This window comes from Ramlibacter monticola, assembly GCF_016722785.1.
GTDB classification, from domain to species: Bacteria; Pseudomonadota; Gammaproteobacteria; order Burkholderiales; family Burkholderiaceae_C; genus Ramlibacter; species Ramlibacter monticola.
This window is the reverse complement of the sequence record NZ_JAEQNE010000007.1, coordinates 1-54,949: the sequence shown is the minus strand read 5'-3', so window position 1 is coordinate 54,949 and position 54,949 is coordinate 1. Positions and strand designations below refer to the sequence as shown.

The window sequence follows — 54,949 nt, the reverse complement described above, 5'->3', positions numbered from 1 at the left end:
GCTGCTGGCCGTGCTGCATCTCGCGCGCGAATGGGCCTGGGGCCGCTACGGGGGGGTCCGGCGCCATGCATGGATCACCGGCGTGCTGCTGCTGCCGCTGGCGTACGCCTGCGCGATCGGCGGCTTCTGGCTCCATTGGGACCGGCTCGGCCAGTTCTCGGCCACCGCCACCGCCGAATGGCTGGACGCGTTGGGCTTCCTGGGCTCGCCCCTGGCGCGCAACTTCCTCCACGGCGGCGTGAGCGACCGGCTGTTCTCGCTGTTCGTGTTCGTGCACCTGGGCCTGCCGCTGCTGCTGGTGTTCGGCTGCTGGGCGCACGTGCAGCGCATCGGCAGCGCGCGCGTGTTCCCGCAGCGCGCGCTCGCCACCGGGACGATGCTCGCGCTGCTGCTGCTCGCCTTCGCGCTGCCCGTGTCCGACCAGGGCGCCGCGGATCTTGCGAACGCGCCCGCGCGCCTGGACTTCGACTGGCTGCTGCTGTTCGTGCATCCGCTCGCGGCCGCCACCTCCGACGCGTTCGCCTGGGTCCTGCTGGCCCTCGCCCTCGCCGCCTTGCTGTGGCTGCCCTTCGCGCGGCCGGCCGAGCGCGCGCCGCCGGCGCAGGTCGCGCCCGAGCACTGCAACGGCTGCGGGCGCTGCGTGGCCGACTGCCCCTATGCCGCGATCACCCTGGTGCCGCATCCCACCCGCCGCCGGCTGCAGCTCGCGCAGGTGCGCGCGGCCGCGTGCGCGAGCTGCGGCATCTGCACGGGTGCCTGTCCTTCCTCGACGCCGCTGCGCGCCGGGGCGATCACCGGCATCGACCTGCCGCACCGCCCCCTGGCCGCGCTGCGCGAACGCCTGCAGCGGGGCCTGGAAGCGGGTGCGCGGGACATCGTGGTCGGCTGCGACCACGGCGCGCGCGTCGAGGAACTCGCCGGCCCGCGCCGGCTGGTGCTCTCCCTGCCCTGCACCGGCATGCTGCCGCCGTCCTTCGTCGAATATGCGCTGCGCCAGGGCGCCACGCGCGTGCTGGTGAGCGGCTGCCGCGAGGGCGGCTGCGAATACCGGCTGGGCCCGCGCTGGACCGAGGCGCGGCTGCAGGGCCGGCGCGAGCCGCAGCTGCGGCCCACCGCTCGCGCGACCGGCTGGCGCACCGTGTGGGCCGACGCCGGCGAAGAGGCGCGCGTGCGCGCGGCCCTGGAGACGACTGCATGAAGAAGTGGAAGACCTGGCTCGCGCAGGCGCTGTTGTACGGCCTGTTCGCGCTCTTCGTCGGCGTGTTCTCGCGCTGGCCCGCCTGGCAGGCGCTGCCGCCGCAGCAGGCCGTGCTGAAGGTGAGCTTCATCCACCACGGGCAGCGCATCGCGCCCTGCCGCCCCGCCACGCCCGAGGAGCTGGCGAAGCTGGCGCCCAACATGCGCACGCCGCTGAAGTGCGAACGCGAGCGCGCGCCGGTCGAGATCGAGGTGGACCTCGACGGCGCGAGCGTCTTGCGCCACGTCGCGCAGCCCTCGGGCCTGTCGCGCGACGGCCCATCCTCGGTCTACCACCGCCTGAACGTCGCCGCCGGCGAGCACCGCATCCGCGTGCGGCTGAAGGACGCCGCCGGCGGCACCTTCGGCTACACGCGCGAGACGACCCTGCGGCTGGCCCCCGCGCAGGTGCTGGTGATCGATTTCGACCCGGAAAAAGGAGGCATCACCTTCTCATGAACACGCTGCCCGTTTCCTTGCCGGCTGGCGCCGCCCCGCGCCCGCGGCCGGTGCAGACTGCCGCCGCCTACGACCTGCCCGTCGTGCGCGACGCCCGGCTCGCGCTCGCGCGCGGCTGGCTGGGGCTGGGGCTCGCGGCGCTGGCCGGCTCGGGCCTGTTCTCGGTGCTGCTGGTGGCCTCGCGCACGCCCGGCCTGAACGGCCTGCTGCCCACGGCGGACTTCTTCCGGGTCGCGCTGGTGGTGCACGTGGACCTCTCCGTGCTGGTCTGGTTCGTGGCCCTCGCCGGCATGCTGTGGAGCCTGAACACCGCGCCGCGCGCGTCGGCCACCGGCCGCGTCGCGCTCGGGCTGGCGGCGACGGGCACCGCCGCCATGGCGCTGGCGCCCTTCCTCGCCCCCGGCGAGCCGGTGATGGCGAACTACATCCCGGTGCTGGACTCGCGCCTGTTCCTCGGCGGCCTCCTGCTTTTCGGCCTCGGCGCGGGGCTGCTCGTGTGGCGCACGCTGGCGCAATCGCCGCGGCTCGGGCTGGACTTCGACGGCCCCGGCGCGCTGCGCTTCGGCCTCAACGCGGCCGCCATCGCGGGCGCCGTGGCGCTGCTCGCCTTCGGCTGGTCGTGGGCGGTGCTGCCCGCGCAACTGGCCGGCAAGGCCTATTACGAGATCCTGTTCTGGGGCGGCGGCCATGCGCTGCAATTCACCTGGACCCTGCTGATGCTGGTCGCCTGGCTGTGGCTGGCCGGTGCCTGCGGCGCGCGACTGCCGCTGAGCCCGCGCGTGACCGTGCTGATGTTCGCGCTGGCGCTCGCCAGCGTGTTCGTGACGCCGGTGGCCTACCTCGCCCACGACCCGGCCTCCGTGGAACACCGGGCGCTGCTCACGTGGGCCATGCGCCTCGGTGGCGGTCCCGCCATCCTGCCGATCGGGCTGGCCGTGCTGGCGGGGCTGCGCACGGCGCCCGCGCCCAGGGCCGAGGCGCGGCCCTGGCGCGCCGCCCTGCTCGCCTCCCTCCTGCTGTTCGGCGCCGGCGGGCTGATCGGCGTCTTCATCGCCGGCAGCAACGTGCGCATCCCGGCGCACTACCACGGCTGCATCGTCGGCGTGACGCTGGCCCTGATGGGACTGGTCTACCACCTGCTGCCGGCGCTCGGGTATGCCGCGCCGCGGGGGAGGCTGGCGACGGCGCAGCCCTGGATCTACGGCGCCGGCCAGTTGATGCACATAGTCGGCCTGGTCTGGTCGGGCGGCTACGGCGTGCAGCGCAAGGTGGCAGGCACGGAGCAGGTGCTGCGCAGCACCGGCGAAGTGGCGGGCATGGGCCTCATGGGCCTGGGCGGTGCGATCGCGATCGTCGGTGGCCTTCTTTTCGCGGTCGTGGTGCTGCGCGCGATGCGCGCCGGGGCGCCGGGGCGCGTGTCCGTGGCGGCGGCGTGATGGCGAGGCTGCAGGCGCTGCTGCAAGGGCTGCTGCTGCGCGCGGAAGCCGTGTTCAACGCGGCCTTCGGCGAGCGCCTGAATCCGCTGTACCACCTCGGGGCCATCACCTTCTTCCTGTTCTGGCTGGTGGGGGCCAGCGGGCTGTATCTCTACGCCTTCTTCGAGACCGGCGTGGCGGCGGCGCATGCCTCGGTCGAGGCGCTCACGCACGGGCAGTGGTTCGCCGGGGGTGTGATGCGCAGCGTGCACCGCTACGCGTCCGACGCGATGGTGGCGACCATGCTGCTGCACCTGCTGCGGCACTTCGCCTTCGACCGCTTCCGCGGCTGGCGCTGGTTCTCCTGGCTCACCGGCGTGGCGCTGGTGTGGCTGGTGTACGTGTCCGGCATCAACGGCTACATGCTGCCGTGGGACCGGCTGGCGCAGTTCGTGGCCGTCACCAGCTTCGAGTGGCTGGACTGGCTGCCGGCCTTCGGCGGCAGCCTGATGCGCAACTTCATCTACGCCAGCAGCATCAGCGACCGCTTCTTCTCGCTGCTTTCCTTCCTGCACGTGGGGCTGCCGCTGGCGGTGCTGCTGCTGATGTGGGTGCACGTGCAGCGGGTGCCCAAGGCGCGCACGCTGCCGCCGCGGCCGATCGCGCTCGGCCTGGCCGCGGCCCTGCTGCTGCTGTCGCTCGCCTGGCCGGCGCTGAGCCAGGGCGGCGCCGCCGAACTGGGCCAGGCCGTCGCGCGCATCGCGCCCGACTGGTTCTACCTCGCGCTGTTCCCGTGGATCGCCGGCGGCGCGCCGGGGCCGGCCTGGGCCCTGGTCGGCGCCGGCACGGTGCTGCTGGCGACGCTGCCTTTCTGGCCCCGCCGCCGCGGCGCCGGCGCGACCGGGCACCGCATGACCCTGGCGGGCCCTGCCGGCGAAGACGTGCTGGTGCCGGTGCGGCCCGACGAGACGCTGCTCGACGCCGGGCTGCGGCACGGCCTGCCGCTGCCCTTCGAGTGCCGCAACGGCGCCTGCGGTGCCTGCCTGTGCAGCGTGGAGCAGGGCACCGTCGCGCATCTTCCGTACCAGGCCCATGCGCTGCCCGACGCGCTGAAGATGCAGGGCAAGGCGCTCCTGTGCTGCGCGGTGCCGCTGCAGGACGTGGCCGTCGCCGTCGATGCGTGGGCCGCCGCGGGAGTGCGCGAGTTCGCCGGCAAGGTGGTCCGGATGGAGCGGCTGGCCGAGGATGTGATGCGCCTGTGGATCGGGTTGCCGGGCGGCGAACGCGTGCGCTTCGCGGCCGGCCAGTACCTGAACGTGATCCTCGAAGACGGCCAGCGCCGCGCCTTCTCCTTCGCCAACCCGCCGCATGACGACGCGCAGATCGAACTGCACGTGCGCCGCATTCCCGGCGGGCGCTTCACGGGCCGCGTGTTCGACGGCCTGCGCGCGGGCGACACGCTTCGCCTCGAAGGCCCGCTCGGCAGCTTCCGCCTCGCGGCCAGCGAGCGGCCCATCTTCTTCGTCGCCGGAGCCACCGGCTTCGCACCGGTCAAGAGCATCGTGGAGGACGCGTTCCGGCGCGGCATCTCGCGGCCCATGCGGCTGTACTGGGGCGTGCGGCGGCCGGCGGACCTGTACCTGCTGCCGCTCGCGCAGCAGTGGCAGCGCGATCATCCGCAGTTCCGCGTGGTCCCGGTGGTGTCCGAGCCGCGGCCGGAGGACCGCTGGACGGGCCGCACGGGACTCGTGCACGAAGCGATGCTGGCCGACGCCCAGGATCTCGCGGGCATCGAGGTCTACGTCTGCGGCTCGGTGCGGATGGTCGACACCGCGGTGCCGGCGCTGTTGGCGCACGGCTTGGACGAGCAAGCCTGCTTCTCCGATGCGTTCCGGCCGGCAGCGCAGGCTCGGCCGATCCAGGCGCCGGATCCCGCGTAGCGCCGAGTCCTCGCTCAAATGGGGGAGATGGGGCCCGCTGCGGCTTGCGCGCCCCTAGACTGGGATCTTCCCAACGAACCCCGTCGCTTCGTGCCGCACACCCTCAGGCCCCGGTTGGACCAGGCCCTTCGAGAAGAGGCCGAGGCTCTGCAGCAGGCCGCGCGGCTCGTCGCCTCCCGTGCCAGCCATCAGGAGTTCGCGCAGATCCTGCGCCGCATCGAGGAACTGCGGAGCAAGCGGATCGGGATCCAGCGCGAGATCGAAGAGCTGCGCAAGAAGCGCGACACGGTCGGTTGAACCGCGCCGGCCGCCGCCCCCCGGTCAGTTCCGGCTGGCGTGCTCGGTCTTCGTGCGGGACGCGTCGGCCACCAACTTCATCCCGGCAGGGTGCGGATAGAACTTCGACGCGTAGTCGTAGCCCTGGGCGGCGATGACCCGGCGGGCGACGATGGCGGGATGCTCGCCGTTGCCGGCGGCATGGGCCAGCGGCGCTGCGGCGACGAGGGTCAGGGCGATGAATGCGATGCGCATGGTGGTTTTCCTGGTGATGCGGATGGATAAAGCGTTCGGCTGCGACGGGAATGCCCACCCCCGGGTCTCTCGACGGGGTGCAGGGCGGTCCCGGCTCTCGCGGCTGTTCGGATGGGATCTGGGGGGCGTGCATGCCATGCACACCCGGCACGGGTCGCGGCTGGAACTGCCTGCCGGGGACCGGTGACGCCACGACGCGTGTCTCTCGCGCGTGGCCATGGTCCGTATTTTCAGGCCAAGGCGCTCCCCCCGCCGCTGGTGGGCGACGCGCCCCCTTGATGCCCGTCAAGCGGGGGCCGCTTCGTCAGAGCTCCAGCAGGACGACGGTCGCTTCGCCGGCCTGCAGGAGGTCCAGTGCGGCGGCAGCCGCCCTGCTCAGGTCGATGAGGCGGTCGCGGACCTGGGGGCCGCGGTCGTTGATGCGCACCACCACCTCGCGGCCGTTCTGGGGATTGCGCACCAGCACGCGGGTGCCGAACGGAAGCGTCCGGTGGGCCGCCGTCAGGGCATTCATGTCGAAGCGCTCGCCGCTCGCCGTGCGCTTGCCGTGGAAGCCGGGCCCGTACCAGGAGGCCCTGCCGCGGGCGATCTCGGCGCCGGAGGGCGTGCTCGCGCCGGAGGGCGTGCTCGCGCCGGAGGGCGTGCTCGCGCCCGCGGGCTGGCGACCGCGCTCCGGCGTGGTGGAGCAGCCGGCCAGCGTCGCCAGCAACACCGCCATCGCGATCCAGCCGGCCCGGCGAGCCGGCGCGGGCACGGTGGCGACGGCAGGGGCGAACGCAAGGTCCATCGGGCCCCATTGTAGAAAGCGGTGCCGGGAGCCCTGGCGAAGCCCGCCATCGGGTACAAACGCCGCATGCGCATCGGCCTGCAGACCTGGGGCAGCGAGGGCGACGTCACGCCCTTCCTCGCGCTTGCCGCGGGCCTCGTGCGCCGGGGCCACGAGGTGCGCCTCGTCGTCACCGACAACGCGCGCCGCGACTACCGGCGCCACGCCCTGGCCGACGGCTACGAGCTGGTGGAGGTGCCCCTGCCCGGCGCCGACGCGCAGTCGCAGGAGCGGCTGTGGCGCGAGGTCCTCGCCCTGTCCAATCCCCTGCGGCAGGTGGAGGTGATCCTGCGCCACGGCTATGACCCGGCGGCCCCCGCGATGCTGCGCGCCGCCCACGACATGGTGGCGAGGAGCGACGCGGTGGTCGGACACTTCTTCGCCTATCCGCTGCGCATCGCCGCGGAGCACGCGGGCGTCCCCGCCGCCACGCTCGCCATCGTGCACAACTGCATTCCGACCCGCGAACGCGCCGCACCGGGGCTGCCCGACCCGGGCCGCTGGTCGCACGGGCCGGGCTGGCGGCTCGCGGCCTGGATCCTGAACCGCATCTTCCTGCCGCGCTACAACGGCCAGCGCCACGCGGTCGGCCTGCCGCCGGTGCGGGACACGATGACCGGGGCGTGGGCTAGCCCGCTCCTGAACCTGGTCGCCGTCAGCCCGCAGATCTGCCGGCGGCCCGCCGACTGGGGGCCCAACCACGTCGTCGCGGGCTTCCTCAACCCCGCCGACGCGCCCGTCCGACCGCTGCCAGACCCGCTGGAGCGCTTCCTCGCCGGTGGCGACCCGCCCGTGTTCTTCGGCTTCGGCAGCATGATGCCGGCCCATGCCGACGCGCGCGAGACGATCGCGCTGTGGGCGCGCGCGGTCGCGAGGCTGGGTTGCCGCGCGGTGTTCCAGTTGCCGGCCGCCCTGCTCCCTCTGGTGCCGCAGGATCCGCGCACCTGCGCGGTCGAATGGGCCGATTACCGGCTGCTCTTTCCGCGCTGCGCCGCCATCGTCCACCATGGCGGCTCGGGGACGACGCAGTCCGCACTGCGCGCCGGCCGGGCGAGCGTGGTCGTGTCGCACATCGCCGACCAGGCGTTCTGGGGCCAGGAGCTGGAACGGTTGCGCGTGGCGGGCCCCAGCCAGCGCCGCCAGGGCCTGCGTGCGCGCAGGCTCCAGGCCGCGATCCGCGCGGTGCTGGACGACCCGGCGCTGGCGCGCAACGCCGCGCGCCTGGGTGCGGCCATGGCGGAAGAAGACGGCGTGCGCGTCGCCGTGGAGGCCATCGAAGGCCGGCTCGGCAAGGGTGTGCTGCCGTGAAGGCACTGGAGGAAACCCCGCGCGCGATCTAGGATGGGGGCGTGGAAGCCGGCTACGCCACCCGGACGATGACGCGCGAGGAAGTCGCGCTCGCGATCGGGTGGGCGGCCCGGGAGGGCTGGAATCCGGGCCTGCACGATGCGGAGACTTTCCGCGCGGCCGATCCCGAAGGCTTCTTCGTCGGCACGCTGCAGGGCGAGCCGGTGGCCTCGATCTCGGTGGTCAGGTACGAGCCGGGCTTCGCCTTCCTCGGTCTCTACATCGTGCGGCCGGAATGGCGCGGGCGCGGGCTGGGCTGGGCGCTGTGGCAGCATGGGATGGCCTCCGCAGCCGGCCGGCAGGTCGGGCTGGACGGCGTGCCCGCGCAGCAGCCCAACTACCGCAAGTCCGGCTTCGAACTGGCCTGGCGCAACATGCGCCACGAGGGACGCGGCGGGGCGTCCGCCCCCGCGGACGCGCGGATCGTCGATCTCGCCGGCGTGCCCTTCGCCGCAGTGTGCGCGTACGACCGCGCGTACTTCCCCGCCGAACGCACGGCCTTCCTGCGCGCCTGGCTGGCGCAGCCCGACGCCGCCGGCCGCGCCTGGATCGAGGACGGCCGGCTGCAGGGCTACGGGCTGGTCCGGCGCTGCCGCAGCGGCTGGAAGATCGGACCGCTGTTCGCCGAACGCGAAGCCATCGCCGAGGGCCTCTACCTCGCGCTGTGCTCCCGCGTGGGGGCCGACGAAGCCGTCTGCCTCGACCTGCCGGAGTCGAACCCGGCCGCGCTGGCACTGGCGCAGCGCCACGGCATGCGGATGGTCTTCGAGACCGCGCGCATGTACACCGGCCGGCCGCCACCCGTGACCCTGCACGGCCTGTACGGGATCACGACGTTCGAGCTGGGTTGAGACCTCGCGGCATCCGCGCGACAAGGAAGCCTCCATGCCCACACGCCGAATTGCGCTTTGCTACCCGCTCGCAGCGCTTGCGCTCCATATGGCCAGGGCGCAAGCGCAGCAGCCCATCCCCGTGTCGGACATGCACTCCCACTACGGGCTGATCACGCGGCAGCTGGATACATCGGGACTGGCCGAGGAGATGCGCGCGCAACGCGTGGCCTTCATCGCCTGGAAGGCCGTCCCGGACGGGCGCTGGCTGCGGCAGACGAATTCCGGGATCGAACCGGCCGGGATTCCCGAGCCGGGCGCACTGAACGCGTCCTTCACGCGGAAGCTGGAAGGCATGCGCAGCTACATCGCGGCCCACAAGCTGCTCACCGTGCTGACCGCGGCCGACGTGGACCGCTGCCTCGCCGGCGAACCCGGAATCGTGATCGCCTCGGAAGGGGCCGACTTCGTGGAGGGCGAGCCCGGCCGGCTCGCGCCGGCGATCGACGCCGGCTTGCGGCTGCTCCAACTGGTCCATTACATCCCGACGCCCGTCGGTGATCGCCAGACCGCGGCACCCACGCACCAGGGGCTTTCCCCGCTGGGCAAAACGCTGATCGAGGAATGCAACAAGCGCGGGGTCCTGCTCGACCTCGCCCACCTGTCGGGCGAGGCGGTGGACCAGGCCCTCACCCTCGCCACCAAGCCGCTGATCTGGTCGCATGGCTGGGTCGACAAGTCCGGCGGGAGCTGGGACGACCGCTTCGGCTACCTGCAACGCCGGCTCTCGCTGGCCCGCGCGAGGAAGATCGCGGACGGCGGGGGGGTCGTGGGCGTGTGGGCGTTCGGCTTGCAGAACCCGGGGGGCTCGCTGTTCAGGAGCTCGGGCAGCTGGCCGGTGGGCCGCCGCGATACGGAGGGCTACGCGAAAGAGCTCCTGTTCATGGTGGAACAACTGGGCCGCGACGCCGTCGCCCTGGGCACGGACATCGAGGGGGTCGGGCCCAACTGGGTCGTCAACGACTATGCCGGGTTGCGGCTGGTCATCGAACATCTCGGACGCCTGAAGGCGCCCACCGAAACCATCGAGAAGCTCGCATACGCGAACTTCGCCCGCGTGCTGAAGGCGAACCTGCCAACTTAGTCCAGCGGAATCCGCGAGTACACCGCCGTCGGGAACTGGACCAGTGCGAACACCTTCCCCGCGCCGCGCGGGCGATCCAGCCTTGCGGCCGGGCGGCTAGCGGCGGCTGGCCGCTTCCACGTAGCGCGCGACCGCCTGCACCTGCGCGTCGCTCAGCTGCGAGAAGGCCGGCATCTGGCCGATGCCCGTCTTCATGGCCTTGGCCACGCGCGCGGCATCGGGCTTCAGTTCGTCGAGGGAGGGACCGATGGCGCCCTCGGCCCCCGCGTCCCTGAGCGTGTGGCACAGGATGCACGCGGGCGTGCCGCTGGTGAACAGGCGCTTGCCCTCGACCTCCGGGTTGTCCTGCGCCGAGGCGATGCCGGCGGCCAGCGCCGCCAGGGTGATGCAAAGCTTCTTCATGCGACCGTGATGCTGAAGCCGTGCGCGCGCCAGCCGGAGTTGAGATAGCCGCCCGAATTCTCGGGCGTGACTTCGGCCTGCCAGTTGAACTTCACGTCCTGCGCGCGGCACGCGAGCTGGTAGGTCCCCGGCTCCAGCTTCAGCGGCAGCACGAACTGGCGCCAGGCGAAGCGGCCGAGGTCCGGGCCCACCAGGCGCGCCTCGCGCCAGGTCTGCCCGCCGTCGATGGACACGTCCACGCGCTTGACCGCCTGCATGCCGCCCATGGCCACGCCATGGATCTGGACCATGCCCGCCTTGACCGGGCCCGCGTCGGGCGCGGGGCCGTTGATCCAGGACTTCACCTCCATCTCCCACACGGAGGGATGGCTGGGGTCGTGCTTCTCCCCCAGCGGCGAGATGCGGTAGCCCGTCTTCTGGATCGCGGCCTCCGACTCCTGGGCGGTGAAGGCCAGGCGCTTGATGTACTTGATGTTGTTGACGCCGCTGTAGCCCGGCACGATCAGCCGCAGCGGGCCGCCGTGCGCATGCGGCAGCGGCTCGCCGTTCATCTCCCACGCCAGCAGGGCGTTCTCCAGGTTGGACAGCGGCACCGAGCGCTCGACCATCACCGACTTGGGGTCGATGCCCTCGGGCAGCTTCTCGCCGCCGGTGCCCGTGAGGAAGCGGGCGCCGTCGGCCAGGCCGCCCAGCGCGGCGACCACCGAGCGCACCGGCACGCCGCTCCAGATCACGCAGCCGGCCGCGCCCACCTGCCACTTGGTGCCGCTGGGCTTGCTGGGGAAGTAGCCCCGGCCGTTGCCGGAACACTGCAGCACGGTCGCCGTGGTCTCGATGCCCAGCGACTTGAGCTCGCGCACGGTGAGGACGCGCGGCGAGCGCACGCCCTCCACGGCCAGCGACCAGCCGTCGCGGTCGTTGACGATGGAGGCGTCCGGCGCGGGCAGGTTGTTGCGGATGTAGAGGCGGTCGACCGGCGTGACGACGCTGGTGCCGTACGCCGTCCGCTTCGTCTCGATCGTCGTTCCCGTGTGCTGGATCATCTGCGCCTGGTTCTTCCAGGCCACGTAGGCGGGGAACGGCTTGGCTTCGGCCGCCGCGGCCGGAGCCGGCGCGGCAGTCTGGGCTTGCGCGGCGCCGCTGGTGGCGGCCACGAGGGCCGCGCCCTGGGCGAGCAGGCGACGGCGCGAGGGGTCGGCGGGGAGCTGCATGCTTCTCTTCCTTGAGTTCGGCGGCGTGGAGCACACGCCGGGCCGCCCGTATTTCAGGCGGCCGGAAGGCGTGCGCGCCCCCTCTTGGCGGGGGGGTTACCAGCCCAGACCGAAGCGCAGCGCCAGCATCACCCCCGTCCCGCACACGATAGTGCCGAACAGATCCTGGCGCCAGATGAAGAACGCCAGCCCCGCGAGCGCGCCGAAGATGCGCGCGTCGCGCAGGGTGTGGATCAGTTGCCCCTGCGTCATGACGATCTCGGGCGCGACGACGGCCGCCAGCGCCGCGATGGGCGCATAGCGCAGGCCCTCGCGCAGCCAGCGCGGCATGGACAGTTCCTGTTCAGGAAGCAGGAAGAAGGCCCGGCACAGGAGCGTGACCGCCGCCATGCCGAGGATGGTGAAGAAGATCTCGAGCGGGCTCATGGCGTTGCGTGCATCAGCGGGGCGAAGCCTCCACGCGCGTGTGCTGGGCCAGCACACCGATGGCCACGGCGGCGGCGATCGCGACGACGATGTTCAGCCGCAGGGGCAAGGCATAGGCGGCCACCGCGGCGCAGGCGGCGACGAAGGCCGCCACCCAGGTCGAGCGGCTGCGCAACTGGCTGCAGGTCAGCGCCAGCAGCGCCATGGTGCCGGCGAACCCGACGCCCCACTCGGGCGGGATCGCGTGGCCGGCGACGATGCCGGCGATCACCGCCAGCTGCCATGCGCCGTAGTTGGCCAGGGCGGCGCCCCAGAAGTAGTCCAGTTGCCCGGGTTCGCGCTTCGGCTCGGGATAGCGACGCAGGAACATGGCGAAGATGGTGTCGCCCATGAAGTAGCTGAGGACGACGCGCCGGCGGCGCGACAGGTGCGCGAAGTACGGACGGTACTGGTAGCTGAAGACGAGGAAGCGCAGGTTGACGCAGGCCACGGTGGCCCAGACCACCCACATCGGCGCGTCCGCGGCGATCAGCGGCAGGGCCGCGACCTGCGAGGAGCCGGCGGACACCAGGATGGACATGAGGATGCCGAGCGGGACGCCCATGCCGCTCTTGCCCATCGCCACGCCGGCGACCAGCCCCCAGGCCGCGACGCCGATGGACATCGGCACGCACTCGATCACGCCTTCGCGGAACAGCGGCCGGCGCGTGGCGGCCCACGCCTTGCGGCGCACCCTGGCGATGCGATACGTCAGATCCAACTCTCCCCCCTGCACCCGCCGATTTTCCACCAGGGCCGCGAACCGCGTGGACATGCAGTGGAAAGTTATCGTCGATCGGCTTCGGGTACTCCGGGCGGCCGCAAGCCTGGGCTCCTTGCAGTCTTGCGCGGGTTCCCGTTTGACTACCTGGCCCGTTCCAGCCGGATCAGCAGCATCTTGCCGTCGACGGTATCGAACTGCGCGCGGATCCTGTCGCCGGCCTTCAGGCCCTGCAGCATCTTCTTGTCCGCCACCTCGAAGGGCATGACCATGGCCGGCATGTTCAGGTTGGGGATGTCCTCGTGCTGGAGGGTCACCAGGCCCGCGCTTTCGTCCACCTCGGTGACTTCCGCATTGACGAAGGGCGGTGTGGCCTGCGCGACCTGGATGGCCCCCTGGCTCTCCACCGGCAGGGTCAGCGCATGGGCGTCCACCTGCACCTGGAATGCGGCCGCCATGACCGGCAGCGCCACGGCGCCTGGGAGGAATTTCATCGGAGAAATGGTATGCCCCTGCGCCCGCGCGAGCCTGAAGCCCCGACGAAGGACAGGGGCACACCGTGTTTCAAGCGGCAAGGTTGGCCTCAGGGCGCGCCCTGCGTATTCACGTACATCGCGTACAACGAATGGCTTGCCGCCATGAACAGCCGGTTGCGGTGGCGCCCGCCGAAGCAGACGTTGGCGCAGCGTTCGGGGAGGTGGATGTGGGCAATGGCGCTGCCGTCCGGCGCGAACACGCGCACGCCGTCCAGGGTGGCAGGGTCGGCGTCGACGGCGCCGTTGCTGCCGAAGCCGCACCAGAGGTTGCCTTCGACGTCGACGCGGAAGCCGTCGAAGGCGCCGGGGCCCTGCGCGTCGACCGCGAGGCGCTTGTTCGACAGCGTGCCGTCGGCCGCGTGCTCGTAGGCCCAGATCTTCCGGTGCGGCGTCGCCCGGCTTTCGACCACGTAGAGGATCTTCTCGTCGGGCGAGAAGGCGAGGCCGTTGGGCGCGGCCAGGTCGGTGAGCACCTGCCGCAGGCTGCCATCCGGCGCGATGCGGTACACCGCCTGCGGCAGTTCCGGCTCCGCCGGCTCGCCCTCCCAGTAGCCCGAGATGCCGAACAGCGGATCGGTGAACCAGATGCTGCCGTCCTTCGCGCAGACGAGATCGTTGGGGGAATTGAGGCGCCTGCCCTCGTGGCGGTCCGCCAGCACGGTGATGCAGCCGTCGTACTCGGTGCGCGTGACCCGGCGCGTGAGGTGCTCGCAGGTGAGCAGCCGGCCCTGCCGGTCGCGGTAGTTGCCGTTGGCGTTGTTCGATGGCTTGCGGAACTCGCTGAGCGCGCCCGAAGCCTCGTCCCAGCGCAGGATGCGGTCATTGGGAATGTCCGAGACCAGCAGGTAGCGGCCGTCGCCGAACCACACCGGGCCTTCGGCCCAGCGCATCCCGGTGGCGAGCCGTTCGACCGTGGCGCTGAACAGGCGCAGCTTCAGGAAGCGCTCGTCGAGCACCTCGATGCGCGGGTCGGGATAGCGCGCGCTGGGGACGAAGTCGTCGCTCATTTGAGAATCGCGTTGGGCAGGGCCATGGAAAACGCCGGCACGTAGGTGACCAGCATCAGCGCGGCGATCAGCGCCCCGTAGAAGGGCCAGATCGTCTTCATCACCTCGCCGACGGAAACCTCGCCGATCGTGCAGCCCACGAATTGCGTGGTGCCCACCGGCGGCGTGTTGAGGCCCAGAGCGCAGTTGATCAGCATCACGATGCCGAACTGCTCCGTGCTCATGCCGAACTGCTGGCAGATCGGCAGGAAGATGGGCGTGCAGATCAGGATGGTCGCGGCCATGTCGAGGAAGGTGCCGAGCACGAACAGGATGACGTTCACCCACAGGAAGATCACCCAGGGCTGCGTGCTCAGGCCGGCCAGCGTCTTGCCCGTGAGTTCCGCCACGCCGTAGAGGCCGATCAGGTAGCCGAACATCGAGCTGATGCCGATCAGCAGCAGCACGGTGCCGGTGCTCTTCACCGCCTTGGCGGCCGCCTTCAGGAACTGCTCGCGCGTGAGCCGCCGGTACACCAGCGCCGCCAGGAACAGCGCCCACAGCACGGCGACGGAAGCCGACTCGGTGGCGGTGAAGGCCCCGGAGAGGATGCCCGCGATGATGATGGCCACCACGAACAGGCCCGGCAGGGCCGCCGCGAACGACCAGGCGACGATGGACCAGCCGGGGAAGCGGCCCGCCGGGTAGCCGCGCCGCACCGCCACCCAGTACGCCGCCGCCAGGTTGCACAGCGTCAGGATCACCGCCGGCACCACGCCCGCCAGGATCAGCGCCGCCACGCTCACCTTCCCGCTGGCCGCCAGGGTGAAGATGATGATGTTGTGCGAGGTCGGCATCAGCGCCCCGACCAGCGAGGCATGCGTGGTGACGTTGACGGCGTAGTCGGCGTCGTAGCCTTCCTTCTTCATCTGCGGGATCAGCACCGCGCCCATCGCGGAGACGTCCGCCACCGGCGAACCGGAGACGCCGCCGAACAGCGTGCAGGCGACCACGTTGCTCATGCCCAGGCCGCCCCGCACGTGGCCCGCGAGCGACTTGGCGAACTGGATGATCTTCTCCGCGATGCCGCCGTACATCATGATCTCGCCGGCGAAGATGAAGAAGGGGATCGCCAGGAAGGAGAACGGGTTCATCCCGGAAATCATCTGCTGGAAGCCCACCGCCAGCGGCAGCCCCTCGTACAGCAGCGTGGCCAGCGAGGACAGGCCGATGGAGAACGCCACCGGCACGCCCAGCAGCAGGAGCGCCGTGAAGCTCACGCAGAGGATCGTCAGTGCCATGAAGGCTCCACTTCGGTGCCGCGCGCCAGCGCGACCAAGTGTTCCAGCGAGAACAGCGCGACCAGCACGCCCGCCATCGCCGGCGGAACGTACTTGAAGGCCTCGGAGATGCCCAGCGTGGGGATGCGGTAGTCCCACACGCTGGCGGCCAGCACGCCGCAGTTCCACGCCATGACCAGCCCGAACACCAGCACCAGCAGGTGGATGAGGCGCTCCATCTGCACCCTCACCTTCGCCGGCGCCAGCACCAGCAGCGACTCCAGGCCGATGTGGCCGGCGTCGCGCACGCCCACCGCCATGCCCAGCATGGTCACGTACAGCACCAGCAGCACGGCGCCGCTCTCGGCCCAGGTGGGCGTGTTGTTGAAGATGTAGCGCCCCACCACCTGGTACAGCACCGCGACGACCAGCAGGCACATGCCCGCCACGCCGAGGCGCAGGCACAGGCGCGCGAGCGCGGCGCAGCAGCGCGTGTAGAGGGAAGCCGCCCCCTCGACGAAGACGGGGGCGGCAGTCATGGACGCCATCGGCCTATTTGGTGTCGTTGACGCGCCGGACCATGTCCTGCAGCTTCGGGTCCTGCAGGAACTTGTCGTAGACCGGCTTCATCGCGGCGCGGAAGCTGGCGGTGTCGACGTCCACGATCTGGGCGCCCCCGGCCTTGACGACGGCCAGCGACTTGGCCTCGCGTTCGTCCCACAGCTTGCGCATGAGGCCCACCGACTCCTTCGCCGCGGCGCGGACGGCCTTCTGGTCCTCCGGCGTGAGCGTGTCCCACACCTTCTTCGAGAACAGCAGGATCTCCGGCGCCATCGAATGCTCGGTGCGGTTGTAGTACTTCGCCACCTCGAAGTGGCGCGTGCTCTCGTAGCTGGGGTAGTTGTTCTCCGCGGCGTCCACCAGCCCGGTCTTCAGCGCGGTATAGACCTCGCCGAAGGGCATGGGCGTGGCGTTCGCGCCCATGGCCTCCATCAGCGCCACCCACAGGTCGGACTGCTGCACGCGGATCTTCATGCCCTTGGTGTCGGCCAGCGTCTTCACCGGCTTCTTCACCGAATAGATGGAACGCGAGCCGGAATCGTAGAAGGCCAGACCGATGAAGCCCTGGGCTTCGCAGCTGCGCAGGATCTCGTCGCCGACCGGGCCGTCCAGCACCTTGCGCATGTGCTCGGTCGAGCGGAACAGGAAGGGCATGGTCGGCACCATGGTGGCGGGGCAGATGTTGTTCATCGGCGCCACGTTGACGCGGGTCATCGCCAGCGCGCCGAGCTTGGTCTGCTCGATCGTGTCCTTCTCGTTGCCGAGCGCGGACTTCGCGAACACCTTGATCGAGTGCCTGCCGCCGGTTGCCTTGGCCAGCGTCTCGCCCATGTGGCGCACCGCCAGCACCGTGGGGTAGTCGTCCGGGTGGATGTCGGCGGAACGGAACTCCGTGGCGTGGACGGACGCGGCGCCGGACAGCGCCAGGGCGGCGGCAAGGGCGCGCAGGATGGTCTTCATCGCAGGTTCTCCTCGGTTGGCCTGGGGTTGCAGCTTCACTCGAACGGGCCCATGCGCACGAAGGCGCCGCCCTGGTAGATCACGGCCGGATCGTCCCGGTCCAGCACCGGCTGCGCCGCTTCGCGCGCGGCGCGGAAGGGCTCGGAACTGTCCTGCGGGCGGAAGCCCAGGTGGCGGGCGGGCGTGTTGTCCCACCAGCTCGCCTTGTTGTCCGACAGGCCGTAGACGATGCTGTGGCCCACGACGGGCGCGGTGAGGCTGGCCAGCACCAGACGCTCCAGGTCGTCGTAGCTCAGCCAGGTGGCGAGCATGCGGCGGTCCTTCGGCTCGGGGAAGGAGGAGCCGATGCGCAGGCACACGGATTCGATGCCGTAGCGGTCGAAGTAGAAGCGCGCGAGATCCTCGCCGAAGGCCTTGGACAGGCCGTAGTAGCCGTCGGGCCGGGCGGGCAGGGTCGCGTCGATGACCTGGTCCTGGCGGTAGAAGCCGGTGACGTGGTTGGAGCTGGCGTAGACGATGCGCTTCACGCCGTGCCGGCGCGCGGCCTCGTAGACGTTGTACGTGCCGAGGATGTTGGCCTGCAGGATGGCGTCGAAGGGGTGTTCGGTGGAGAGGCCGCCGAGGTGGACCACGGCGTCCATGCCCTGCAGCAGCCCGGCGACGGCCGGCCGGTCCTGCAGCGCCGCCTCGACCACCTCCTCCCCGCTCGCCGGGGGCTCCATGGCCGCGATGTCGCTCACCCGCAGCAGGGTGCAGCGCGGGCGCAGCCGGGGCCGCAGCACGCGCCCGAGGGCGCCGGCGGCGCCGGTCAGCACCACGCGGCCGAGGGAAGGCGCTTCGGAAGCCGGTTCCATGGGGTTTCCTCCGGGGGGCGCCTGCTACATTCCGACGGACGGGCGCTTGTCATCCGTTATCAGTTGTCGTACAAGTATCGACATGCCCGCAGAACCGCATCGAGAGTATTAACCCTATGGCCGAAGTCGCCCGCCGCCGTCCCCGCAGCCTCGCCCACGACCTAGTCGACGGGCTGGCGGGCCGTATCCGCGACGGCACGCTGGGCTCCGGCGAGAAGTTGCCCACCGAGGCGGCGATCATGGAGGAGTTCGGGGTCAGCCGCACCGTGGTGCGGGAGGCGATCTCGCGCCTGCAGGCCGCCGGCCTGGTCGAGACCCGGCACGGTGTCGGCACCTTCGTGGTCGGCCTGGGCGACGCGGCCACCTTCCGGATCTCGCCGGAGCGGCTGGAGACGCTGCAGGACGTGATCGCGGTGCTGGAACTGCGCATCGGCGTGGAGACCGAGAGCGCCGCCCTGGCCGCCCTGCGGCGCACGCCGGCCAACGTGGAGGCGCTGCGGGGCGCCCTGAAGGCCTTCACCAGCGCGGTGGAGGAGGGCCGGGACGCCGTCGGCCCGGACTTCCAGTTCCACCTGGAGATCGCCCGCGCGACCCAGAACCACCATTTCGTGGACCTGATGGCGACCCTGGGCGGGATGATGATCCCGCGGGCGCGGCTGGAGCCGCCGGGGCCCCTCACCCCCGAGCGGCAGGCCTACCTGCGCCGGGTGAACGCCGAGCACGAGAGCATCGTCGACGCCATCAGCCACGGCGACGCGGAAGCCGCGCGGGCGGCGATGCGGACGCACCTGGCGAACAGCCGCGAGCGGCGGCGGAAGCTGGCGGAAGCCGCCTGACCGGTTTGCTGGAACCCTGAAGGGGCTTGCCATGCGTTCCGGGGTAGTTGTATGATGTCCTACCTCTTGACCGAAACTGCCATGTCCCCCAACGAACTGAAGAAGGCCCTGTCCACGGGCCTGCTGTCCTTCCCCCTGACCGATTTCGACAACGAGCTGCGCTTCGACCCGAAGGGCTACGCCGGCCGCCTCGAATGGCTGATGCCCTATGGCGCGAGCGTGCTGTTCGCCGCCGGCGGCACGGGCGAGTTCTTCTCGCTGGAGCCGCAGGAATACGCCGCCGTCATCAAGACCGCGGCCGAGACCTGCAAGGGCCGCGTGCCCATCGTCGGCGGCGCCGGCGGCGGCACCACGCTGGCCATCAAGTACGCGCAGGAAGCCGAGCGCAACGGCGCCGAAGGCGTGCTGCTGCTGCCGCACTACCTGACCGAAGCCACGCAGGATGGCCTGGTCCAGCACGTCGAGGCCGTCTGCAAGAGCGTGAAGATCGGCGTGATCGTCTACAACCGCGGCGCGACCCGGCTGAGCCCCGAATCGCTGCTGAAGCTGGCCGAGCGCTGCCCCAACCTGGTCGGCTTCAAGGACGGCCTGGGCGACATCGAGCGCATCGTCTCGATCCGCCAGAAGCTGGGCGACCGCTTCGTCTACATCGGCGGCATGCCGACCCACGAGGTCTACGCCAACGCGTACAAGGCCCTCGGCGTGCCCACTTATTCGTCCGCGGTGTTCAACTTCATCCCGCGCACCGCGATCGAGTTCTACAACGCCTACTGGGCCGGCGACACGACCACGGTCGGCCGCCTGCTCGACGAGTTCTTCCTGCCCTACCTGGCGATCCGCAACAAGGGCGAAGGCTATGCCGTGTCCATCGTCAAGGCCGGCGCCACCATCGTCGGCAAGAGCGCCGGCCGCGTGCGCCCGCCGCTGTCGGACCTGAAGCCGCAGGAAGCCGAGGAACTGGCCGCGCTGATCCGCAAGCTCGGCCCGCAGTAAGCCCAGCGCATTTCCCAAGGAGACACCATGATCAAGAAGACCCTGATGGGCCTGGCCCTGGCCGCCGCGGCCGCCACCGCGTTCGCCGCCTACCCCGACAAGCCCGTGACGATGGTCGTGCCCTTCCCGCCGGGCGGCTCCACCGACGCCATCGCGCGCGTGCTGGCGCTGGAACTGCCCAAGAGGCTGGGCGGCACCTGGATCGTCGACAACAAGCCGGGCGCCACCGGCACCATCGGCGCCGCGTTCGTCAAGCGCGCGGCCCCGGACGGCTACACGCTGTTCGTGTCCTCCCTCGGCCCGTTCGTGATCGCGCCGCACCTGATCAAGGGCGTGCAGTACGACGCGCTGAAGGACTTCGACCCGCTCACGATCGCCGTGCAGGCGCCCAACGTGCTGGTCGTGCCCGCCGCCTCGCCCTACAAGACGGTGGCCGACCTGCTCGCCGGCCTCAAGAAGAGCCCGGGCAAGGTGAGCTTCGCCTCTTCCGGCAACGGCTCCTCGGACCACCTGTCCGCGGAACTGTTCTGGCAGCAGACCGGTACCGACGGCCTGCACGTCCCGTACAAGGGCGGCGGCCCCGCCATCAACGACCTGCTGGGCGCGCAGGTCGATGCGGCCTTCGTGAACATCAACAGCATCATCCAGCACATCAAGGCGGGCAAGGTGCGCGCGCTGGCGATCTCCTCCGACAAGCGCTCGCCGCTGCTGCCGGACGTGGCCACGCTGCAGGAGCAGGGCGTCAAGGGCGCCGAGGTGCAGTCCTGGCAGGCCGTCGCGGCGCCGAAGGGCCTGCCGGCCGACGTCAAGGCCAAGCTGCACAAGGCGATGGCGGAGTCGCTCAACGACCCCGCGGTGAAGGAAAAGCTGCTGGCGCAAGGCTTCGAGATCGTGGCCAACACGCCGGAGCAGTTCGCGAAGTACCAGGCGGCGGAATACGCCAAGTGGAAGCAGCTGATCGAAACCCGCAAGATCACGGCGGACTGATCCGCCCACCCCCGAAGCGGCCTTCGGCCGCCTCCCCCTCCAGGGGGCGCCACCAGCGGCCCGGCGAAGCCGGTTCCGCGGTGGCACCCGATCAAGCCAAAGTGAGCCTCGAATGAGTTCTCCTGTCGTTCGCCAGATGCGCGTGGTCCCGGTCGCCGGCCGGGACGACATGCTGCTGAACCTGTCGGGCGCGCACGCGCCCTTCTTCACCCGCAACATCGTCCTGGTGACGGACAGCGCCGGCCACACCGGCCTCGGCGAAGTCCCCGGCGGCGAGAAGATCCGCCAGACGCTGGAAGACGCCCGTCCGCTGGTCGAAGGCCAGGGCATCGGCAACCTGCAGGCCATCCTGAACGCGATGCGCACGAAGTTCGCGGACCGCGACGCCGGCGGCCGCGGCAACCAGACCTTCGACCTGCGCACCACGATCCATGCGGTCACCGCGGTCGAATCCGCGCTGCTGGACCTGCAGGGCCAGCACCTCGGCGTGCCGGTCGCGGCGCTGCTCGGCGAAGGCCAGCAGCGGGAGGCGGTGCAGATGCTGGGCTACCTGTTCTTCGTCGGCGACCGCAGCAAGACCAACCTGCCCTACGCGTCCGAGCCGGATGCACAGGACGACTGGTTCCGCCTGCGCCACGAAGAGGCGCTGACGCCGGAAGCGATCGTGCGCCTGGCCGAGGCCGCGCAGAAGCGCTACGGCTTCCAGGACTTCAAGCTCAAGGGCGGGGTGCTCGCCGGCGACGCGGAAGTCGAGGCGGTGACGGCGCTGCACGAGCGCTTCCCGCAGGCGCGCGTGACGCTGGACCCGAACGGCGGCTGGCTGCTGAAGGATGCGATCCGCCTCGGCCACAGGATGCGCGGCATCGTCGCCTATGCCGAAGACCCCTGCGGCGCGGAGGAAGGCTTCTCCGGCCGCGAGGTGATGGCGGAGTTCCGCCGCGCCACCGGCCTGCCGACCGCGACCAACATGGTCGCGACCGACTGGCGCCAGCTGGCCCATTCGCTCGCGCTGCAGTCGGTGGACATCCCGCTGGCCGATCCGCATTTCTGGACGATGGCCGGCTCGGTGCGCGTGGCGCAGACCTGCCGCGACTGGGGCCTGACCTGGGGCTCGCACTCGAACAACCACTTCGACATCTCGCTGGCCATGTTCACGCACGTCGGCGCGGCCGCGCCCGGCAAGGTGACGGCGATCGACACGCACTGGATCTGGCAGGACGGCCAGCGCCTGACGAAGGAGCCGCTGAAGATCGAAGGCGGCTACGTGCAGGTGCCGAAGAAGCCGGGCCTGGGCATCGAGATCGACGAGGGCGAGCTGGAGAAGGCCAATGCCCTGTACAGGCAGCACGGCCTGGGCGCGCGCGACGACGCGGTCGGGATGCAGTTCCTGGTGCCGGGCTGGAAGTTCGACCCGAAGAAGCCCTGCCTGGTCAGATAGGCAAGCGCGCTGCACGTTCATTCGAGCGCTCCACGTGCCGCTGCGCGGTGGTGAAAGACAGAGAGGACCGAGTATGTTCAAGAACCTGATCAACGGCGAGTGGGTCGAAGGCGCCCGCGTCTCGCGCAACATCAATCCCTCCGACACGCGCGACGTCGTCGGCGAGTACGCCCAGGCCGATGCCGCGCAGGCACGCGAGGCGATCGCCGCCGCCGCGAAGGCCCAGCACGCCTGGGGCCTCTCCACCCCGCAGCAGCGCTTCGACATCCTCGATTCCGCCGGCGCCGAGATCCTGGCCCGCAAGGCCGAACTCGGCGACCTGCTCGCGCGCGAGGAAGGCAAGACGCTGCCCGAAGCCACCGGCGAAGTGGTCCGCGCCGGCAACATCTTCAAGTTCTTCGCCGGCGAGGCGCTGCGCGTCGGCGGCCAGGTGGTGCCTTCCGTGCGCCCGGGCGTCGGCGTGGAAGTCACGCGCGAGCCGGTCGGCGTGGTCGGCCTGATCACGCCCTGGAACTTCCCCATCGCGATCCCGGCCTGGAAGATTGCCCCGGCCCTCGCCTATGGCAACACCGTGGTGCTGAAGCCCGCCGACCTGGTCCCCGGCAGCGCCTGGGCCATCGCCGACATCCTGCAGCGCGCGGGCCTTCCCGCCGGCGTCTTCAACCTCGTGATGGGCCGCGGCTCCGAGGTAGGCCAGGTGCTGCTGGACGACCGGCGCGTCAACGCGATCAGCTTCACCGGCTCGGTCGCCACCGGCCAGCGCATCGCGCAGGCCTGCGTGGCGCGCATGGCCAAGTTCCAGCTCGAAATGGGCGGCAAGAACCCCATGGTGGTGCTGGACGACGCGGACCTCGAAGTCGCCGTGAACGCGGCCGTCAACAGCGGCTTCTTCTCCACCGGCCAGCGCTGCACCGCGTCCTCGCGCCTGATCGTCACCGAAGGCATCCACGACCGCTTCGTCGCCGCCATGGCCGAGAAGATGAAGTCCATCAAGGTGGACGACGCGCGCAAGAAAGGCACCGACATCGGCCCCGTCGTCGACGAGAAGCAGCTCGCCCAGGACCTCGAATACATCGCCATCGGCAAGTCCGAGGGCGCGAAGCTGGTGGCCGGCGGCGAAGCGATAGCGAAGAATGCCGACGGCGCGCCCGGCTGGTACCTGCGTCCGGCGCTGTTCACCGAGACCACGCCGCAGATGCGCATCAACCGCGAAGAGATCTTCGGCCCGGTCGTCTCCGTGGTCCGCGTGAAGGGCTACGAGGAAGCGCTGGCCCAGGCCAACGACACCGAGTTCGGCCTCTCCGCCGGCATCGCCACCACCTCGCTGAAGCATGCGACGCACTTCAAGCGCCATGTGCAGGCCGGCATGGTGATGGTGAACCTGCCCACCGCCGGCGTGGACTACCACGTGCCCTTCGGCGGCCGCAAGGGTTCCAGCTACGGCCCGCGCGAGCAGGGAACTTACGCGGCGGAGTTCTACACCACCGTCAAGACGGCCTACACCCAGGCCTGAACCCAGCCCCAGCCATGAGCCAGCCCCTCTACATCACCATGCACGAGGCCGACAACGTCGGCATCGTGGCGAACGATGGCGGGCTGCCCGCCGGCACCGTGTTCCCCTCGGGCCTGACCCTGCGCGACAAGGTGCCGCAGGGCCACAAGGTGGCCCTGGTCGACCTGCCGGCCGGCTCCGCCGTGCGCCGCTACGACGTGACCATCGGCTACGCCGAGAAGGACATCCCCGCCGGCAGCTGGGTGCACGAGCGCCTGCTGCGCATGCCGGAGGCGCGCAGCCTGGTCGACCTGCCCATCGCCACGGCCGCCCGCCGCGCCGCGGAGCCGCTGCAGGGCTACACCTTCGAGGGCTACCGCAACGCGGACGGCTCCGTGGGCACGCGCAACCTGCTCGCGATCACGCAGAGCGTGCAGTGCGTGGCCGGGGTGACGCGCTTCGCCGTGGACCGCATCCGCGCCGAGCTGCTGCCGAAATACCCCCACGTGGACGGCGTGGTCGCGCTGGAACACAGCTACGGCTGCGGCGTGGCCATCGACGCGCCGGACGCGGTGGTCCCGATCCGCACGCTGCGCAACATCAGCCTCAACCCGAACTTCGGCGGCGAGGTGATGGTGGTGAGCCTGGGCTGCGAGAAGCTGCAGCCGGAGCGCCTGCTGCCGCCCGGCACGATCCCGATCGCCGACCAGCGCGAAGAGCAGGCGCTCGACGTGGTCTGCCTGCAGGACGAGGGCCATGTCGGCTTCATGTCCATGGTCGAATCGATCCTGCGGCAGGCCGAAGTTCACCTGCAGAGGTTGGAAAGGCGCCGCCGCGAGACGGTGCCGGCCAGCGAACTGGTGGTGGGGGTGCAGTGCGGCGGCAGCGACGCCTTCTCGGGCGTCACGGCCAATCCGGCGGTGGGCTTCTGCGCCGACCTGCTCGTGCGCGCCGGCGCGACCATCATGTTCTCAGAGAACACAGAGGTGCGCGACGGCGTGGCGCAGCTCACCTCGCGCGCGGCAACGCCGCAGGTGGCGCAGGACATCATCCGCGAGCTGGGCTGGTACGACGAGTACCTGAAGCGCGGCAACGTGGACCGCAGCGCCAACACCACCCCCGGCAACAAGAAGGGCGGCCTGTCCAACATCGTCGAGAAGGCGATGGGCTCGATCGTGAAGTCGGGCTCGGCGCCCATCGCGGGCGTGGTGGCCCCGGGCGAGAAGCTGAACGGACGCAAGGGCCTGATCTACGCGGCCACGCCGGCCAGCGACTTTATCTGCGGCACGCTGCAGCTGGCCGCGGGCATGAACCTGCACGTGTTCACCACGGGGCGCGGCACGCCCTACGGGCTCGCCGAAGTGCCGGTGATCAAGGTGGCGACGCGCAGCGACCTGGCGCGCCGCTGGCACGACCTGATGGACGTGAACGCGGGCACCATCGCCGACGGCAAGGCCACGATCGAGGACGTGGGCTGGGAGCTGTTCCGCCTGATGCTGGACGTGGCCAGCGGGAGGAAGAAGACCTGGGCGGAGCGGTGGAAGCTGCACAACCAGCTGGTGCTGTTCAATCCGGCGCCGGTGACTTGAGGGTCGCGTCCTCGGTGATTCCCAGGAAGGAATCGAGGATGTGGAAATGGTCGTCGTGGAACTGCTCCTCCAGCGAAGGCAGTTCCGCGATCGGCACCCACCGTGCCTCCGCCGCGTCGTCGCTGCCCGCAATCTCGGGCAGCATGCGCGCGCCGAAGTCGAAGTAGAAGGCGTGCGTGATCACGCGGCCGCGCTGGCTGCGGTCCGGGTGGTCGAAGACGCGCGCCGCCTTCAGCGCGTGATCCATCTCGGAGGGGAAGAGCTCGAAGCCGGTCTCCTCCTGCAGCTCGCGCACCGCCGACTGGTAGGCCGTCTCGCGCTGCTCGATGAAGCCGCCCGGCACCGCCAGCAGGCCCTTGCCGGGCGCGCGGCCGCGGCGGATCAACAGCACCTGGTCGGCGACGCGCACGACCGCGTCCACGGTGACGAACACCGGCGGATACGGCGCGCAGGCCCACTTGTCGTGCTCCTCGGCGAGCTCGCGCCACTCCTCGCGCAGCTTGTCCAGGAAGGGCAGCTGCGCCCACGCGCGCAGGAAGTCCAGCGTGCTCGCCGGCACCTGGCTGCCGATGGCGGCCAGCGCGGCATCGAGGGAGTCGCTGCCGAACAGCGCTGCGCGCAGCGCCTTGCCGTGGATTTCGCCCAGGCGCCCGATGTCGTGCAGCGGCCAGCCCGGGAAGTCGTCGAGGTAGTCGCTGGTCGGATCCTTGCGGTGGCCCACCAGCACGATCCGCGTGCGGTCCGAGCCGGTCAGCTTCGCCATCGCGGAGCGCACCTGCGCCGCCCAGCGCTTCTCGTCGAAGACCTCGCGGATGGCGGCGAAGTCCACCCGCTCGCGCTCGTCCTCGGACAGCGCCAGCCGGATCGTGGCGACCCGCTCCTGGAAGGTGAAGGGGTTGCGCGGCGAGCGCGCCTGGAAGGCCGAGCCGACCAGCACGGCGCAGCGCGGCGCCAGTTCCAGCCCCTTGCGGATCAGCGCGAGCTGCGCGTCGTGCAACAGCTGGAAGCGGCCGATGCAGGCCGCCCATTCGGGCCGGTCCTCCTTCATTGCTGCATCAGCTGCTGCATGGTGCGCTGCCCCACGCGCCTGGCCGGGGGCAGGCCCTTCGCCACGAACTCCTTCTCGATCGCGTCGCGCGTGTTGCGGCCCATCACGCCGTCGGCCGTGACCTGCGCGTGCCCGCGCTGCAGCAGCCAGGCCTGCAGCTGGCGCACCTGCGCGCGCGTGAGGCCCGGGTCGTCGGTGGGCCAGGGTGTGACGAAATCCGTGCCGCCGGCGATCTTGTGCGCCAGCAGCGACACTTCCATCACGTAGCGGTCCGAACGGTTGTAGCGCATGATCGTGTCGAAGTTGCGCGAGACCAGGAAGGCCGGCCCGGGCAGGCCCACGGGCAGGTACGGGTACATCTCGGGATCCCCGTTCACCTTCAGCACCACGGGTTGCCCCGGGGCGGCGCCGACCGGGCGCCAGCCCTGCGCGATCCACTGCGAGACCGGCCTGGCGCGATCCGGCAGGCGGATCGCCTTGCCGGCGCCGGCGAATTCCGCCTGCTGCCCGGCGGGCACGTCGACCTCGATGTAGACCGGCGCGTTCAGGTTCCAGCCGCCGCGCTGCTTCAGGTGGTTCGCGGTGGTGGCCCAGGCGTCGGCTTCCGAGTTGATGATGTCGGCGAAGCCGTCGCCGTCGAAGTCCACGGCGAGCTGCTCGAAGCTGTCGGGCACGAACTGCGTGCGGCCGAACGCGGCCGCCCAGGAGCCCTGCCAGTTCTCGGCGCGCACGCGCCGGTCGCGCAGCACGCGCACCGCGGCGTAGGCCCGCTCGCGCGACACGCACGCGCCCGCGCCGCTCGCGGACTCCGGGCACGGCCGCAGGCAGGCGTAGCTCAGCGCCGCGTCGAGCACCGGGATCTTGCCCTGCGCCGGACCGAAGTTGGTCTCGATGCCGTAGATCGCGACCACGATCTCCTTCGGCACGCCGAACTGCGACTCGATGCGCTGCAGCGTCTGCGCCTCCCGCGCCAGGATCGCGCGGCCCTCGCGCACGCGGTCCTCGTCGGTGGTGGCCGCCAGCTCGTCCCACAGCAGGGTCGGTTCGCCCGCGGCTACCTGCATGGACTGGCGCACGCGGTCGTCGTAGCGGCCGGTCGAGGCGATGCGCAGGAAGTCGGCCTGGCTGAGCGGCCGGCCGGCACTGGAGGTCTTCGCGGCCAGTCCCTGCACGCAGGCGGAGAACTGCTCGGGGGTGAGCGGCTGTTCGAGGCTGACCTGCGCGAGGCCGCCCTGCGCGAACGAGGCGGCCAGGACGGCCGCCGCAAGACAGGAAAGGAAACGGGTTGCCATGGGGGCCAATATAGGAGCCCCCTCCTCCGCCGTGGGGCGCTTGCGCCCGCTCGTTACAGCCGCCTGGCTCAGCCGGCGACCAGGCCTGCGGCCGCCACGCCGGCGGCGCAGATCGCCTCGTCCTCCTCGCCGGTGCCGCCGCTGGCGCCCACGGCGCCCAGCACCTGCCCCTGCGCGTCCTTGATGACCACGGCGCCCGGCTGGGGCAGGAAGCGGCCCTCGGCCGTCGCGGCCAGCGCGACGAAGAAGTTCGGGTTGTCCTTCGCGCGTTGCGCCAGCACGCCGCTGGCCACGCCCATGCCGACCGCGCCCCAGGCCTTGGCGCGGGCGATGTCGAAGCGGAACATGCTGGCGCCGTCCTCGCTCGCAAACGCCTTCAGGTGGCCGGAGGCGTCGAGCACCGCCACGCCCATCGGCTTGTAGCCGCACTCCCTCGCCTTGGCCAGGGCGGCAGTAATGATTTGGTTGGCGGTCTGCAGCGACAGATGGGTCATGGTTCCTCCGGGCTGCGAGCGTAGCAGCGCTGCCGCGACCAGCGGCCGTTCCCGCCGACCGAGCGGGGCGGTTACGAATTGAAAATTTCAGAAACTTGCAGCCACTCGTGGCCGTCGGCCGCCGCATTGCAGTAACGAGAGAGACACCCTTGAAAATCTGGCACAAGATCCTGGTGGCCCCCGCCGTGGCCATCGTCTTCCTGGTCGCCCTCGGCGCGACGGCCTTCCTGATGCTGAAGCAGCAGAACGAGGGACTCGACGCCCTGGTGACGCAGCGCATGGCCCGCTTCGAGACCGCCGCCGATGCCGCGCGCGACATGGCGCAGATCCACTCCGGCGTCTACCGCCTCATCACCTGGATGGCGAACTACGACGAGGCCCGCATCAAGTCGACGGCCGCGGCCTTGCGCAAGAGCACGGAAGGCGTCGAGGCTTCGCTGGCGCAGCTGGGTGCCAGCGACCTCGGCCCCGAGGAGCGCCACGCGCTCGAGACCGTGCAGCCGCTGCTGACCAGATACCGCGCCGCGGTGGACAAGGCGATCGACATCAGCACGATCGACATCGCCACCGGCCTGATGGCCATGCAGAACGCCGACACCGCCTTCCAGGCCGTGGAGCAGGAAGTCGACGCGCTCGTCTCGCTGGAGCAGCGCCTCGCGCGCGCCAGCCACGAAGCGGCCGGCATCGCCTACCACCGCACCCTGGCGGTGCTCGCCGCGCTGGTCGCGGCTGCCGTCGCCGCGGCCGTGCTGGTGGCGTGGAAGATGAGCCGCACCATCGTGCGCCCGCTGCACACCGCCATGGCCGCCGCCAACCGCATCGCCGAAGGCGACCTCAGCGTGCAGGTGCACGCCCGGGGCAGCGACGAATCGGCGCAGCTGCTGCGCGCGGTGGGGGGCATGAACGACGGCCTGCGCCGGCTGGTCGGCGAAGTCTCCAGCGGCGCCCGCATGGTGGCCGACACCAGCGCGCAGATCGCGCAGGGCAACGTCGACCTGTCGCAGCGCACCGAGGAGCAGGCCAGTACCCTGGAGGAGACGGCCAGCTCGATGGAGGAGCTCACGTCCTCCGTCACCCAGAACGCGCAGAACGCCCGCCAGGCGAGCGAGCTGGCCCGCGGCGCGGCCGACGTGGCGCGCAAGGGCGGCAGCGTGGTCGGCGAAGTGGTCAGCACCATGGACGGCATCTCCGGCGCCTCGCGCCGCATCTCCGAGATCATCGGCGTGATCGACGGCATCGCCTTCCAGACCAACATCCTGGCGCTGAACGCCGCGGTGGAGGCGGCGCGCGCGGGCGAACAGGGCCGCGGCTTCGCGGTGGTGGCCGGCGAGGTGCGCCAGCTGGCGCAGCGCAGCGCGGAGGCGGCCAAGCAGATCAAGGCCCTGATCGGCGATTCGGTGACCAAGGTCGAGGCCGGCACCCGGCAGGTCGACGCGGCCGGCAGGACGATGAACGAGATCGTGGCCTCGGTCTCGCGGGTCAGCGACCTCATCGCGGACATCGCGGCGGCGAGCCAGGAGCAGAGCGCCGGCATCGGGCAGGTCAACACCGCGGTCACGCAGATGGAGCAGGTGGTGCAGCAGAACGCCTCGCTGGTGGAGGAGTCCTCCGCCGCGACCGAGGCGATGAAGCAGCAGGCGGCCACGCTGCTGGAACTGGTGACGCGCTTCCGCCTCGGCGAGGAGCACGCGGCCGCGCAGGCCGCGCCGGTGCAGGCCGCGCCGGTGCAGGCCGCGCCGGTGCAGGCCGCGCCGGTGCAGGTCGCGCCGGTGCAGGTCGCGCCGGCCCCGGCCCCCGCCGCGCCGCGCCCCGCGCTCGAGGCGGAGGTGCCCACGATCAAGGTGCGGCCGGCGGCGGCCCTGCCCCGGAAGGAACCCGCGTTCAGCCCGCCCCCCAAGGCCCCGGCCAAGGCACCGCAGGCCGGCGCCGGCTGGCAGGAGTTCTGACGGGCCCAGGCCCGCGCGGCCGGCTCAGGGCTTCCCGGCCGGCCCCCAGATGGAAGGCCGGCTGGCCGCGTCGCGGGCCGGCCAGCGGCCCGATTCCACCTGGTGCAGGAAGTCCTCCAGCAGCCGGTTGAACAGCGCCGGCTCCTCCAGGTTGATCGCGTGGCCGCTGCGGGGCAGCAGCGCGAGCCCCGCCTTCGCGACCGTGCGCTTGATCAGCAGCGATGGCTCGAGGCAGGGCTCGTCCTCGTCGCCCGCCATCACCAGCACCGGCACGTCGATGCGCGCCATCTCCTGCGTCAGTTCGTAGAGGCAGGGCCGGCGCGCCTGGTAGCCGCGCATGGTGTTGGCCGAGCCGGTGGCCGAGTGGCCGGCGAGCTGGCGCGCGTATTCGGCGAAGCCGCGCGGGTCCTTGGCGCGCAGCTGCAGCCGCGCCGGGCCGTGGCCGTAGGTGGCGGCGAAGTGCTCCATGCCATGGCGCGCGATGCCGTCGGCGAGCGCCCGCGCGTCCGCCTGGAACGTCGCGTACGCGGCCGGATGCGCGCCGGTGCCGCAGCCGGCCAGCGTGAGCGAACGGGCCCGCGCCGGCGCGCCCTGCGCGCAGTAGCGCATGCCGAAGTGCAGCGTCGCGAAGGCGCCCATGGACAGGCCCACGACGTGCGGCAACTGCAGCCCCAGCGCCTCGATCACGCAGCGCAGGTCCTCGCGCACCCGCTCCTGCGAATAGCGCTCGAAGTCCTCGGGCACGTCGGAGGGCGGATAGCCGCGCGCGTTGTACGTGACGCAGCGGTAACGGCGTGCGAAGTGGCGCACCTGCGGCTCCCAGCTGCGGCCGTCGCCCGCGAACTCGTGCACGAACACGATGGGCGTGCCGCTGCCGGTGTCCTCGCAATGCAGGCGGACGCCGTCGTCGGTGGTGATGCTGGGCATGGGCGGGCCTCCTCGCGCGCATTGGAGCACGCCCCGCCCTGAAACAACAAAGCCGGCGTGTGCCGGCTTGCGTCTGGTGCCCAGGAGAGGACTCGAACCTCCACGGAGTTACCCGCTAGTACCTGAAACTAGTGCGTCTACCAATTCCGCCACCTGGGCATCTCAGGAAGGCGCCATTGTAGAGCATTTTTCAGCGCGCCCAGCCCGGCCTCAGCGCCTGGCCGCAAGCTGCCCCGTCACGAATTCGCGGAGGGTCCGCAGCGCGGGGTTGCGGTTGTCCTCGCGCCAGGCGAGATGGATCTCCGCCGACCTGCGCGAGGCGATCGGCCGCGAGGAGCTGCGCGACAAGCTGCTGCAGCTCGGCGCGGTGCCGGCGCCGACCTCGCCGGAGAAATTCTCGGCCCTGAACGACAATGACAGGAAGCGCTACGCGCAGATCATCCGTGAGCGCCGGATCACCGCCAACTGACATGAACTCCAGACCCGTCCTCCTGCAAGCCCTGCCCCTGCTGCCCTGGCTCGAGCGGCAGCTCGCCGAACGCTACACCGTGCAGCGCCTGCCCGCGCCCGGGCCGGAACGCGAGGCCTTCCTGCGCGAACACGGCGCCGGCCTCGAAGGGCTGGTGACGTCGGCGGCGCACGGCGCCAGTGCCGCGCTCCTCCAGGCGCTGCCCCGCCTGCGGGTGATCTCCAGCTTCGGCGTCGGGCTCGACCAGCTCGATCTCGCGGCGGCGGCGCAGCGGAGCATCCCGGTGGGCTACACGCCCGACGTGCTGAACGACTGCGTGGCCGACCTCGCCTTCGGCCTGCTGCTGGCCGTGGGCCGGCGCATTCCCGAGGGCGACCGCTTCGTGCGCGCCAGCCGCTGGAGCGCGCAGCCGCCCACGCCCTTCCCGCTGGGCCGGCGCGTCAGCGGCGCGAAGCTGGGCATCGTGGGCCTGGGCCGCATCGGCCGCACCATCGCGAAGCGCGCGAGCGGCTTCGACATGGAGGTGCGCTACCACAGCCGCCGCCCGGTGGAAGACGTGGCCTGGCAGCACGAGCCGCAGTTGCCGGAGCTGGCGCGCTGGTCCGACTTCCTGGTGGTGATCACGGCGGGCGGCCCCGAGACCCGGCACCTGATCGACGAGGCGGTGCTGGAGGCCCTCGGACCCAAGGGCTTCCTGGTCAACGTCGCGCGCGGCACCGTGGTCGACGAGAAGGCGCTGGTGCGCGCGCTGCAGGGCAAGCGCATCGGAGGCGCCGCCCTCGACGTGTTCGAGCGCGAGCCGCACGTGCCGCCGGAACTGTTCACCCTCGACAACGTCGTCCTCGTGCCGCACATCGCGAGCGCCACCGTGCAGACGCGCGAGGCGATGGCGCAGCGGGTGGTGGACAACCTGGATGCGTTCTTCGCCGGCCGGGAACTGCCCAGCGCGGCGTGATGCACGCCCAGGGGCCTGGGCGGCGGCAGAGAAGAGCGCCTGCGTTGGGCCTGCCGTCCACGCTCCTAATGCGGCAGCAGGTCGTCCTCGAACTCGATCTCCAGCATGCAGTGCTGCATCGCGAACACGTGCATGGCGTCCTCGCGATCCACGCGATAGGTCTCGTGCGGACCGAGGATGATGTCCTTGGGATCCCCGTCGTGCGTGATCCACACGCTCCCGCTCGCGCAGCAGACCAGCACGGTCCTGCCCACATGGTCGAAGCGCCACGCCGCCCCTTTCTCCAGTGCCACCGCGAAGCGGCGCCGGATGCGCTCCGGCGGGCGCAGGTGCAGGTCCCGGTGCAGCGGCGAATGGTTGCGGCGCAACCGCTCGCGCACGAACTGCAACGAGTCGTTCTGTTTCATCGCTCACTCCTTGCCTGGCATCTTGCGGCGCAAGGCAGTGGGCGCGCGCCGGGACGGTCCGGCAGCAGGCGTCGGAACGCGTCCCCGCGCCGGGTAAGGGCAGCCGCCTGATCCGTTCGCGGGCCGGGCTCAGCTTTTCGGCAGCTCCGCCCACCAGCCCGGGCCGAAGCGCCCCTGCAGGAAGGCGATGAAGGCCAGCACCTTCTGCGGCACCAGCTTGGGCGAGGGGTAGACCGCGTGGATCTCCTGCTCGGGCAGGCTGTGGTCCTTGAGCACCTCGACGATCGCGCCAGCGGCCAGTGAATCGGCCGCCACGTACCATGGCAGCGCCGCGATGCCCATGTCCGAGCGGGCCGCCGCGAGCACCGCGGACAGGTTGTTGGAGCGCAGCCGCGGGGTGACGGACACGGTCACCGTCTCGCCGCGGGGCTCCAGCACCCGCCAGACGTCGTTGCCCTGCACGCTGCTGTAGATCAGGGTGTCGTGGCCGCTCAGGTCGGCCGGCCGCCGCGGCGTGCCGGCCCGCTTCAGGTAACGCGGCGAGGCCACCAGCAGCCACGGATTGGCGCCCAGGAAACGCGCGCCGAGGGTCGAATCGGCCAGCTTGCCCATGCGGATCGCGACGTCGATCCCCTGCGCCACCAGGTCCGTGTAGCGGTCCTCGAAACTGAGGTCCACCAGCAGCTGCGGATGCTGCCGCATGAACTCCAGCGCCAGCGGCACGATGACGCGCCGGCCGAAGGCCACCGAGCTGCCCACCCGCAGCAGCCCCTGGGCCTGCGACTGCTGCATGCGCGCGACGTTGTCGGCCTCCTCGGCCTCGCGCACGATGGTCTTGCACTTCTCGTAGTACAGCGCCCCGGCCTCCGTGAGGCTCACCCCGCGCGTGTTGCGATTGAGCAGCCGCACCTTCAGCCGCGCCTCGGTGGCCGCGATCTGCTTGGTCACGGTGGGCTGGGTGGTGGAGAACTCACGGGCGGCGCGCGAGAAGCTGCCGGTCTCGACCACCCGCACGAACATTTCCATTGCCTGCAAACGATCCATGGTCAGCCATTCCAACGCGGAATGGCCGACCTGGCAAGCCGCGCGTTCAGCGGGGGGTGAGGCCCCAGGTGCCGGGGGCGCCGCCCGCGTCTTCTTCCGGCAGGCCGAGGACGGTGCGCACGGCGCGCAGCAGCGCGTCCGCTTCGAAGGGCTTGGTGAGGTACCCGTCGGCGCCGCCGGCGATGCCCTGCAGCACCGCCTCGCGCGTGGCCTTGCCGGTGAGCATGATCACCGGCACATCCTTCAGCACCGAGTGCTGGCGCACCCGCTGCAGGATGTCGAAACCGTCCGCGTCCGGGAGCATCACGTCGAGCAGGATCAGGTCGGGAACGGGCGGCCGGCGGATCTCCGCCACCACCTCGGCCCGGTTGTGCGCGCTGCGCACCTCGAAGCCGGAGAGCGTCAGCAGCATGCGGGTGAACTTGGCGAGCGCCGCGTCGTCCTCGATCACGACGGCCGTCAGCGGACGGCCCTCCGGGCGCGGCGGCGCCGCGCCGCGCTCGCGGGCAATCTGCACGTAGAAGCCGCTGCGCTTGAGGGAGGCGAGGCCCGCCTCCGCTTCCGCCGGCTTCACCGACCGCGAGAGCTGGGCCACCTGCGCGTTCCAGGTCCGGGTGAAGGGGTCGACCTCGACCCGTTGCACCAGGCCGCGGTCCCGCAGGTTGTGCAGCACCGCGACGAACTGCTCGCGCGCCTCGGTCGACAGGCCGCCCGCGATCTGGCCGAGGCTCAGAGTCCCGTCCAGGCGCACCAGCACATCGATCTCGGAAGGTGCGAGCCGGGTTGCGCTGCTACGCAGCTCGTTCTCGCCGAGCCGGCTGAGGGTGTAGACGTCGTCGTTCTGCATGGGGTGGGGCGCTTTTCGGCGCCACCTTAACCCAATTCGGACCGGGCCGCGCAACGCGGCGGTTCGGGCCCGGCCGGGCAGTTGCATTCCAGCGCGGAATAAGTCTTATGGCCCGCGCCCGTCTTCTGGCGCAGGCGCCCGCTGCCTAGAGTCGACCGCAAGCCCCGAACCCACAGTACAGGAGACATCCATGGCAAGAATGACCGCCGCCCAGGCCGCCGTCTGGGTCCTCGAGAAGGAAGGGATCACGCAGGCCTTCGGCGTGCCCGGCGCCGCGATCAACCCCTTCTACGCCGCGCTGCGCCAGCAGGGCTCGATCGGGCACATCCTGGCGCGCCACGTCGAGGGCGCGTCGCACATGGCCGAGGGCTACACGCGCGCCGCGGCCGGCAACATCGGCGTGTGCATCGGCACCTCGGGCCCCGCGGGCACGGACATGATCACCGGCCTGTATTCCGCGCAGGCCGACTCGATCCCCATCCTGTGCATCACCGGCCAGGCGCCGCGCGCCCGCATGTACAAGGAAGACTTCCAGGCGGTCGACATCGAGTCCATCGCCAAGCCGGTCACGAAGTGGGCCGTCACCGTGCGCGAGCCGGCCCAGGTGCCGCGCGCCTTCCAGCAGGCCTTCCACCTCATGCGCTCGGGCCGGCCGGGCCCGGTGCTGATCGACCTGCCGGTGGACGTGCAGACCAGCGAGATCGAATTCGACCCGGACACCTACGCGCCGCTGCCCGTGTACAAGCCGGCGGCCACCCGGGCCCAGGCGGAAAAGGCGATCGCGCTGCTGCAGGAGGCCGAGCGGCCCCTGGTCGTGGCGGGCGGCGGCATCATCAACGCCGACGCCAGCGACCTGCTGGTGGAGTTCGCCGAGCTCACCGGCGTGCCGGTGATCCCGACCCTGATGGCCTGGGGCAGCATCCCCGACGACCACCCGCTGATGGCCGGCATGTGCGGCCTGCAGACCAGCCACCGCTACGGCAACGCGACGATGCTGGCCAGCGACTTCGTGCTGGGCATCGGCAACCGCTGGGCGAACCGCCACACCGGCTCCATCGACGTCTACACGAAGGGCCGCAAGTTCGTGCACGTGGACATCGAGCCCACGCAGATCGGCCGCGTGTTCGCGCCGGACTACGGCATCGTGTCGGACGCCGGCGCCGCCCTGCGCCTCTTCATCGAGGTGGCGCGCGAGATGAAGGCCGACGGCCGCCTCAAGGACCGCTCGGCCTGGGCCGCGGACTGCCTGCAGCGCAAGCGCACGATGCTGCGCAAGACCAACTACGACAACGTGCCGATGAAGCCGCAGCGCGTGTACCAGTGCATGAACCGCGCCTTCGGCCCGGAGACCTGCTACGTCACCACCATCGGCCTGTCGCAGATCGCGGCGGCGCAGTTCCTGCACGTGTTCGGCCCGCGCAACTGGATCAACTGCGGCCAGGCCGGCCCGCTGGGCTGGACCGCGCCGGCCGCGCTGGGCGTGCGCGCGGCCGACCCGTCTCGGCGCATCGTGGCGATCTCCGGCGACTACGACTTCCAGTTCCTGATGGAGGAGCTGGCGGTGGGCGCGCAGTTCCAGCTGCCCTACCTGCACATCGTGGTGAACAACGCCTACCTCGGCCTGATCCGGCAGGCCCAGCGCAACTTCGACATGGACTACTGCGTGCAGCTCGCCTTCGACAACATCAACCAGCCGGCCGAGGCCCCCGAGCGCAGCTACGGCGTGGACCACGTCAAGGTGGTCGAAGGCCTGGGCTGCAAGGCGATCCGCGTGCACCGCCCCGACCAGATGGCGCCCGCGATCGCGCAGGCCGAGGCCTGGATGGCCGAGCACCGCGTGCCGGTGGTGATCGAGGTGATGCTGGAGCGCGTGACCAACGTCGCGATGGGCACCGAGATCGACAAGGTGGTGGAGTTCGAGGAACTCGCGCTCACCGCGGCCGACGCGCCGACCGCCGTCGCCGCCATGCTCGAGATGGACTGAGGAGGGAAACGCCATGCCCCGCTTCGCCGCCAACCTCAGCATGCTCTTCACCGAGCTGCCCTTCCTGGACCGCTTCGCCGCCGCCCGCAGCGCCGGCTTCCGCGCCGTCGAATACCTGTTCCCCTACGAGTACCCGAAGGAAGAACTCGCCGCGCGCCTGCGCGGCGAAGGCCTGCGGCAGGTGCTGCACAACCTGCCCGCGGGCGACTGGGCCGCGGGCGATCGCGGCATCGCCTGCGACCCCCGGCGCACCGAGGAATTCCGCGCCGGGGTCGGGCGCGCGATCGACTATGCGATGGCCCTCGACTGCGGCCAGCTCAATTGCCTGGCCGGCAAGCTGCCGCCCGGCGTCAGCCGCGAAGAGGCGCATGCCACCCTGGTCGAGAACCTGCGGCACGCCGCGTCCCGCCTGCGCAAGGGCGGCATCCGGCTGCTCGTCGAGCCGATCAACAGCTACGACATCCCTGGCTTCTTCCTCACGCGCACCGAACAGGCCGTCGCGCTGATCGAGGAAATCGGCTCCGACAACCTGCTGCTGCAGTACGACGTGTACCACGCGCAGCGCATGGAGGGCGAGCTCGCCGCCACGCTGCAGCGCCACCTGGCGAACATCGGCCACATCCAGATCGCCGACAACCCGGGGCGCAACGAGCCGGGCACCGGCGAGATCAACTTCGCCTTCCTGCTGCGGCACCTGGATGCCCTCGGCTGGAAGGGGTACATTGGCTGCGAGTACCGCCCGCGCGGCACGACGCCGGAAGGGCTGGGCTGGATGAAGGAGTTCGCAGCATGAATCTGGGTTTCGTCGGCCTCGGCGTGATGGGCGCGCCGATGGCGGGTCACCTCATCGCCGCCGGCCATGCGCTGTTCGTCCAGACGCGCAGCAAGGTCCCCGCGGCCATCGCGGAGGCCGGCGCTACGGTGTGCAAGAGCGGGCGCGAGGTGGCGCAGCGCGCCGAGCTCGTGTTCCTCATGCTGCCGGACACGCCCGATGTCGAGAAGGTGCTGTTCGGGCCGGAAGGCGTGGCCGCGGGGCTGTCCTCCGGCAAGACGGTGGTCGACTGCAGTTCGATCGACCCGATCGCCACCCGGGAGTTCGCGAAGCGGGTCGGCGAGCTCGGCTGCGACTACCTCGACGCCCCGGTCTCGGGCGGCGAGGTCGGCGCCAAGGCCGCCAGCCTCAGCATCATGGTCGGCGGCACGGAGGCGGCCTTCGACCGCGTGCGGCCGCTGCTCGCCACGATGGGCAAGAACATCACGCACGTGGGCGCGGTGGGCGATGGCCAGGTCGCGAAGGTGGCCAACCAGATGATCGTGGCGCTCAACATCGCCGCCGTCGCGGAAGCGCTGGTGTTCGCGTCGAAGGCCGGGGCCGATCCGGCCCGCGTGCGGCAGGCGCTGATGGGCGGCTTCGCCTCCTCGCGCGTGCTCGAGGTGCACGGCGAACGCATGCTCAAGCGCACCTTCGATCCGGGCTTCCGCATCGCCCTGCACCAGAAGGATTTGAACCTGGCGTTGCAGGGCGCTCGCAGCGTGGGCGCGGCTTTGCCGCAGACCGCGATCGCGGCGCAGCTGATGCAGTCCTGCGCGGCCCTGGGGCTGGCCCAGTCAGACCATTCCGCGCTGGTCCGTGCGCTCGAGAACCTCGCGCAGCATGAGCTCGGCCGTTAGCTGATCCGCATCAAGGTCGAGTAGTTTCACCCACTCGCGGGATGGCCGCGAACGGCGTAGGGTGAGGGGTTCCAGAACAAAAGAGCGGAGAGCAGCAATGCACGAACCCACCACCCAGGCCGAACTGGCCCTGCGCGACGCGGCCCGTGAGTACCACCGCAGTCCGGGGCGCGGCAAGATCTCGATCACCCCGACCAAGCCGCTGTCCAACCAGCGCGACCTGTCGCTCGCGTATTCGCCGGGCGTGGCCTATCCCTGCCTCGACATCCAGGCCGACCCCGCGATGGCGGCGGAGTACACCTCCCGCGGCAACCTCGTGGGCGTGATCACGAACGGCACCGCGGTGCTCGGCCTCGGCGACATCGGGCCGCTGGCCGGCAAGCCGGTCATGGAAGGCAAGGGCTGCCTGTTCAAGAAGTTCGCCGGCATCGACGTGTTCGACATCGAGCTGGCGGAGCGCGACCCCGACAAGCTGGTCGACATCGTCGCGGCCCTGGAGCCGACGCTGGGCGGCATCAACCTCGAGGACATCAAGGCGCCCGAGTGCTTCTACATCGAGCGCAAGCTGCGCGAGCGGCTCAACATCCCGGTGTTCCACGACGACCAGCACGGCACCGCGATCATCTCGGCGGCCGCCCTGCTCAATGGCCTGGAACTGGTGGGCAAGAAGCTCGGCGACGTGAAACTCGTCTCTTCGGGCGCGGGCGCCGCGGCGATCGCCTGCCTCGACATCTTCGTCGGCCTGGGCATCAACCCCCGCAACATCTTCGTGGTCGACTCGAAGGGCGTGATCTACCACGGCCGGCCGGGCGGCTTCGACGAGTCGAAGGCGAAGTACGCGCAGGACACCTCCAAGCGCACGCTGGCCGACGTGGTGAAGGACGCCGACGTGTTCCTGGGCTGCTCCACCGCCGGCGTGCTGACGGCCGACATGGTGAAGACCATGGCGGACCGGCCGATCATCCTGGCGCTGGCCAATCCGGAGCCGGAGATCCGGCCCGAGCTGGCCAGGGAGGCGCGGCCCGACTGCATCATCGCGACGGGGCGCTCCGACTACCCGAACCAGGTCAACAACGTCCTGTGCTTCCCCTACATCTTCCGCGGCGCGCTCGATTGCGGCGCCACCAAGATCACGGAGGCGATGAAGCTCGCCTGCGTGCGCGAGATCGCGCAGCTGGCCAAGGCCGACATCAGCGAGGAAGTGGCGAACGCCTATGCGGGCAAGGAGCTGTCCTTCGGGCCGGACTACATCATCCCCACGCCTTTCGACTCCAGGCTGATCCTGCGCATCGCGCCGGCGGTGGCGCGCGCCGCGGCCGAGTCCGGCGTCGCCACGCGGCCGATCACCGACTTCGAGGGCTACACGCAGAACCTCACGCGCTTCGTCTACCAGACCGGGATGATCATGCGGCCGGTGTTCGAGGCAGCCCGCAAGGCGAGCGCGCGGCGCGTCGCGTATGCCGAAGGGGAGGACGAGCGCGTGCTGCGCGCGGCCCAGCTGGCGCTGGACGAGAAGCTGGCCCAGCCGATCCTGATCGGGCGCCCGGCCGTGATCGAGACGCGCATCGCCAAGGCGGGCCTGCGCATGAAGCTGGGGCAGGACGTGCAGTGCGTCAACCCGGATACCGACGCCCGCTTCCGCCAGTACTGGGAGAGCTATCACCGCCTCATGGGCCGCAACGGCATCACGCCGGAGATGGCCAAGGCGGCGGTGCGCCGCTCCAACACCCTGATCGGCGCGCTGTCCGTTCACCTCGGCGATGCCGACGCCATGCTGTGCGGCATGGTGGGCCGCTTCGAGCACCACCTGGAGCACATCCGCGACGTGATCGGCTGCCGCGAGGGCGAGGGGCTGGCCGCGCTGAACGCGCTGATGCTGCCGGACCGCACGCTGTTCATCGCCGACACCTACGTCAACGAGGACCCGGACGCCCAGCTGCTGGCCCGCATCGCCCTCATGTCGGCGATGGAGGTGCGGCGCTTCGGCCTGCCGCCCAAGGTGGCCTTCCTGTCGCACAGCAACTATGGCTCGTCCACGCGCGGCTCGGCGCGCAAGATGCGGCAGGCGCGCGACCTGTTCCGGCAGATGGCGCCGGACGTGGAGTGCGACGGCGAACTGCAGGGCGACGCGGCGCTGTCGGAAAAGGTGCGCGGCGCCGGCCTGATGGAGCAGTCCACCCTGAGCGGCGAGGCCAACCTGCTGATCTGCCCCAACCTCGACGCGGCCAACATCCTCTTCAATGTGCTGAAGATGACCGGCGGCCACGGCGTGACGGTGGGGCCGATGCTGCTGGGCGCCAAGGCGCCGGTGCACGTGCTCACGCCCTCCGCCACGGTGCGCCGCATCGTCAACATGACGGCTCTGGTGTCGGCGACCTCGGCGCGGTCCTGAAAACAAAAGGGAGCGCCAGTGCTGGCGCTCCCGATGCGGGGACGAGCCCGCGAATCCGTGTTTCTTCTTGGGGCCGCGCTCAGCGGACCCGTCCGCGGCGGAACAGGTTCACGATGGCGAGCAGGATGATGGCGCCGATCAGGGACACGACCACCGATCCGATGCTGATGCCCTGGTTGATGGTGCCCACGCCCACCAGCGGGGAGATGAGCCAGCCGCCCAGGAACGCACCCACGATACCCACCACGATGTTCAGCAGGAGGCCCTGCTGGCCATCGGTGCGCATGATCATGCTAGCCAGCCAGCCGACGATACCGCCAATGATCAACCAAATCAGAAAACCCATAGTCGCACTCCTTTTGCCGCAAATGGGCGAGTTGTTGAAGGTCGGGCCCCACCCCGACGGGGCAAGGTCCACCTGCCCAAGGAGGGCCGGTGCTGCTCACTATGGGGTCCGCCGTCAAGCGCGGGCGTAGTCGGTCTTAACCCGAATCGGTGCGGGGCAGGCGCAACGGCGCGTCGGACAACAGCGCACCGTCGCGAACCGGAGTCACGGTCCAGCGCGGCTTGCAGCGGGCCGGCGCCCGACAGCTGACTACACTCGACCGCATGCCCTGGCACGCCCGGCTCCGACTCGACTACACCCGCGAAGGCGCCCGCAGCGTGGCGCGCTTCGGCCACGACGGCCCGCTGCGCATCCTGCAAAGCCTCTGGCCCGAAGGCGAGGCGGTGTGCCACAACGTGCTGGTGCACCCGCCCGGCGGCCTGGTCGGCGGCGACACGCTCGCGATCGAAGTCACGGCGGCCGAAGGCAGCCACGGGCTGGTGACCACGCCGGGCGCGTCGCGCTTCTACCGCAGCGAGGGCGAAGCCGCGGTGCAGGACGTGCGCCTCCGGCTCGCGGCGGGCGCGCGGCTCGAGTGGCTGCCGCTCGAAGCGCTCTACTACAGCGGCTGCCGGGCGGAGAACCGCCTGCGCATGCAACTGGATCCCGGCGCGCAGTTGCTCGGGTGGGACATCGCCGCGCTGGGACTGCCGCAGGCGGGCCGACCCTTCGAGCGCGGCAGCGTGTTGCAGCACCTGGAAGTGGAAGGCGCGTGGCTGGAGCGCGGGCGCATCGCCGCCGAGGACGTGCGGCTCATGGAGGGCCCGCTGGGCCTGGCGGGGCATCGCTGCCTGGGCAGCCTCTTCTTCGCCGCGGGCGAGGAACTGCCGCGCCAGCTGCGCGAGGATCTGCTCGAAGCGGCCCGCGCGGCCATCGGGGTTCATGCGCTGGCGGCCAGTGCGGGCGCAACGGCACCCGGTCCGCGCGTCGTCGTCGTGCGCGTGCTGGCCCCCCTGGTCGAACCGGCCATGCAACTGCTGAAGGCGATCCGCCGCGCGTGGAGGCTCTTGCTGTGGAATATTCCGGGCCCCGAACCCCGGGGCTGGAACGTCTAGCGCCGCCTGCCGGCATCGTCCTACTGTCGCGCGGGGCAACGTCGGTAAACAGGAACGCCCCTCTCCGGCATCGGGTCCGCGATGCGCCATCCAGACTGCGGGTATTCAATCGAAATGCAAGGAGTTCCCGCCATGAAAAAGACGGACCGATCCCTCAAGGCCATGCTGTCCTTCGGTGCCGCCGCCCTGCTGGCCGTGGGTGCCGCGACCGCCCAGGTCGCCTCCGACAAGGCATTCCCGGGCGCGGAAAGCATCGATTCGAGCGGCAGCTACCAGTCCGAGCTGAGCGCCTGCCGCAGCGGCCACACCCAGCAGGACCTGGCCACCTGCCTGAAGGAAGCCCGCAACGCCCAGGCCGAGAAGCAGCGTGGGCGGCTGGAAGACTATGCCTTGAATGCGGCGGCGCGCTGCGAGTACCACACCCTCGCCGATGACCGCGCTGCCTGCCGTTCGCGCATGCTGGGCAACACCGGCGACGTCGAGGGCAGCGTCGCCGCCGGCGGCCTGCTGCGCGAATCGGAGACCGTGATCGGCTCGTCCTCCTCCACGAGCTCCATGGGCGCGTCCCCGTCCTCGCCGACGATGGGCAACTCCTCGTCGCCTATGGGCAGCTCCTCGATGCCGTCCATGGGCTCCAGCGGCGGCTCCAAGTACTAAGCCGCGCGATCGCGACGGCGCCAGCGGGCGTCGTCCTACGCCCCGACCCGCCGCAAGGGCTCACCCTTGGGCGGGTCAGCCGTTTTTGGGAGTGCACGATGAACGAGAACCAACGCAAGGATCCGGCCGAAGCCGAAGGCGATGCCCGTGGGAAGCAGGGCCAGGAGGACGGCCGCGCGAAGCACGGCTACCGCAACGAGGTGAGCTGGGATGACGGCAAGGGCGCGCAGCCTTATGCCAACCAGGAGGCGCAGGTGGGGCCGGCCGCCGGCAGGGAGACCGAAGGCGGCAACCGGGGTGACGCCTCGGGCCGGAACTTCGAGCAGATGGAGCAGCTCAGGCGAAAACCCGAGCCGCCCGAAACGGAAGTCCCACGCGAAGACGCCACCCGCAAGGGTGGCGTGAGCTGAACGCGCGTCGCGTCAGAGGACGCCGAAGAGCATCAGCAGCAGCACGATGCCCAGCGGGACGCCGAGGAGCCAGAGGATGACCGGCATGGAGATTCTCCTTTTGAAGATGTTGCTGCATCCAGCTTAAGGAGACGCACGCGCGCGAGCTGCCGGGCGCCTGCGGCAGGCCCGGTAGGAAGGCTCCGATTTGATTCCCGGGCAGGCTCAGATGGCGACCAGCTGGCGGACGCCGTGGGCCTCCATGTCCTTGCCCAGGCCGCGCGCGAGGACCTCGCCGCGTTCCATCACGACGTAGGCATCGGCCAACTCGCGGGCGAAGTCGTAGTACTGCTCCACCAGCAGGATCGCCATGTCGCCGCGGTCGGCCAGCAGGCGGATCACGCGGCCGATGTCCTTGATGATGCTGGGCTGGATGCCCTCGGTCGGCTCGTCCAGCACCAGCAGGCGCGGCTTCGCCGCCAGGGCCCGCGCGATCGCGAGCTGCTGCTGCTGGCCACCGGAGAGGTCGCCGCCGCGCCGGTGCAGCATCTGCCGGAGCACCGGGAAGCGCTCGAAGGTCTCGGGGGGGATGGGCGTGCCGCCGGGCCGCGTGGCCAGGCCCATGCGCAGGTTCTCTTCCACCGTGAGCCGGGCGAAGATCTCGCGCCCCTGCGGAACGTAGCCGATGCCGGCGCGGGCGCGCTGGTAGGGCGTGGCGCGGGCGAGCGAGTGGCCTTCGAAGGAGATGCTGCCGTTGCGGACCGGCACCAGCCCCATCAGCGCCTTCAGCAGCGTGGTCTTGCCGACGCCGTTGCGCCCGAGGATCACGGTGACCTGCCCCGGCTTCGCCTCGAGGCTCACGTCGCGCAGGATGTGGGAGCCGCCGTAGTACTGGTTGACGTTCTGGATGGAAAGCATTCAGCGCCCCAGGTAAACCTCGATCACGCGCTCGTCCGCCTGCACCTGCTCCAGCGAACCCTCGGCCAGCACCGCGCCTTCGTGCAGCACCGTCACCTTCTCGGAGATGGTCTTGATGAAGCCCATGTCGTGTTCCACCACCATCAGCGAGTGCCTTCCCTTGAGCGACAGGAACAGCTCCGCGGTCCGCGCGGTTTCCTCGTCGGTCATGCCGGCCACCGGCTCGTCCAGCAGCAGCAGTTTCGGGTCCTGCATCAGCAGCATGCCGATCTCCAGCCACTGCTTCTGGCCGTGGCTCAGCGTGCCGGCGAGGCGGTCCACGTGGCCCGCGAGGTGGATGGTCCGCAGCACTTCCGCGAGCCGGTCGCCTTCGGCCGAATCGGGGCGGAAGCGCACCGAGGCGAGCACGCCCTTGTCGGTCTTGAGCGCCAGCTCCAGGTTCTCGTACACCGTGAGCTGCTCGAACACGGTGGGCTTCTGGAACTTGCGGCCGATGCCCAACTGCGCGATCTCGGCCTCGCGGTAGCGCAGCAGGTCGATGGTGCTGCCGAAGAAGACCGAGCCGCTGTCGGGGCGGGTCTTGCCGGTGATGATGTCCATCATGGTCGTCTTGCCGGCGCCGTTCGGCCCGATCACGCAGCGCAGCTCGCCCGGCGCGATGTCCAGCGACAGCTTGTCGATGGCCTTGAAGCCGTCGAAGCTGACGCTGACGTCCTCGAGGTACAGGATGCGGCCGTGCGTGACGTCCACCTCGCCGGGCTTGACCGGCCGGCCGAAGCCGGCGGCGCGTCCGCCGGACGCAGTGCGCCCGCGCGCCTTCATCGCCGCGTAGGCCGAGGCGCGCCGCGCGCCCTCCTCCATCAGGTCCGGGGTCATGGCGCCCTCTTCCTCCAGAATTTCTTCACCAGGCCCACCACCCCGTCCGGCAGGAACAGCGTGACGGCAATGAACAGGGCGCCGAGGAAATACAGCCAGAACTCGGGCGCGCTCACGGTCAGCCAGCTCTTGGCCCCGTTGACGATGAAGGCCCCCACGATCGGCCCGACGAGGCTGGCGCGGCCGCCCACCGCCGCCCAGATCGCGATCTCGATGGAGTTGGCCGGGCTCATCTCGCCGGGATTGATGATGCCCACCTGCGGCACGTAGAGCGCCCCGGCCACGCCGCACATGACGGCGCTGAGCGTCCAGACGGCCAGCTTGTAGCCCACCGGGTTGTAGCCGCAGAACATGACGCGGGACTCGGCATCGCGGATCGCCTGCAGCACCCGGCCGAACTTGCTGGCCACGAGGAAGCGGGCGAACAGGAAGAAGCCGAGCAGCGCCAGCCCGGTCAGCACGAACAGCGTCATGCGCATCTGCGGCGTGGCGATGGCGACGCCGACGATGCGCTTGAAGTCCGTGAAGCCGTTGTTGCCGCCGAAGCCGGTCTCGTTGCGGAAGAACAGCAGCATCGCGGCATAGGTCAGCGCCTGCGTGATGATCGAGAAGTACACGCCCTTGATGCGCGAGCGGAAGGCGAAGTAGCCGAACACGAAGGCGAGCAGGCCGGGCACCGCCACGATCAAGAGGCAGGTGGCGAGGAAGCTGTCGGAGAAGGTCCAGTGCCAGGGCAGGGATTTCCAGTCCAGGAACACCATGAAGTCCGGCAGCTCGCTGTGGTAGTGGCCGTCGCGGCCGATCTGCCGCATCAGGTACATGCCCATCGCATAGCCGCCGAGCGCGAAGAAGACGCCGTGCCCCAGCGAGAGGATGCCGGTGTAGCCCCAGATCAGGTCCATGGCCAGCGCGGCGATGGCGTAGCACATGATCTTGCCGACCAGGGCGACGGCATAGTCGCTGAGGTGGAAGGCGCTGGTCTGGGGGACGAGGAGGTTGAGGATCGGGGCGACGGCGCAGACGAAGATCAGGGCGACGGCGAAAGCGGTCCAGCCGGCGCGGGTCAACACCGTCGGGACGCGGGGCAGGTTCACTCCCTCTCCCGCCTGCGGCAGGGGGCCGGGGTGAGGGCCCTGCGCGCCCGGATCCCCCTCCTCGCCCGCCTTCTCACGCAAGCGGGAGAAGGCGCCGTCGTCCAGGGGTGGAAGGACTGCGCTCATGCCTCCGCGCTCCTTCCCTTCACCGCGAACAGCCCCTGCGGCCGCTTCTGGATGAACACCACGATCAGCACCAGCACCGCGATCTTCGCCAGGACAGCGCCGGCCCAGCCCTCGATGAACTTGTTCAGGACCCCCAGCCCCAGCGCCGCGTACACCGTGCCCGCCAATTGCCCCACGCCGCCCAGCACCACCACCATGAAGGAGTCCACGATGTAGGCCTGCCCCAGGTCGGGACCGACGTTGCCGATCTGGCTGAGCGCGCACCCTGCCAGGCCCGCGATGCCGGAGCCGAGCGCGAAGGCATAGGTGTCCACCCGCGCGGTGTTCACGCCCATGCAGGACGCGATCGGCCGGTTCTGCGTCACGCCGCGCACGAACAGCCCCAGCCGCGTGCGCGCGATCAGGAAGGCCATCCCGCCCAGCACCGCGAACGCGAAGGCGACGATCACGATGCGGTTCCACGGCAGCTGCAGGTTGCCCAGGAGCACGACGCCGCCGCTCATCCACCTGGGGTTCTCGACCGCGACGTTCTGCGCCCCGAACACCGAGCGCACCAGCTGCATCAGCATCAGGCTGATGCCCCAGGTGGCCAGCAGGGTCTCCAGCGGCCGGCCATACAGGAATCGGATCACGCCGCGTTCGAGCACCGCGCCCATCAGCGCCGAGGCGCCGAAGGCGACCGGCAGCGCGGCCGGCAGGTACCAGTCGAAGGCGCCGGGCAGGTATTTCTGGAACAGGCCCTGCACCACGTAGGTCGCGTAGGCGCCGATCATCATCAGCTCGCCGTGGGCCATGTTGATCACGCCCATCAGGCCGTAGGTGATCGCGAGCCCCAGCGCCACCAGCAGCAGGATGGAGCCGAGGCTGATGCCGGAAAACAGGGCCGCGGCGCGTTCGCCCCAGACCAGCGAGGCATCGAGGCTGCGCACGGAAGCCTGCAGCGCGGAGCGCACTTGCGGGTCGCTCTCGTCCTGCAGGCGCTGCAGCAGCAGGTTGCGCGTCGCCGGGCTGCGGCTCGCCGTCAGCGCCTGCGCGGCCTCCAGCCGCCGCGCGCGATCGCTGCTGGAAAGCAGCGCCGCCGCGCGCACCAGCCCGAGCTGCGCCCGGATCGCCGCATTCGTTTCGGCCGCGTGGGCCTTCTCGATCAGCGCCAGCTTGGACTCGTCCGGCTCCTTCTGCAGTTCGGCGACCGCCGCGGCGCGCAGCTTCTCGTCCTTCGAGAACAGCTTCAGGGCGGCCAACGCCGAGTCCAGTTCGCCGCGCATGCGGTTGTTGTTGATCACGTCCTCGGCATCGGCGGGCAGCGCGACCGGCGCGCCGCTGACCGGGTCGCTCGCCTTCTCGTCGCGCACGATGAAAACCTGGCCGCCGGCGGTCTTCACGGCGTCGTCCGCGAGCGCCTGCAGGAAGGCGGCCGTCCGGTCGTCGGCCGCCGCGACGGCCTTGTTCAGCGCCTCGATGCGGGCGTCGGACTCGCCGAGGGCGAGGGCCTTCGCTTCGTCGAGGGTGAGCGCGTGGGCAGCGCCCGCCAGGACGAACGAGAGTGAGATGAGGAGACGGAGCATCGGATCAGACGGTGTTCATTCGCGCAGGCGCGCCGCGCCGGGCCGCCCCAAGCGGCCGCGCCGCCCCCTCGAGGGGGAGGCGGCCGCAGGCCGCTTCGGGGGTGGGTCACATCTTCGACTTGCCGTCCGGCTCGTCCTTCTTCTTGTCGTTGCCGTCGATGAAGGGCGACCAGGGCTTGGCCTTGACGGGACCCGGCGTCTTCCACACCACGTTGAACTGGCCGTCGGACTTCACCTCGCCGATGAACACCGGCTTGTGCAGGTGGTGGTTCTTCTCGTCCATCTTGGCCGTGAAGCCGGAGGGCGCCTTGAAGGTCTGGCCGGACATGGCGGCGATCACCTTGTCCACGTCGGTGGACTTGGCCTTCTCCACCGCCTGCTTCCACATGTAGACGCCGATGTAGGTGGCCTCCATCGGGTCGTTGGTCAGCGGCTTGTCCTTGTGGCCGGGGATGTTCTTGGTCTTGGCGTAGTCGCCCCACTTCTTGGTGAACTCGGTGTTGGTGGGGTTCTTCACCGACATGAAGTAGTTCCAGGCGGCGAGGTGGCCCACCAGCGGCTTGGTGTCGACGCCGCGCAGTTCCTCCTCGCCGACCGAGAAGGCCACCACCGGCACGTCCTTGGCCTTCAGGCCGGCGTTGCCCAGCTCCTTGTAGAAGGGCACGTTGGAGTCGCCGTTGATGGTGGAGATCACCGCGGTCTTCTTGCCCTCGCCGGCGAACTTCTTGACCTTCTGGATGATGGTCTGGTAGTCGCTGTGGCCGAAGGGCGTGTACTCCTCCATGATGTCCGCATCGGCGATGCCCTTGGACTTCAGGAAGGCGCGCAGGATCTTGTTGGTGGTGCGCGGGTAGACGTAGTCGGTGCCCAGCAGCACGAAGCGCTTGGCCCCGCCGCCTTCCTTGCTCATGAGGTATTCGACGGCCGGGATGGCCTGCTGGTTGGGCGCGGCGCCGGTGTAGAACACGTTCCTCGAGAGCTCCTCGCCCTCGTACTGGACCGGATAGAACAGCAGGCCGTTGAGCTCTTCCACGACCGGCAGCACCGACTTGCGGCTCACCGAGGTCCAGCAGCCGAAGATCACGGCCACCTTGTCCTGGGTCAGCAGCTGCTTGGTCTTCTCGGCGAACAGGGGCCAGTTGGACGCGGGGTCGACCACCACCGGCTCCAGCTTCTTGCCCAGCACGCCGCCCTTGGCGTTGATCTCCTCGATCGCCATCAGGGCCGTGTCCTTGAGCACGGTTTCGGAGATGGCCATGGTGCCGGAGAGGCTGTGCAGGATGCCGACCTTGATGGTGTCGGCGGCCCACGCGGGCAGGCCGGCGGCGCTCAGCGCGGCAGCAGCGGTCAGGGCCTTCAGGGTGAAGCGACGTTGCATGTGGACTCCAGGAGAAGTTGTTGGTGGGACTGCGCAGCTGATTCTGGGGAGCGCCCCGCGGCGGGTCTGTACGCCGCATGGCGTACGGCCGCGCCGGGCGTCCGGCGGGACGGTGCCGGCGAGCGACTAGCGGTCCCGTCTGACAGGCAGGGCTGCGCCAACGCGGCCGAATGGCTGGCAAACGAATCCCAGGAGCGAGCGAGATGTCTTCCCTGCTATCCCAGCTGTCGCCGAGCATCACGAACATGATCCGGCTGGACCACACGCACGTGCTCACGGCTTTCCACCAGTACGAGATCGGGTCCTCCGAGCGGCAGAAGCGCGGGCTGGCGGACAACGTGTGCCTCGCGATCGAGATCCACGCCCAGCTGGAGGAAGAGATCTTCTACCCCGCCCTGCGCGTGGTGGCGGACACCGAGGTCCTGCGCAAGAGCACGCCGGAGCACGACGAGATGCGCGGCCTGATCTCGCGCCTGCGCAACATGCCGGTGACCGACGGCGCGTTCGACGACACCTACTTCGATCTGATGCGGCACGTGATGCACCACGTGGCCGACGAGGAGACGCTGCTGCTGCCCGCGGCGGAGCGCCTGATCCCCGAGCAGCTGTCGGAGCTGGGCGCGCGCATGACCCGGCGCCGGCTCGAACTGGCCGGGCCGCGCGCGCCGGAACTGGCCAGCAGCGTGGCGCGCTCATTGGGCACCGGCACGATCGTCGGCTTCGGCAGCATGATGCTGGCCGGCGCCCACCTGCTCACGCGCGGGAAGTACGCGAATCGCCTGGCGTCGGCGCGCGCGCGGTTCTCGCGGGCGAACTAGCCGTCAGGGGGTGGCGCCGGTGGCGCGCCCCCGCAGCACCTCGACGAAGCCCAGCGCCGCCGGCGACAGCTCGCGCTGCCTGCGCGTCATCAGGTGGATCGGTGGCACCCGCAGCGGCAATTCCACCGGCAGCACCTGCAGCAGCCCGAGCCGCGCGTAGTGCGCCGCCAGCGACGCCGGCATGATCGCCAGCATGTCGCTGGCCTCCAGCAGCACGGTGGTGGCGACGGTCGACGCGGTCTCCGTGATGTCCAGCCGCACGTGCAGCCCGGCCTCGCGCAGGCCGGCTTCGAAGCGGCTGCGCTGCGGCGCGCCCGGCGGCTGCAGGATCCAGGGCCAGGACACGAGGTCCGCCAGCGCGATGCCGGCCTGCTGCAGCAGCGGGTGCGCGGCCCGCGCCACGGCCACCTGCGGCTCCGCCAGCAGCTGCTCGATTGCAAGCTCGTCGTCGAAGTGGCGCTCCGTCGGGCGGCCCAGCACGAGGTCGACCTCACCGCGTTCGAGCAGGCCCAGCATCACGTCGCTGGTCTCCACCAGCACCGACACCGCCACCTGCGGATGCTGCCGCTTGTACTCGCCCAGCGCGGGCCCGAGCAGCTGCGGCAGGGCGCCCGGCACGCTGCCCACGCGCAGCTGGCCGCGCAGGCCGGAGAGCAGCGCCGTCATCTGTTCGCGCGCCACGCGGAAGTCCACCAGGTGCTGGCGGGCGAAGCGCACCAGCACCTCGCCGCTGGGCGTGGGCTCCATGCCGCGCGCGAGCCGGGTGAAGAGCGGGACGCCCACGGTGTCTTCCGCCTGCTGCAGCAGGCGCGTCGCCGCCGGCTGGCTCATGCCCAGCGCGGCCGCCGCGCGGCCGAGGTTGTGCTCCCGCCCCAGGGCCTCCAGCAACAGCAGTTGCCGGGTGCGCAGGCGCATCAGCAGGGCGGTGTCCGACAAGGGCTTGGACACGGTCGAGATATCCGATTCTGCATGGATTATTCAGGGAAATTCATTGGAATGGAATGATGGGAGCTCTTACCCTGCGCTGGAGCGCGGCCCGGACCGCGCCAGCAGGAGACAAGAATGGCAACTCCGACCCGCCGCCACGCCACCGTGGCGCTCGCGGCCTTCGCCCTGGCGCTGGCCGCCGGCGCGCCCGCGCAGGCCCAGGGCTGGCCCGACAAACCCTTGCGCATCATGGTGGGCGCCTCGCCCGGTGGCGGCACGGACATCCTCGCGCGCATGCTGGCCGAGAAGTTCGCGGCCGCCTTCCGGCAGTCGGTGGTGGTCGAGAACCGGCCCGGCGCCTCCAACACGATCGCGGCCGACGTCGCCGCGCACGCCCCGCCCGACGGCAATACGCTGCTGCTCGCCACCAACACCGGGCAGGCGATCGCGCCCCACCTGCTGAAGCTGAAGTTCGATCCGCTGAAGGACCTGCAGCCGATCGGGCTGGTGGCCGTGATGCCCAACGTGCTGGTGGTGTCCGCCGCCTCGCCCTACCGCTCGGCGAAGGAACTGGTCGCGGCGATGGCGGACAAGCCGGGCCAGCTGAAATACGCCTCCTCCGGCATCGGTAGCACCCAGCACATCGCCGGCGAAGCCTTCGCGCTCGCCACCGGCACCAAGGCGATCCACGTCCCCTACAAGGGCAGTTCGCAGGCGCACATCGACATCCTCGGCGGCGAGGTCACCATGATGTTCGACTCCACCTCGTCGGCCATGGGGCAGATCCGCGGCGGCAAGTTCCGCCCGCTGGCGGTGATGTCCGAGCGGCGGGCGGCCGAACTGCCCGACGTGCCGACCCTGGCCGAAGCCGGCGTCAAGGGCGCCGACGTGCAGACCTGGTACGGCCTCTACGTCACCGCCGGCACGCCGAAGGCGGTGGTCGATGCGCTGGCTGCCGAACTGGCGAAGGTGCTGAAGCTGCCCGACGTGCAGGCGCGGATCAAGGGGCTGGGTGGCGAAGTGGGCGCCTTGAGCGGCGAGGCCTTCGCCGAGATGAACCGGCAGGAATTCGAGCGCTTCCGCAAGCTGGTGCGGGACGCCAACATCAAGGGAGAAGGTTTGTGAGCCTGACGAGGAAGCCGCGGCTGGCGGTGCTGCTCGGGGACCCGGCCGGCGTCGGTCCCGAAATGGGCGTGCGGCTGCTGGCGCGGGCGGAGAACCGCGAAGCCTGCGACGTGCTGCTGCTCGCCGCGTCCTCGGTGCTGGCCGCCGGCGAGCGCATCGCGGGCGCGCGCGTCCCGGTCCACACGGCGGCCAGTCGCGATGCGCTGCGCTTCGAGGTGGGCCGCGTCGCCCACCTCGCGCTGCGCGAGCCCGCAGCCGGCCTGCCGCCCATGGGCCAGTGCAGCGAGGTGGCCGGCGAGCTGGCGCTGGACGCCCTCGCCACCGCGACCGCGCTGGCGCACGAAGGCGTCGTCGACGGCATCGTGTTCGCGCCCCTCAACAAGCATTCGCTGCGGGTGGCGGGCATGCAGGAGGAGGACGAGCTGCGCTTCATGCAGGGCCTGTTCGGGGTGCGCGGCTTCGTCTGCGAATTCAACATCACCGACGCCCTGTGGACCTCGCGCGTCACCTCCCACGTGCCGCTGCGCGAGGTGGCGCGCCTGATCACGCCGGAGGCGGTCGCCGATGCAGTGCACATCCTCGATACCGCACTGCGCCGCGCCGGCATCGCGCGTCCGCGCATCGCCGTCTCGGGCCTCAATCCGCATGCCGGCGACGGCGGCTCGATCGGCCGCGAGGAGATCGAGGTGATCGCGCCCACCATCGAGCGCCTGCAGCGCGACGGCCTGGAGGCAAGCGGCCCCTGGTCGCCCGACACGGTGTTCATCGCGGCGCGGCGCGGCGACTTCGACGCGGTGGTCTCGATGTACCACGACCAGGGCCAGATCGCGATGAAGCTGATGGGGTTCGAGCGCGGCGTCACCCTGCACGGCGGACTACCGGTGCCGGTGGCGACGTCCGCCAGCGGCAGCGCCTTCGACATCGCCGGCCGCGGCATCGCGCGCGCCGACGGACTGCAGCACGCGTTCGACCTGTGCCTGCGGATGGCGGGGCAGGCGATGCGCTAGTCAGGGACAGGCACTCACCCCTGGCGCGCGCGGATGCGCCAGCATGAACAGATCGCCTTCCCTGCGCAGCTTCACAAGGTGCTCGCAGCCGCGGAAGCGGTAGCTGACCTGGTACATCCCGCCGCTCGCGTGCACCGACAGCAGTTCGCGCTGGCCGGGCCGGCCCGGCACGTGGCCCATGTAGCGCGCCAGCACCAGCACGTCCTGCGGCGTCACCTCCGGGCCGATCGCGATCGCCCCGCCCGCGGCGGGCTGCACCACGTGGGCGACGGGCTCGCATTTCCAGGCTCCCGTCCCGTTCGAGCACAGGGCCCTGAACCACAGGCGGAAATCCTCCGCGCGGTCGACGTCCACGGAATCGATCTCCACCTCCAGCAGGCGCGCGCCCTCATCGCCGACTTGCCGCACATGCACGCCGCGGATCGGCTGGCCTGGCCAGGCCAGCACGCTGCGGATCTCGCTCCATTCGCCCGCAGTGAGACGGACATCGCCTTCCAGCAGGGGCCCGGCCGCCGCGCAACCGAGCGCGGCGCAGGCCAGGGCCGCGGCTGGGTGATGCGCGCGAACGATGAACTTGGCCATCGATGCTCCCCGCGGGGGTGGAATCCGCATGCTAGCGCGGAACGAAAGAAGGTTCTTTCGCGGATTTGCGGGGAGGCTGCTGGAGGGGGTTCATTTCCGTAGGATGCGAATCCGCTCGTGCGCGCAGTGGCTTTCTTGCAGGACCAGAACGGGGCTGTCCGTCTCTGCGACTGTCCCCCGGCGCGGATGAGAACCGCGCCCCGGGTGAGCGCGGCGCCCGCGCCTCCTCCTTTATGTCGCCGAGCCGGACAGCCCCGCTCTGGTCCTGCGCCTCGCCAGGTTCGTGCGCAGCGGCTCCGGTGACGCGCGCCGCAAGCGGTGCGCCGCGAGAAGCAGGTGCGCGAGGGAAGCTGCCGGATCCGCGCGCTGCGTAGGGCCAGGGCGGGCCTGTGACCCGTCCTGAAATCGGTTGACACCTTTCTGGCCCCCAGAAAGGAAGCTCAATTGGCTGAATGGATCAAGAGAACGCAGAACGACTACACACTGGCCTTCAAGCTGGCCGTGGTTGAACAGGTGGAACGAGGCGAACTGACGCACCGCCAGGCTCAGGACCGGTACGGGATCCAGGGTTCTTCGACCGTACTGACGTGGTTGCGCAAACATGGCCGTCCACACTGGCGCAAGGCATCATCTATGGGCAAAAAGGTCCAAGGAATGTCGGCGCCCAGCAAACCAGTACCGCCAGAGCAGCGGATCAAAGAGCTCGAGTTGCAGCTCAAGGAAGCCCAGCAAAAGGCAGCCTTCTTCGAGGCAGTCGTGGGCGTGCTCAAGCGCGACTATGGAGTCCAAGTCGCAAAAAAGCCTGTGGGCAAGTCGTCGCGGAAAAGCTCGTCGAAGGACTGAGCGTGGCGATGGCTTGCCGCTTCATGGGCATCAGCCGCCAAGCGCACTACAAGCGGGTCGCATGCGAGCACCGCCGCAAGGAGCAGCACGCCACCGTGGTGACAATGGTGAGAGACGAGCGGCGCACCCAGCCGCGCATTGGCACGCGCAAGCTGCACCAGATGCTGCACGAGCCGCTGCAGCGCCAGGGCATCAAGATCGGGCGCGATGCGATGTTCGACGTGCTGCGCGATGCCAGCATGCTGGTGCGGCCGCTGCGGGCGTACCACAAGACGACCAACAGTCGGCATTTCTACCGGCGTCACCCGAATCTGCTCAAGGACGGGCCGGCCAAGGTGGTGCCCACCGGGTGCGAGCAGGTCTGGGTGGCCGATGTGACCTACCTGCGCACCCGCGAGCAGATGGTGTACGTGAGTCTCATCACCGATGCCTATTCGCGCAAGATCATGGGGTGGCACGTGCACGACGGCCTGAGCAGCGAGGAGGTCAGCCAGGCATTCAAGATGGCGCTGCGCCAAAGGCGAACGCGTCATCCCTTAGTGCACCACTCCGACCGCGGTATCCAAGGTGAATTCAACTCGTCGTAGCAACACGTCCTGATTGGAGGTGTTGATGAAAGCGAAGAAGCGGAAGTCGAATCGGTCACTACGCGCGAACCTGCGCTCGCCTGGTCGACCGCCGGTGTTGCA

General features: G+C 70.4%; 54 protein-coding genes, 1 tRNA gene and 1 pseudogene (1 of these 56 cut by a window edge). 28 read left to right on the top strand and 28 right to left on the bottom strand.

The features are described 5' to 3' along the window. The 5 genes from JJ685_RS22855 to JJ685_RS22835 form a co-directional block, all read left to right on the top strand. Positions 1–1,198, top strand: the 3' portion of a protein-coding gene (locus JJ685_RS22855; RefSeq protein WP_201676667.1) for a hydrogenase iron-sulfur subunit. 254 nt of this gene lie to the left of the window's left edge; the window shows 1,198 of its 1,452 coding nt (coding positions 255–1,452); the start codon falls outside the window, past its left edge; its stop codon occupies positions 1,196–1,198. Beyond that, positions 1,195–1,695 carry a hypothetical protein gene (locus tag JJ685_RS22850; RefSeq protein ID WP_201676666.1) on the top strand — a complete coding sequence of 167 codons (501 nt, stop codon included), beginning with the start codon at positions 1,195–1,197 and terminating at the stop codon, positions 1,693–1,695. Before JJ685_RS22855 ends, JJ685_RS22850 begins: the two co-directional genes overlap by 4 nt. Next, a complete protein-coding gene (locus tag JJ685_RS22845; RefSeq protein ID WP_201676665.1) occupies positions 1,692–3,131 on the top strand; it encodes a cbb3-type cytochrome c oxidase subunit I in 1,440 nt (479 codons plus the stop codon). Before JJ685_RS22850 ends, JJ685_RS22845 begins: the two co-directional genes overlap by 4 nt. After that, positions 3,131–5,050: a cytochrome b N-terminal domain-containing protein gene (locus tag JJ685_RS22840; RefSeq protein WP_236599218.1), complete on the top strand. Its 1,920-nt coding sequence runs from the start codon at positions 3,131–3,133 to the stop codon at positions 5,048–5,050. Before JJ685_RS22845 ends, JJ685_RS22840 begins: the two co-directional genes overlap by 1 nt. A gap of 114 nt (positions 5,051–5,164) precedes the next feature. After that, positions 5,165–5,347: a hypothetical protein gene (locus JJ685_RS22835; protein WP_201676663.1), complete on the top strand. Its 183-nt coding sequence runs from the start codon at positions 5,165–5,167 to the stop codon at positions 5,345–5,347. 24 nt (positions 5,348–5,371) lie between these two features. Here JJ685_RS22835 and JJ685_RS22830 read toward each other — a convergent pair whose 3' ends face one another. Beyond that, entirely contained in the window at positions 5,372–5,581 is a 210-nt protein-coding gene (locus JJ685_RS22830; RefSeq protein WP_201676662.1) for a hypothetical protein, read from the bottom strand. A gap of 304 nt (positions 5,582–5,885) precedes the next feature. Beyond that, the gene (locus tag JJ685_RS30495) at positions 5,886–6,368 is read right to left on the bottom strand and encodes a septal ring lytic transglycosylase RlpA family protein (protein ID WP_408015488.1); all 483 of its coding nucleotides are present in this window, start codon (positions 6,366–6,368) and stop codon (positions 5,886–5,888) included. Between the two features lie 66 nt (positions 6,369–6,434). Between JJ685_RS30495 and JJ685_RS22820 the strand changes: the two genes are divergently transcribed. From JJ685_RS22820 to JJ685_RS22810, 3 genes are all read left to right on the top strand, one after another. After that, the gene (locus tag JJ685_RS22820; RefSeq protein WP_201676661.1) at positions 6,435–7,715 is read left to right on the top strand and encodes a glycosyltransferase; all 1,281 of its coding nucleotides are present in this window, start codon (positions 6,435–6,437) and stop codon (positions 7,713–7,715) included. Between the two features lie 41 nt (positions 7,716–7,756). Further along, positions 7,757–8,605 (top strand): GNAT family N-acetyltransferase, encoded by an 849-nt coding sequence (locus JJ685_RS22815; RefSeq protein WP_330901825.1) that lies wholly within the window; start codon positions 7,757–7,759, stop codon positions 8,603–8,605. 88 nt (positions 8,606–8,693) lie between these two features. Continuing rightward, a complete protein-coding gene (locus tag JJ685_RS22810) occupies positions 8,694–9,728 on the top strand; it encodes a dipeptidase (protein ID WP_201676660.1) in 1,035 nt (344 codons plus the stop codon). Positions 9,729–9,824: 96 nt separating this feature from the next. Here JJ685_RS22810 and sorU read toward each other — a convergent pair whose 3' ends face one another. The 10 genes from sorU to JJ685_RS22760 all read right to left on the bottom strand — a co-directional run bounded on the left by sorU (position 9,825) and on the right by JJ685_RS22760 (position 17,704). After that, on the bottom strand, positions 9,825–10,130 hold the full coding sequence (gene sorU / locus JJ685_RS22805) for a SorU family sulfite dehydrogenase c-type cytochrome subunit (protein ID WP_201676659.1): 306 nt from the start codon (positions 10,128–10,130) through the stop codon (positions 9,825–9,827). Next, entirely contained in the window at positions 10,127–11,341 is a 1,215-nt protein-coding gene (sorT, locus tag JJ685_RS22800) for a SorT family sulfite dehydrogenase catalytic subunit (RefSeq protein ID WP_201676658.1), read from the bottom strand. The genes sorU and sorT overlap by 4 nt, the downstream gene beginning before the upstream one ends. A 96-nt stretch (positions 11,342–11,437) precedes the next feature. Continuing rightward, positions 11,438–11,767, bottom strand: coding sequence for an AzlD domain-containing protein (locus JJ685_RS22795; protein ID WP_201676657.1), 330 nt, complete (start codon positions 11,765–11,767; stop codon positions 11,438–11,440). Between the two features lie 13 nt (positions 11,768–11,780). Continuing rightward, complete coding sequence (locus JJ685_RS22790; protein WP_236599217.1) at positions 11,781–12,581, bottom strand: AzlC family ABC transporter permease; 801 nt, start codon at positions 12,579–12,581, stop codon at positions 11,781–11,783. Positions 12,582–12,670: 89 nt separating this feature from the next. Next, entirely contained in the window at positions 12,671–13,021 is a 351-nt protein-coding gene (locus JJ685_RS22785; protein ID WP_236599216.1) for a copper-binding protein, read from the bottom strand. An 89-nt stretch (positions 13,022–13,110) separates the two neighbouring features. Further along, entirely contained in the window at positions 13,111–14,070 is a 960-nt protein-coding gene (locus JJ685_RS22780) for an SMP-30/gluconolactonase/LRE family protein (RefSeq protein WP_201676656.1), read from the bottom strand. After that, positions 14,067–15,350 (bottom strand): TRAP transporter large permease, encoded by a 1,284-nt coding sequence (locus tag JJ685_RS22775; RefSeq protein ID WP_201676655.1) that lies wholly within the window; start codon positions 15,348–15,350, stop codon positions 14,067–14,069. Before JJ685_RS22775 ends, JJ685_RS22780 begins: the two co-directional genes overlap by 4 nt. Beyond that, a complete protein-coding gene (locus tag JJ685_RS22770; RefSeq protein ID WP_201676654.1) occupies positions 15,341–15,868 on the bottom strand; it encodes a TRAP transporter small permease in 528 nt (175 codons plus the stop codon). The genes JJ685_RS22775 and JJ685_RS22770 overlap by 10 nt, the downstream gene beginning before the upstream one ends. Before the next feature lie 13 nt (positions 15,869–15,881). Then, on the bottom strand, positions 15,882–16,850 hold the full coding sequence (locus JJ685_RS22765) for a TRAP transporter substrate-binding protein (protein ID WP_201676653.1): 969 nt from the start codon (positions 16,848–16,850) through the stop codon (positions 15,882–15,884). 35 nt (positions 16,851–16,885) lie between these two features. Continuing rightward, positions 16,886–17,704 carry an NAD-dependent epimerase/dehydratase family protein gene (locus tag JJ685_RS22760; RefSeq protein WP_201676652.1) on the bottom strand — a complete coding sequence of 273 codons (819 nt, stop codon included), beginning with the start codon at positions 17,702–17,704 and terminating at the stop codon, positions 16,886–16,888. 116 nt (positions 17,705–17,820) lie between these two features. On the opposite strand from JJ685_RS22760, the gene JJ685_RS22755 reads away from it, so the two are divergent. The 6 genes from JJ685_RS22755 (at position 17,821) to garD (ending at position 25,039) form a co-directional block, all read left to right on the top strand. Then, positions 17,821–18,540 (top strand): FadR/GntR family transcriptional regulator, encoded by a 720-nt coding sequence (locus tag JJ685_RS22755; protein WP_201676651.1) that lies wholly within the window; start codon positions 17,821–17,823, stop codon positions 18,538–18,540. An 81-nt stretch (positions 18,541–18,621) separates the two neighbouring features. Beyond that, positions 18,622–19,533, top strand: a complete 912-nt coding sequence (gene kdgD, locus JJ685_RS22750) for a 5-dehydro-4-deoxyglucarate dehydratase (RefSeq protein ID WP_201676650.1) — start codon at positions 18,622–18,624, stop codon at positions 19,531–19,533. 30 nt (positions 19,534–19,563) lie between these two features. Next, positions 19,564–20,520 (top strand): Bug family tripartite tricarboxylate transporter substrate binding protein, encoded by a 957-nt coding sequence (locus tag JJ685_RS22745; protein ID WP_408015490.1) that lies wholly within the window; start codon positions 19,564–19,566, stop codon positions 20,518–20,520. Between the two features lie 112 nt (positions 20,521–20,632). Next, on the top strand, positions 20,633–21,958 hold the full coding sequence (gene gudD, locus JJ685_RS22740) for a glucarate dehydratase (protein WP_201676648.1): 1,326 nt from the start codon (positions 20,633–20,635) through the stop codon (positions 21,956–21,958). A gap of 73 nt (positions 21,959–22,031) precedes the next feature. After that, positions 22,032–23,471 carry an aldehyde dehydrogenase family protein gene (locus tag JJ685_RS22735; protein ID WP_201676647.1) on the top strand — a complete coding sequence of 480 codons (1,440 nt, stop codon included), beginning with the start codon at positions 22,032–22,034 and terminating at the stop codon, positions 23,469–23,471. Positions 23,472–23,485: 14 nt separating this feature from the next. Further along, complete coding sequence (garD, locus tag JJ685_RS22730; RefSeq protein WP_201676646.1) at positions 23,486–25,039, top strand: galactarate dehydratase; 1,554 nt, start codon at positions 23,486–23,488, stop codon at positions 25,037–25,039. On the opposite strand, the gene JJ685_RS22725 is transcribed toward garD, so the two are convergent. The 3 genes from JJ685_RS22725 to JJ685_RS22715 form a co-directional block, all read right to left on the bottom strand. Beyond that, positions 25,017–26,087, bottom strand: coding sequence for a bifunctional nicotinamide-nucleotide adenylyltransferase/Nudix hydroxylase (locus JJ685_RS22725; RefSeq protein WP_201676645.1), 1,071 nt, complete (start codon positions 26,085–26,087; stop codon positions 25,017–25,019). The two genes, garD and JJ685_RS22725, sit on opposite strands and share 23 nt — an antisense overlap. Further along, positions 26,084–27,379 (bottom strand): lytic murein transglycosylase, encoded by a 1,296-nt coding sequence (locus tag JJ685_RS22720; protein WP_201676644.1) that lies wholly within the window; start codon positions 27,377–27,379, stop codon positions 26,084–26,086. The genes JJ685_RS22725 and JJ685_RS22720 overlap by 4 nt, the downstream gene beginning before the upstream one ends. A 68-nt stretch (positions 27,380–27,447) precedes the next feature. Further along, positions 27,448–27,873, bottom strand: coding sequence for a GlcG/HbpS family heme-binding protein (locus JJ685_RS22715; RefSeq protein WP_201676643.1), 426 nt, complete (start codon positions 27,871–27,873; stop codon positions 27,448–27,450). Between the two features lie 149 nt (positions 27,874–28,022). Here JJ685_RS22715 and JJ685_RS30315 point away from each other — a divergent pair, with 149 nt between their 5' ends. Further along, positions 28,023–29,819 (top strand): methyl-accepting chemotaxis protein, encoded by a 1,797-nt coding sequence (locus JJ685_RS30315; RefSeq protein WP_330901824.1) that lies wholly within the window; start codon positions 28,023–28,025, stop codon positions 29,817–29,819. Between the two features lie 24 nt (positions 29,820–29,843). On the opposite strand, the gene JJ685_RS22705 is transcribed toward JJ685_RS30315, so the two are convergent. Beyond that, complete coding sequence (locus JJ685_RS22705; protein WP_201676642.1) at positions 29,844–30,746, bottom strand: alpha/beta fold hydrolase; 903 nt, start codon at positions 30,744–30,746, stop codon at positions 29,844–29,846. A gap of 74 nt (positions 30,747–30,820) precedes the next feature. Then, positions 30,821–30,905 (bottom strand) — tRNA-Leu (locus tag JJ685_RS22700). A gap of 115 nt (positions 30,906–31,020) precedes the next feature. Here JJ685_RS22700 and JJ685_RS22695 point away from each other — a divergent pair. After that, positions 31,021–31,215: a hypothetical protein gene (locus JJ685_RS22695; RefSeq protein WP_201676641.1), complete on the top strand. Its 195-nt coding sequence runs from the start codon at positions 31,021–31,023 to the stop codon at positions 31,213–31,215. A 1-nt stretch (position 31,216) separates the two neighbouring features. Then, positions 31,217–32,170, top strand: coding sequence for a 2-hydroxyacid dehydrogenase (locus tag JJ685_RS22690; RefSeq protein ID WP_201676640.1), 954 nt, complete (start codon positions 31,217–31,219; stop codon positions 32,168–32,170). Positions 32,171–32,235: 65 nt separating this feature from the next. On the opposite strand, the gene JJ685_RS22685 is transcribed toward JJ685_RS22690, so the two are convergent. From JJ685_RS22685 to JJ685_RS22675, 3 genes are all read right to left on the bottom strand, one after another. Continuing rightward, the gene (locus JJ685_RS22685; protein WP_201676639.1) at positions 32,236–32,577 is read right to left on the bottom strand and encodes a DUF2917 domain-containing protein; all 342 of its coding nucleotides are present in this window, start codon (positions 32,575–32,577) and stop codon (positions 32,236–32,238) included. A 129-nt stretch (positions 32,578–32,706) separates the two neighbouring features. Beyond that, positions 32,707–33,621, bottom strand: a complete 915-nt coding sequence (locus JJ685_RS22680) for a LysR family transcriptional regulator (RefSeq protein ID WP_201676638.1) — start codon at positions 33,619–33,621, stop codon at positions 32,707–32,709. A gap of 46 nt (positions 33,622–33,667) precedes the next feature. Continuing rightward, positions 33,668–34,468, bottom strand: a complete 801-nt coding sequence (locus JJ685_RS22675; RefSeq protein WP_201676637.1) for a response regulator — start codon at positions 34,466–34,468, stop codon at positions 33,668–33,670. Between the two features lie 190 nt (positions 34,469–34,658). Between JJ685_RS22675 and gcl the strand changes: the two genes are divergently transcribed. The 4 genes from gcl (at position 34,659) to JJ685_RS22655 (ending at position 40,515) form a co-directional block, all read left to right on the top strand. Beyond that, the gene (gcl, locus tag JJ685_RS22670; protein WP_201676636.1) at positions 34,659–36,452 is read left to right on the top strand and encodes a glyoxylate carboligase; all 1,794 of its coding nucleotides are present in this window, start codon (positions 34,659–34,661) and stop codon (positions 36,450–36,452) included. A 13-nt stretch (positions 36,453–36,465) separates the two neighbouring features. After that, positions 36,466–37,245, top strand: coding sequence for a hydroxypyruvate isomerase (hyi, locus tag JJ685_RS22665; RefSeq protein ID WP_201676635.1), 780 nt, complete (start codon positions 36,466–36,468; stop codon positions 37,243–37,245). Beyond that, entirely contained in the window at positions 37,242–38,123 is an 882-nt protein-coding gene (locus JJ685_RS22660) for a 2-hydroxy-3-oxopropionate reductase (RefSeq protein WP_201676634.1), read from the top strand. The genes hyi and JJ685_RS22660 overlap by 4 nt, the downstream gene beginning before the upstream one ends. Before the next feature lie 97 nt (positions 38,124–38,220). Next, positions 38,221–40,515, top strand: a complete 2,295-nt coding sequence (locus tag JJ685_RS22655) for an NADP-dependent malic enzyme (RefSeq protein WP_201676633.1) — start codon at positions 38,221–38,223, stop codon at positions 40,513–40,515. A gap of 79 nt (positions 40,516–40,594) precedes the next feature. Here JJ685_RS22655 and JJ685_RS22650 read toward each other — a convergent pair whose 3' ends face one another. Next, the gene (locus tag JJ685_RS22650; RefSeq protein WP_201676632.1) at positions 40,595–40,861 is read right to left on the bottom strand and encodes a GlsB/YeaQ/YmgE family stress response membrane protein; all 267 of its coding nucleotides are present in this window, start codon (positions 40,859–40,861) and stop codon (positions 40,595–40,597) included. Between the two features lie 263 nt (positions 40,862–41,124). On the opposite strand from JJ685_RS22650, the gene JJ685_RS22645 reads away from it, so the two are divergent. The 3 genes from JJ685_RS22645 to JJ685_RS22635 all read left to right on the top strand — a co-directional run bounded on the left by JJ685_RS22645 (position 41,125) and on the right by JJ685_RS22635 (position 43,022). Then, positions 41,125–41,955, top strand: coding sequence for an urease accessory protein UreD (locus JJ685_RS22645; protein ID WP_201676631.1), 831 nt, complete (start codon positions 41,125–41,127; stop codon positions 41,953–41,955). Positions 41,956–42,087: 132 nt separating this feature from the next. Next, positions 42,088–42,612, top strand: a complete 525-nt coding sequence (locus tag JJ685_RS22640; RefSeq protein WP_201676630.1) for a hypothetical protein — start codon at positions 42,088–42,090, stop codon at positions 42,610–42,612. Between the two features lie 98 nt (positions 42,613–42,710). Next, positions 42,711–43,022, top strand: a complete 312-nt coding sequence (locus tag JJ685_RS22635; RefSeq protein ID WP_201676629.1) for a hypothetical protein — start codon at positions 42,711–42,713, stop codon at positions 43,020–43,022. Positions 43,023–43,226: 204 nt separating this feature from the next. Here JJ685_RS22635 and urtE read toward each other — a convergent pair whose 3' ends face one another. From urtE to urtA, 5 genes are all read right to left on the bottom strand, one after another. Continuing rightward, positions 43,227–43,919, bottom strand: coding sequence for an urea ABC transporter ATP-binding subunit UrtE (gene urtE, locus JJ685_RS22630; protein ID WP_201676628.1), 693 nt, complete (start codon positions 43,917–43,919; stop codon positions 43,227–43,229). After that, the gene (urtD, locus tag JJ685_RS22625) at positions 43,920–44,795 is read right to left on the bottom strand and encodes an urea ABC transporter ATP-binding protein UrtD (RefSeq protein WP_201676627.1); all 876 of its coding nucleotides are present in this window, start codon (positions 44,793–44,795) and stop codon (positions 43,920–43,922) included. Further along, a complete protein-coding gene (gene urtC, locus JJ685_RS22620; RefSeq protein WP_201676626.1) occupies positions 44,792–46,015 on the bottom strand; it encodes an urea ABC transporter permease subunit UrtC in 1,224 nt (407 codons plus the stop codon). Before urtC ends, urtD begins: the two co-directional genes overlap by 4 nt. After that, complete coding sequence (gene urtB, locus JJ685_RS22615) at positions 46,012–47,580, bottom strand: urea ABC transporter permease subunit UrtB (RefSeq protein WP_201676625.1); 1,569 nt, start codon at positions 47,578–47,580, stop codon at positions 46,012–46,014. The genes urtC and urtB overlap by 4 nt, the downstream gene beginning before the upstream one ends. 106 nt (positions 47,581–47,686) lie before the next feature. Next, positions 47,687–48,958, bottom strand: coding sequence for an urea ABC transporter substrate-binding protein (gene urtA / locus JJ685_RS22610; RefSeq protein WP_201676624.1), 1,272 nt, complete (start codon positions 48,956–48,958; stop codon positions 47,687–47,689). Between the two features lie 203 nt (positions 48,959–49,161). On the opposite strand from urtA, the gene JJ685_RS22605 reads away from it, so the two are divergent. Next, entirely contained in the window at positions 49,162–49,776 is a 615-nt protein-coding gene (locus JJ685_RS22605) for a hemerythrin domain-containing protein (protein WP_201676623.1), read from the top strand. Between the two features lie 3 nt (positions 49,777–49,779). On the opposite strand, the gene JJ685_RS22600 is transcribed toward JJ685_RS22605, so the two are convergent. Beyond that, positions 49,780–50,724: a LysR family transcriptional regulator gene (locus tag JJ685_RS22600; protein ID WP_330901823.1), complete on the bottom strand. Its 945-nt coding sequence runs from the start codon at positions 50,722–50,724 to the stop codon at positions 49,780–49,782. A 114-nt stretch (positions 50,725–50,838) separates the two neighbouring features. On the opposite strand from JJ685_RS22600, the gene JJ685_RS22595 reads away from it, so the two are divergent. Beyond that, positions 50,839–51,828 carry a Bug family tripartite tricarboxylate transporter substrate binding protein gene (locus JJ685_RS22595; protein ID WP_201676622.1) on the top strand — a complete coding sequence of 330 codons (990 nt, stop codon included), beginning with the start codon at positions 50,839–50,841 and terminating at the stop codon, positions 51,826–51,828. Beyond that, positions 51,825–52,835 (top strand): 4-hydroxythreonine-4-phosphate dehydrogenase PdxA, encoded by a 1,011-nt coding sequence (locus tag JJ685_RS22590; protein WP_330901822.1) that lies wholly within the window; start codon positions 51,825–51,827, stop codon positions 52,833–52,835. The genes JJ685_RS22595 and JJ685_RS22590 overlap by 4 nt, the downstream gene beginning before the upstream one ends. On the opposite strand, the gene JJ685_RS22585 is transcribed toward JJ685_RS22590, so the two are convergent. After that, complete coding sequence (locus JJ685_RS22585) at positions 52,836–53,417, bottom strand: hypothetical protein (protein WP_201676621.1); 582 nt, start codon at positions 53,415–53,417, stop codon at positions 52,836–52,838. A 444-nt stretch (positions 53,418–53,861) separates the two neighbouring features. On the opposite strand from JJ685_RS22585, the pseudogene JJ685_RS29905 reads away from it, so the two are divergent. Continuing rightward, positions 53,862–54,826 (top strand): annotated as a pseudogene (locus tag JJ685_RS29905) (IS3 family transposase); the annotation flags it as partial. Between the last annotated feature and the right edge of the window lie 123 nt (positions 54,827–54,949).

Bases quoted from the DNA above. Each gene is read 5' to 3' on its own strand.
- JJ685_RS22850 (WP_201676666.1), top strand. From the start codon at position 1,195: ATGAAGAAGTGGAAGACCTGGCTCGCGCAGGCGCTGTTGTACGGCCTG.
- JJ685_RS22845 (WP_201676665.1), top strand. From the start codon at position 1,692: ATGAACACGCTGCCCGTTTCCTTGCCGGCTGGCGCCGCCCCGCGCCCG.
- JJ685_RS22840 (WP_236599218.1), top strand. From the start codon at position 3,131: ATGGCGAGGCTGCAGGCGCTGCTGCAAGGGCTGCTGCTGCGCGCGGAA.
- JJ685_RS22830 (WP_201676662.1), bottom strand. From the start codon at position 5,581: ATGCGCATCGCATTCATCGCCCTGACCCTCGTCGCCGCAGCGCCGCTG.
- JJ685_RS30495 (WP_408015488.1), bottom strand. From the start codon at position 6,368: ATGGACCTTGCGTTCGCCCCTGCCGTCGCCACCGTGCCCGCGCCGGCT.
- JJ685_RS22820 (WP_201676661.1), top strand. From the start codon at position 6,435: ATGCGCATCGGCCTGCAGACCTGGGGCAGCGAGGGCGACGTCACGCCC.
- JJ685_RS22810 (WP_201676660.1), top strand. From the start codon at position 8,694: ATGGCCAGGGCGCAAGCGCAGCAGCCCATCCCCGTGTCGGACATGCAC.
- sorU (WP_201676659.1), bottom strand. From the start codon at position 10,130: ATGAAGAAGCTTTGCATCACCCTGGCGGCGCTGGCCGCCGGCATCGCC.
- sorT (WP_201676658.1), bottom strand. From the start codon at position 11,341: ATGCAGCTCCCCGCCGACCCCTCGCGCCGTCGCCTGCTCGCCCAGGGC.
- JJ685_RS22795 (WP_201676657.1), bottom strand. From the start codon at position 11,767: ATGAGCCCGCTCGAGATCTTCTTCACCATCCTCGGCATGGCGGCGGTC.
- JJ685_RS22790 (WP_236599217.1), bottom strand. From the start codon at position 12,581: ATGTCCACGCGGTTCGCGGCCCTGGTGGAAAATCGGCGGGTGCAGGGG.
- JJ685_RS22785 (WP_236599216.1), bottom strand. From the start codon at position 13,021: ATGAAATTCCTCCCAGGCGCCGTGGCGCTGCCGGTCATGGCGGCCGCA.
- JJ685_RS22780 (WP_201676656.1), bottom strand. From the start codon at position 14,070: ATGAGCGACGACTTCGTCCCCAGCGCGCGCTATCCCGACCCGCGCATC.
- JJ685_RS22775 (WP_201676655.1), bottom strand. From the start codon at position 15,350: ATGGCACTGACGATCCTCTGCGTGAGCTTCACGGCGCTCCTGCTGCTG.
- JJ685_RS22770 (WP_201676654.1), bottom strand. From the start codon at position 15,868: ATGACTGCCGCCCCCGTCTTCGTCGAGGGGGCGGCTTCCCTCTACACG.
- JJ685_RS22765 (WP_201676653.1), bottom strand. From the start codon at position 16,850: ATGAAGACCATCCTGCGCGCCCTTGCCGCCGCCCTGGCGCTGTCCGGC.
- JJ685_RS22760 (WP_201676652.1), bottom strand. From the start codon at position 17,704: ATGGAACCGGCTTCCGAAGCGCCTTCCCTCGGCCGCGTGGTGCTGACC.
- JJ685_RS22755 (WP_201676651.1), top strand. From the start codon at position 17,821: ATGGCCGAAGTCGCCCGCCGCCGTCCCCGCAGCCTCGCCCACGACCTA.
- kdgD (WP_201676650.1), top strand. From the start codon at position 18,622: ATGTCCCCCAACGAACTGAAGAAGGCCCTGTCCACGGGCCTGCTGTCC.
- gudD (WP_201676648.1), top strand. From the start codon at position 20,633: ATGAGTTCTCCTGTCGTTCGCCAGATGCGCGTGGTCCCGGTCGCCGGC.
- JJ685_RS22735 (WP_201676647.1), top strand. From the start codon at position 22,032: ATGTTCAAGAACCTGATCAACGGCGAGTGGGTCGAAGGCGCCCGCGTC.
- garD (WP_201676646.1), top strand. From the start codon at position 23,486: ATGAGCCAGCCCCTCTACATCACCATGCACGAGGCCGACAACGTCGGC.
- JJ685_RS22725 (WP_201676645.1), bottom strand. From the start codon at position 26,087: ATGAAGGAGGACCGGCCCGAATGGGCGGCCTGCATCGGCCGCTTCCAG.
- JJ685_RS22720 (WP_201676644.1), bottom strand. From the start codon at position 27,379: ATGGCAACCCGTTTCCTTTCCTGTCTTGCGGCGGCCGTCCTGGCCGCC.
- JJ685_RS22715 (WP_201676643.1), bottom strand. From the start codon at position 27,873: ATGACCCATCTGTCGCTGCAGACCGCCAACCAAATCATTACTGCCGCC.
- JJ685_RS22705 (WP_201676642.1), bottom strand. From the start codon at position 30,746: ATGCCCAGCATCACCACCGACGACGGCGTCCGCCTGCATTGCGAGGAC.
- JJ685_RS22690 (WP_201676640.1), top strand. From the start codon at position 31,217: ATGAACTCCAGACCCGTCCTCCTGCAAGCCCTGCCCCTGCTGCCCTGG.
- JJ685_RS22685 (WP_201676639.1), bottom strand. From the start codon at position 32,577: ATGAAACAGAACGACTCGTTGCAGTTCGTGCGCGAGCGGTTGCGCCGC.
- JJ685_RS22680 (WP_201676638.1), bottom strand. From the start codon at position 33,621: ATGGATCGTTTGCAGGCAATGGAAATGTTCGTGCGGGTGGTCGAGACC.
- JJ685_RS22675 (WP_201676637.1), bottom strand. From the start codon at position 34,468: ATGCAGAACGACGACGTCTACACCCTCAGCCGGCTCGGCGAGAACGAG.
- gcl (WP_201676636.1), top strand. From the start codon at position 34,659: ATGGCAAGAATGACCGCCGCCCAGGCCGCCGTCTGGGTCCTCGAGAAG.
- hyi (WP_201676635.1), top strand. From the start codon at position 36,466: ATGCCCCGCTTCGCCGCCAACCTCAGCATGCTCTTCACCGAGCTGCCC.
- JJ685_RS22660 (WP_201676634.1), top strand. From the start codon at position 37,242: ATGAATCTGGGTTTCGTCGGCCTCGGCGTGATGGGCGCGCCGATGGCG.
- JJ685_RS22655 (WP_201676633.1), top strand. From the start codon at position 38,221: ATGCACGAACCCACCACCCAGGCCGAACTGGCCCTGCGCGACGCGGCC.
- JJ685_RS22650 (WP_201676632.1), bottom strand. From the start codon at position 40,861: ATGGGTTTTCTGATTTGGTTGATCATTGGCGGTATCGTCGGCTGGCTG.
- JJ685_RS22645 (WP_201676631.1), top strand. From the start codon at position 41,125: ATGCCCTGGCACGCCCGGCTCCGACTCGACTACACCCGCGAAGGCGCC.
- JJ685_RS22640 (WP_201676630.1), top strand. From the start codon at position 42,088: ATGAAAAAGACGGACCGATCCCTCAAGGCCATGCTGTCCTTCGGTGCC.
- JJ685_RS22635 (WP_201676629.1), top strand. From the start codon at position 42,711: ATGAACGAGAACCAACGCAAGGATCCGGCCGAAGCCGAAGGCGATGCC.
- urtE (WP_201676628.1), bottom strand. From the start codon at position 43,919: ATGCTTTCCATCCAGAACGTCAACCAGTACTACGGCGGCTCCCACATC.
- urtD (WP_201676627.1), bottom strand. From the start codon at position 44,795: ATGACCCCGGACCTGATGGAGGAGGGCGCGCGGCGCGCCTCGGCCTAC.
- urtC (WP_201676626.1), bottom strand. From the start codon at position 46,015: ATGAGCGCAGTCCTTCCACCCCTGGACGACGGCGCCTTCTCCCGCTTG.
- urtB (WP_201676625.1), bottom strand. From the start codon at position 47,580: ATGCTCCGTCTCCTCATCTCACTCTCGTTCGTCCTGGCGGGCGCTGCC.
- urtA (WP_201676624.1), bottom strand. From the start codon at position 48,958: ATGCAACGTCGCTTCACCCTGAAGGCCCTGACCGCTGCTGCCGCGCTG.
- JJ685_RS22605 (WP_201676623.1), top strand. From the start codon at position 49,162: ATGTCTTCCCTGCTATCCCAGCTGTCGCCGAGCATCACGAACATGATC.
- JJ685_RS22595 (WP_201676622.1), top strand. From the start codon at position 50,839: ATGGCAACTCCGACCCGCCGCCACGCCACCGTGGCGCTCGCGGCCTTC.
- JJ685_RS22585 (WP_201676621.1), bottom strand. From the start codon at position 53,417: ATGGCCAAGTTCATCGTTCGCGCGCATCACCCAGCCGCGGCCCTGGCC.